Source organism: Marinoscillum sp. 108, assembly GCF_902506655.1.
GTDB lineage: Bacteria > Bacteroidota > Bacteroidia > Cytophagales > Cyclobacteriaceae > Marinoscillum > Marinoscillum luteum.
This window is the reverse complement of the sequence record NZ_LR734808.1, coordinates 2,479,874-2,537,544: the sequence shown is the minus strand read 5'-3', so window position 1 is coordinate 2,537,544 and position 57,671 is coordinate 2,479,874. Positions and strand designations below refer to the sequence as shown.

The window sequence follows — 57,671 nt, the reverse complement described above, 5'->3', positions numbered from 1 at the left end:
CAGTATATACTACAGCGACCGGTACTTCCGATATCCCTGGGAGTGTATTCTGAGCAAATTTTGAGTGCATTTACCGAAGATGAGTTAACTCCTGAGGGTATTGAAAAGGTTTTCAGTGAAGAAGTGACCAACGAGGATCAAGGTGAATTTCTGATCAACTTTATGGGCAGCGCCTACGCTTTTGCAAGAAAGGATTCCTTACTAAAATTGTTGTATCCCCTGGAGCCTTACAAGGATCAGCTTGTCGGGGTTCATCTCGGTTTACTCAATGAGTACCCCTTGGCCCGGTCAATCCATAGCCGAACCACCAATTCAAGGGTGGCTATTGGGCGTTTCGAATTTGATTTTTCCGGTAACCGACCTGCTGGTCAGAAAGAGGTTCCGTCAGATTTGCAGTTTGGCGACACATTGATTGATCAAAATCTGGTGCCTCCCTTTTGTGCGGCCCTTAATGCGTTAAATGGACTTGGTGAAACCACAGGCTATCCCGAGCTCCAGCATAACCAGAAAGATCTGAAGTTCAAGAAGGTCTACCTGAGCTTAAGGTATCCGGTATTGGGAGTGTTGCTGGCATTGTTCCTGATCAATGCCACACTTTTTGTTTTTCTTAATGACACCAACAAGGAGCTGAGGGGTAAATCTTCGATGATTGAGCGGCTGGGAGCGAAACAGAAGCAGTTGCAAGCCTATCTCTTGAGTAATAAGGACCTGCTTTCAGATATGGAAGGCAAGCCTGAGATTGCTCAAATCTGTGACATGGTTGGAAAATCTATTCCTAAAGCCCTCGTTCTCGAGCAGCTCTTGATCAACCCCCCGTCTGATAGACCGGGGAAGAAAACTCAGCCCCCAAATCCGCGGGTAGTCATCAGCGGAAAAGCTGATGATCCCATTGATTTTACCCATTGGGTGCATCAGGTGGAGCAAATGGATTGGGTAGAGGATGTGATCTTTCAGCGTTTTCAGGGGCCTGATCTGAGCAATGAACAGGGTAGGTTTAATTTAATCCTTTCGAGAAATGTGGAGTAATTTATCATATCAGCAAAAAACCTTGATGATGGTGAGTGCTGCCGTGTTACTCCTTGTGGTGGGTTATTTTGCAGCCTTCCAAAAGACCATTCGTATTCATCAGGAAAATGAATACCTGAGTGCTCTTACACAAAAAGGAGAGCGGCAATTGATTGCTGAAATTGCCCAACTCTCCACTCAAAAGAGGCAAATAGACTCCCTGAAAGCCGTGGTAACCAGAGCCTCTTCAAAGGCTGAAATATTCGCCGTTTTGGTGAGCAGATCAGAGCAGTCCAATTTGCAGATTGTTGAGATCAATGAAACTTCAAAGGAGGGGGCCGAGAGGTATGAGTGCACATTTAGTGGTCTATATGTCAACATGGTAAAATTTATCCGCTTTGTGGAAAGTGATTTCAAATCAGTTACCTTAGAGTCTCTTGATTTTCACAAAGAATTTGAAAGAAAGACCGGAGTAACTCACCTGCGTGTTAAAATGATTTTAAGAAAAAATGAATATGGTTCGTAGCTACACCCTGGCTTTGGTTTTAGGATTGACATTCTCTATGTGTGGCGATGTGATTGAAGAAGATATTTCCGGCAGGGAGGTTGTTCTATTGTCACCAGCAGATAGTGCGGTATTGACCATGGATACAGTTTCTTTTTGGTGGGAACCGGTGGATGGTGCCCGCTCCTACGAGTTTCATTTGGTCAGCCCGGGTTTTGAGACCGCCAGCAGGGTATGGATGGACTCAGTGACCACCAGTAACCTGATCACCATGGTACTCCCAACGGGAGCTTACGAATGGGAGGTAAGCGGCTTCAATGCTGGTTATGCCACGCAGTTTTTTTACCGAAGTTTCCGAATAGACACCACAGCCAGTGGAAGTGAGATAGCACTTCAGGGTCAACCCGAAATCATTAGCCCAACCAACGGCAGTTTGATCATAGGAAAGACCGCCAAGCTCTGGTGGGAAAAAATGCCCGGGGCAACCCACTATGAAGTTCGGCTGGTAAGCCCTTCGTTTTCAGATCTTCAAGAACTTTTGTTAGATACACTTACCGCCAGTAATAAGATGTCAGTATCCCTTCCTGAGGGCAGTTATGAATGGGAGCTTAGGGGCACCAACGCCTCCTACGCTTCTGACTGGGTACGTCAGTCCTTTGCCGTAGACTCTGTGCAAGTGTTGGATATCTCGCAGGAGACCATTGGTCAACTCTCACCAAGCCAGGATGTACTGATCATTGGTGCCGGGGTGGATTTGTGGTGGGAGCAGGTGACTGGCGCCACGGCGTATCATGTAAAAATAGCCAGTCCCAACCTGGCGAACCCACAGCGGGTGCTTCTGGACACCAGTATCTCTCAGAACCAACTCCATAAAGCGCTTCCTCCCGGCACCTATGAGTGGCAGGTGCGTGGTGCAAATGCCAGGTATCAAACGGGTACGGCCTCCGGCACTTTCAGGATGGATGTGGCGGTGGACATCTCCGGATCAACAGTGAAGCTCTCAGCGCCAGGAGATAGCTTGGTCACCAGTATGCATGACCTTACCTTCTGGTGGGAAGAGCTGGCGGGTGCGGAGACCTATGATTTCATTCTGGTTTCGCCCTCATTTGATCATATTGAGCTCCTGGTCAATGAGCAGGAGCTTGTGAGTAACAAGCTGCAGTTGAATCTGGATAGTGGTAGTTACCAATGGGGTGTACGCGCCAAAAATGAGGCATATGTTACCCCACTTTCCATTCGCAACCTCTATATCAATAGCAAGTGAGTGGCAAGACCAAACAATGGTTGCTATTGGGGCTTGTGGCCCTCATCTGGGGGTTGATAATGGTGAGGCTCTTTGACCTGACCTCTCAGCCAGAAGAGACCCTTTCTCCCATTCGCTTATCGGCTAAAGATCTGGCGAAAACCACCGATGAGACTTATCGGTTTTACCTCAATTATCCTGACCCTTTTTTGAAAGATCTATCCACTCCAGCAGTGAAGGAGTTGGCACCTGTTGAAAATACAGAGAGGCCAATGAGCAAGGCGATCCCGCAGGTGGTTTTTAGAGGGACAGTGTCTGGCACTCGTGTGACCACCGGTATGCTCATGCTTAACATGATGCCGCGGATGGTCAAAAAGGGCGATTCTTTTGAGGAGTTCAAGGTGCTGGAGGTAAATGATGGTGAAATTAAACTATACTATCAGCCGTTGGATAGTGTGTTGGTGGTCAGCAAAGCTGATCAATCAGAGATTTTCAAAAGGAGGGATTAGACCATTTTGAGCGATGGACATATCCCATGAGAAGAATGTCTCCATTTTTTTGGTTTAATGTAAATAGCGGTTTATTATTGAATGTTGAACCGCATTGTATAATGAGGAGCCAATCGTAATTACCAGTTTAGGGAGGGGATTGTTGAGGCATTTTTTAACCTTACCCAACTTGACATCTGGGAACTCTGAAATGGGGCAAATCCAACGACTAAAATTGGGTAGGATGCTATAGATTAGATTGATAATCAGGCAGGATTAGGAGAAGATCATTTCAAAGAAAATGAGTCCATTTGATAACTAATTAGGTTGAATAATGAAAAGAAACAGACCTTACCTGGCAGTACAAAACAATTACTTTTTTGTTTGTCTGGGAGCTTTTATAATAGGGGTCTTTATGTCCTCAGGGTTATTAGCCCAACAGTATAATCTACCAACAGTCCCAACGCCCACGGCCTACTCTTTTGTAAGGTTCAACGACATTTCAATAAGTCATCATTCTGGGACACCAAACATTGAGGTGCCGCTATATACGATAGACGATGGAGATGTGAAAATTCCAATTTCCTTACGTTACGCAGGTGGTGGCATAAGGGTAAACGAAGAAGCGAGTTGGGTTGGTCTAGGGTGGAACTTAAATGTAGGTGGGGTAATCGTTAGGAGCGTTAAAGGACAAATTGATGAAACATGCACCATAGGCACTATTCCAGGAAGCTATGATCCAGATGCACTATTTACTGAGCCCTACACAGAAAATCAAGCTTGGGTTGGTAAAACCTCTACAGAGTTATATAACGAACAAGGATTTAATCCTTATGATAGCTACTGTTCCTCAGAGTATCAAAACCTGCTTTACCTAGGCTATTTTGAACCGGATGTATTTACATTCCAATTTATGGGATATTCAGGTTCCTTCATTTACGATGAAAGCGCACAGGACTTTGTTATACTTAACAGTAATGAACCATTAAAGATAGAAATGATAAGTGGTTCATACGGTTACTATGATATTGGTGCTGGTTATAAAATAACTACTAGTGAAGGGGTGGTATATGAGTTTGATAGGAGAGAGATTAAGTATCCAGTTGATGATTTTTCTAGGATTGTTTCCGAATCATTTTATTTGACCAAGATATTATATACCGATGGGAGTTATGCGAAGTTTGATTATGAAACTCTTGGAAATGCCGTATCCAACTTTCAGTCACTTGATCAATATAGGGGCTATACAGTCGGATTAGGTTCAAGTAACCCCGAGTGGAGGAATAAGTCATCATATGATTCTTATCAACCTGTTTATCTCACTGAAATCGAAACGAATAACTTTATAGCAGATTTTAGTAATAGGTCTTCAAGGATAGATATTTATGGTGAGGAAAAACTGGATCGATTCACTATTACAGACAAGGTGACCAATCTTGTTAGAGGCTTCAACTTTCAATATTCCAATAGCTTGGCAACCAATTTTGGAGTAAAGTTTGGTTCGTCCTGGCATGCAAATTTCAATGAAAATCACATCAAGTACCGCCTGATTCTAAATCAGGTTTGGCAAGATGGTTTGAGTCCGTATGAATTCATTTACAACACTAAAAAGTTGCCGTATAAAACCTCATATGCTGTTGACCACTGGGGGTTTTATAATGAGGTTAATAATTCATATTTTTTCCCAAATCTCTCTGCTATAGTGAATTCCGAGTTCCGGTATAATGAGGATCCTTCTCTTCAAGATCCATTTAATGATAACCCACCCATTGGAATGAAATTTAGGGGTTTTGCGAATAGAGGGTCAAACGAAGAGGCCATGAAGGCTGAAATTCTTGAAAAAATAATTTATCCAACTAAGGGTCATGCAGAGTATGAATGGGGTTCACATGAATTCACCAATCACTCAATCCCAGATTCGGATTATCAGGGAACTGAGGTTCTTGGCAATTTTGGAGTCAAAGACTCAAATGGGGCAGATGGTGATGATGTTACAGCTAGAAATAATTTTCCAGCGGGAGGAAATAAGGCTCAAATAACAATAACATTTTCTGTTGGTCAGGTTGATTGTGGGGCTGGTCAGAACTACACCTTGGCGAGAAATACGCATATTGATGTTTTGGATAATGCCCATATTCAATTGAGAAGTGGCACCTATGGTACTACACTTGAGAAAACATGGACAATCCCAGATGAGGTATTCTATGGGGGATATGATGATTTCCCATGGACATATACGATTCAGGAGGAAATTTCCTTAAATCCGTCCGTTGCAACGTACTTTTTATCACCTAATCTCCCTTCACTCACGTCACAACAAATAACAGATAACTGCGGAAAATCGAAAAATTATGGATTTCACGTCCGTGCAACTTTGACTCTTTTGGACGATAAGGGAGAATTTTTGGCAAGTTCGTCAAATCCGTCTAGGGGAGGAGGGCTTAGAATTAACGGTATAGGTATTTATAATCCCGCTGATCCTACTCCAAGGATTCAAAGAACGTATACTTACAATGAGGGCAAGCTGAACTTACCACTTTCTTATTTTACACACGAATTTAACAATCATCTCACATACACAAATGGTCAGATTAACTCAATGCCATCTGCAGAGTGGTGGTTCAACACAAAGTCCAACGCCAATTTCTATGCTGGAAGTCAGCCTTTAGTAAGCTATGGTTACGTGGAGGAAAATCAATTGCCTAGCAATGGTTCAATTATTTATGAATTCAAAAATGTTGATCCAAAGTTTGGGCCAAATAATAATCTTCATCCCTTTCATGCATCCTATGAAAGCGGATTGATAGAGCGGAAGACTTTTCGTAATGCCGCAGGTGAAGATGTAAAGATTATTAGTTACACATACGATGATCTTCTTTCGGATGGAGCTTACGGAGCGATGGGCATTTTTGAGTATCAGGCATTATCAGGTCAACAACCAAATATTGAAGTACGCCGATGGTACACTTATAAATTCTTCTTTGATCACTGGGTGAACACAAAAACTGTGGTTATCGATTTGAACCCGACAAATACATTCACAAATACCATAATAAATAAGCATAATTCTCTAGGGCAGGTGATACGCACAGTATCGTTTGGTACAGATTCCTTGGTAGACAAGCAAGTGTCAATCTTTAAGTATCCCAATGAACTGAAAGGAGGCTCTTCATTTTATCAGACGATGTTCGATCGTAACTTTCATCCCGTAGTAGAGCAAGAAAATTATCATAATCAGACGCTGAGCCTTAAAGTAAAAACCAATTTCGAGAGTGAATCATTTACTCAAAATGGTGAAAATTATTTTGGCTATTACCCTACCAATCGGTTGACTTACCCCACAGGAGGTGCTGAGGTATCCACCACTACCATTAACTATGATCACGGTAAGATGATAGAGTTAACCGGTCCAGATCAGGTTTTGAATGTGTTTTTGTGGGACGGAAACCAACTGGTAGCTCGGGGGATTAACACAACATTCAATGAATTTTGGGACGCTTACTTTATCGATTGTGGTTATGGGGATTATAGTTGTCTTAAGTCCCAGCAACCTAATGCACGTTTTTCTCTATATGAATATGAACCTATCAATGGACCAACTAAAATAACAGATGAAAATGGTCTTTATACGGAGTATGTATATGACACTTTTGGTCGATTACTGCGGATCAAGGACCATGATGGAAATGTCCTGGAGGAGTACACCTACAATTACAAAAACTAACCGCCTGATCTGATGAACCTAAGAACCATACTACTAACGCTCACGGGTATCGTACTATCCCACTTTAGTTACTCACAGACCTCAGATGAGAATTATGTGACCACCCACAGGGCGCGGATTAGTGGTTATACCGGAAGTATCGCTGGGGTTACTGATCAGACAAAGGTTATGCGCTCTACCCAATACTATGATGGTTTGGGTCGGCCCATGCAGCAGGTCATACGAAAAGGATCCCCCAATAGCAAAGATTTGGTGACCCCAATAGCCTATGACACCTACGGAAGACAGGATAAAGGCTACCTGATGTATGAAAATGCGCATGCCACCCCAGGGAACTATCATAGTAGCTGGAGTACGGAGATTGCTTCTTTTTACTCCTCCACTACCAATAAGGTGGCCGATGAATCCACGTACTATTATAGTGAAACGAAGTTTGAAGCATCACCGCTTAACAGACCGTCAAAGCAATACGGCGCGGGTGACGGCTGGAGAAGCCCAGACAAATTCGTTGCTATGAACTATTCTCCTAACACGCCTGGCACAGACACCAGGCATATTCTACAGCGTTTTAGTGTTGCTAATAATAGCAATCAGACAATTACCCATGAGAGCGCCTATAGTGCCGGGGACCTGTGGGTGACAGAGACGACTGATGAAAATGGAAACATTAGCCTTGAGTTCAGAGATAAGCTGGGGCAGACGGTGGCCAAGAAAAGCCAGGTATCAGGTAACACCTATGCGACTACTTATTATCTGTACGATGTGTATGGCCAGCTCACTTTTGTGCTTCAACCGGAGGGAACGGTGCAGATGGGAACAACCTACAGTCTACTCAATGATACCGCTTTTCGTAAGAAATGGATGTTTCGTTACCAGTATGATGGCAGAAGGCGCATGATCGAAAAACAGGTGCCGGGAGCTGAGCCGGTTTATATGGTATATGATGCCAGAGATCGGCTGGTACTGACCCAGGATGGCAACCAGCGTGTGCAGCTGGTCAATAGCAATATTTCTTTGGATAAGTACTCAGGGCAATCGTACCAACTCAATGGAGGTACCGTTACCCTCACTCCTGGATTTCATGCCGGCGGAAGTAGTACCAACACCTTTTCCATCTCAACCACAGCATATAATCAATACACCTTTACTAAATATGATGTGCTGAACAGGCCAATTATGACAGGTATCTGTACCATCACAGATGATCTTGTGGATATAAGGGCGGATGCCCAGGCCATGAGCGGAGGTGAGACCATCACTACGACAGGTCACGGCTACAGCACGAGCACTACCTATCCCAATGAAAGCAGAAGTAGCATCACGTTTGATCAGGTACTATCGGTGACTTATTATGATGACTATCGGTTCAAGGGACAGGGTTATTTTGGAAACCATACGCACAACTACATAGACAAAGGGGCTGATTTTGAAAACACGGCAATGAGTGCTGTGAGCGGACAAGTGACAGGGAATAAGGTCAAAGTACTGGGTACAGACGACTACCTTTATGCGACCTCCTACTATGATGACAGGTATCGGATGATCCAGAGTATAAGTACCAACATCCATGGGGGCACAGACAGGGTGAGCAATGCCTACTCCTTTACAGGCACCGTGAAGAAGAGCATCCGCAACCATGATGGGGAGGAGAGCGTGGATACTGAGGAGACTTATACCTACGACCATATGGACCGGTTGATCACTGCTACCCATAAGATAGACCAACAGGGAGCTGTGACCATGCAAAGCAATAGCTACAATGAGATCGGGGAGCTGGTGGAGAAAAACATTGGCAATGCTGTGCAGAGTATAGATTATCGGTACAATATTCGTGGTTGGCTGACAACCATTAACGGTGGTACAACTTTGGATGACGGGAATGATAGGCTGGGTTTGGAGTTGCAGTATGATCTGGCTGGTCAATTCAATGGAAATATTGGTAAGATGAAGTGGAAAACGGCTGGCTTGGGAAACGCCTATCCAAAAACCTATGATTTTACCTACGATTTACAGAATAGGCTGAAGACTGCAACGTATTCACAATTGGGAGCTAATAATTTCTTCAATGTTACCGGTGATGATAATGGAATACGGTATGATGCCAATGGAAACATTAAGGATTTGATACGTACCATGGCGGGGCAGGTGGCTGATGACCTTGCATATGCGTATAATGGGAATCAACTGGTATCTGTAAAAGACTATGGAACCTCGGGTTTGTTTACCGATGGCAATACAACCAACACTGATTACAAATACGACCAAAACGGCAACATGATCAGTGATGCCAACAAAGCGATAGGCAGTATTACTTACAACTACCTGAATCTCCCTGAGCGCGTGAGCTATACTGATGGGAATGGTGTGCAGGAGGTACAATATACCTATGATGCTTCAGGAGTAAAGCTGAAAAAAGAGACTACTTCGGGAGCGGATATAGACTATCTCGGGGGGATACAGTACCGTGATGGGCTACTTGATTTCATCCAGCACAGTGAGGGTCGGGCGCGCAAGAGTGGCGCCAGCTTTCTGTATGAGTACAACCTCACTGACCACCTGGGCAATGTGCGAGTGACCGTAGACGCAGGTGGAAATGTGATCCAGCGGGATGATTACTATCCTTTTGGTTTGACCTTCAATAGCTATACAAGCGGTACTGAAAACTTGTATAAATACAATGGGAAGGAAGAACAGAAAGAGACTGGGTGGTTGGACTATGGAGCGAGGATGTATCAGCCTGATTTGGGTAGGTGGTTTAATATCGATCCTTTAGCCGAAGAAACGTACGATTTAACTCCTTACCACTATGTTTACAACAACCCACTTCTTTTCATTGATCCAGATGGCATGTTCGGTGATTATTTTGACGAGGACGGAAAACATCTTGGCAATGATGGAAAGGATGATGACAAAGTTTATGAGGTTAAAGGAAACACCGATTTAGATCAGTGGGGTCCAGATGGTCCGGTAGTAAATGAAAGTGAAACCACCATAACCGAAATAGGGACACGAGATGATTTTGTGGATATGAATGGAAAGGAGATTTCTTCAGATGAGACCAAAAATGCATTGGTTGGCTTATCCATCAATATGAAAAATAATGGGATTACCGAAGATTATGCTAAGATTACGGTGACAGGGGGAGATAGATCTGAGACCAAAAATAAATCCGTAAGTGGTGCAAAAAAGAGTAGGCATATACAAGGAGATGCAGCAGATATAAAAGTAAAAGGAATGTCAAATAAGGATTTGGCAAAGGCTGCTGGTAATTCAGGATTGTTTAGCGCATCTATCTATTATCCGAATATGGGAGATACTCAAGGGTTTGGCAGGCACTCTCATACAATTAGCATTGGTGTTTTTAACATCAGGACGAGCCGAAGAAACATTCAAAAGAATGCGCCTCATGTTCATGTTGATAATAGGCCGGGGAAGCCGCAAAAAGCTATTGAATATACAGGCCATAATCCTAAAAATCCGACATTTAAAATATTGAAGTAATGAAAAGCTGGATGATTATGTTATGTTTTTTTATAACTACTTGTTCGTTCTCTCAAACATCCCTTGAGTATACAATTGATAAAGGAGTTGTAGGTGAATTGAGAATTGACGATACAGTAGATAATATCTACACTATTTTCGATAAGGAAAAAGAAATAAAACTAGTTGACCGGTACATTGAAGCTAGTTTTAGTCCAGCTATTGAAGTGAGTAAGAATGGAGAGTCACTTTTTATGGTAAACCTTGACTGTGACAAGATTTACTCTTTTGAGATTTTTAGCCCTAAGTATGAGACAACAAGGGGAATAACTACAGCTTCAAACTTTGGCCAATTGAAGAAAGCCTATAAAATTTCTTCGATTGAAAACCATGAAGGAGCATTGTATGCATTTGTTGATTCATTGGATATCTCTTTTTCATTGGAAACCATGGAGGTTATGAAGGCCGGAATAGATATTAATGAGATAAAAGTTGGTGATATCCCCGACGACATTGGAATAATCTCAATCATAGTATTATAGACTAAAAGCCCCGCTTCGGCGGGGTTTTTTATTGTGCTAGCTTCTGCACCTGTCTTTTAGTTAGAAAGGCATCAATGAACGTTTTAACCAGGTGCTTATCCTCGGCATCCAATTGCTCCACCGCTTTGAATTGTTTCAATAGTTCCTTATCTGTAAGCTGAGCGGAAACCACTTCATCTTGGCTACCATTCATTAGGAAATCCGCAGTTGTATCAAGCGCATTAGCCAGCTTCTGTAAAACCTCAGAAGAAGGGTTAGACTTTTGGGTCTCATATCGTCCTCCGCTGGCGCACGAGTGTCGCGTGTGCCTAGTCAGGGGCTTTTTTATTGTGCCAGTTGCTGTTGAAAGAAATCCCCTCCCTGGCTTAAGTTTAGTGCAGCGTAACTTAAGTCTAACATAAGTGGTCAGTAAGTAACTGACTAAATAAGAAGGATAAAGTAAGCCTCATTTCCAAACAGAAGCCAGTGGAGGGAGCATCAGCAGCCAGGACTGAAGCCCGCTGAGGGAGTCACTTTAAGGGCATTGACCACTCCAAACCACTGCCTATTATATTGATTTTCACATCCCCGAGATTTTAATATTGCACATCCGGGATTATTTCTTATTTTGGTTCCGCAAAAACCAACCATTTTTTTATTTCCAACCCTGTTGACCAATGAAACGCCTCTCCTTATTGATAAAAACTGCCTTTTTACCTGTCTTCATGCTTATGCTTGGATGGGGAGAACTCAAAGCTCAATCTGCAAATGTTACGCTCAATCATGGAGATGGTTGGTACCGCCTCATTCTGGGAGGGCATCCGCGAGCTGGTGGAGAGATCAGCATTTACGGTGGCTTGGGTAATAACAAACTCACCCTTATTAAGCTCCATGCCACCTTCATGGGGTATAGTCAATATGGATCCATAGAAATCGTAGAAAACCTGTTTTATAATGGAAACCATGTGGATGCCATACGCTCGGGGACTATTGGCGGAGGGTTGAGTGCTCTGGACTTTCATTTCGTCGGGATCACAGGCACTCCCACAGTAGTTGTAGAGGTGGATGGTATTAATATGACCATTGCCGACCCGCCAGAGTACGAGCCTGTCGCACCTACGGGAGTCACAAATATATCGGGTCGTGTTCTTGGTATATCGAGTGTGCAATGGCCGGTCTATTTTGGGAACAAGGTGGGGATTGGTACTTCCACACCATCAGAGGAACTAGAGGTGAATGGCACCATTCGCTCCAAAGAAGTAAAAGTAGAAGCCGCCCCCTGGCCGGATTATGTTTTTTCCGCTGACTACTCCCTCAAATCCCTGGAGGAAACAGAAGTCTTCATCAAAGAAAACAACCGACTGCCCGACATGCCTTCAGCCAAAGAAGTGGCCGAAAACGGAATCGCGCTCGGTGAAATGAACGCCAAACTGCTGGAGAAGATCGAAGAGTTGACATTGCATCTGATCGAAAAAAATCACGAGATCAAAGAACTCAAAAGTCAGATGTCAGAGGTTTTAAAGGAGCTGAAGGTGAAATAACTCCTGATTTTTTTAGCACGAACTGTCATTGGCCATGCCATCAATGATTTGCAGTTGTGGTATATTCAAAATTTTCAGATAATGTGGCCCGTTCTGTTGAAATTTTACTTGCACCATTTAATAAAAAAATAGATTTTAGTGAATTAAAATCAATTATCACCTAACCTAATTGATCATGAATGCAAAGAGTTCAATGTTCCTAATGGCACTGCTATGTACTCACCTGTCATTTTCTCAGGAACAATCCTCTGCTGGTAAAATCGTTGATACCAATACCTTTTCCGTGGGTGGAGTAGACGCAGGGTCTCTCCAAAACAGCGTTAATTTATTCAGTGGAGAAGTTAATCTACCCGTAAGTTTAATAAGTGCTCCAGGAAAGCAGGGTTTGGGAATTAATGTTGCGATCAGCTATAATTCTAATGTTCAGCATCAGGCACAAACCATCAATGAGGAGTCTGCGACTGGAGTGTTAGGGCTCGGCTGGACCCTCAGCTACCCCGAGATCGTCGTGGATCATAAAAACACCGGAAATGTGGAGGATGATCAGTATTATTTGAAGGACGGGTCGCTTACAGAATTAATTTATACAGGTACCGAGTCCTATTACTCAAAAGATAGAAACACTACCTATACAGCGGAGGTTTTTAAATCAAAGAATTATACCAATTGGAAGATCCGATACATTACTTCCAGAGAAAGATGGGAGATCACAAAGGAAGATGGGACGGTTTATATATATGGAGATCAATATACTTTTCCGTCCTCTATTCCTTGGGTGGTCAAATGGGGCAATTGGATTGGGAATAGCAATGTGACCAGTGGACAGAGTCAGATGCCAAGGGCATGGAATCTGTCTAAGATCATTAATAGATTAGAAACAGATTATGTGATATATGGCTATGATAAAGTTGAGAGCAAGGTTGGTGGTTCATCTGGCCTGCTACATACTGAAGCCTGCTACTTATCAACTATAGAAAATGGGTTGGGATATGATGTATCACTTACTTATTCTTCCAAGAATTCTTATGAGTATTATGAGCCACACAGGGAGAATCCAACTGAGCCGGATGCATATCAGGAAATCTATGAAAAGAAATATTTAGTTGATGTCAGGTTAAACCTGAATGGTGACTTAATCCAGACAGTTACCTTGAACTATCATCCATTGACTGAGCTCAGTTCTGACGATCGGTATAAAAAAAGATTGTTATCTGAAATTCGCTCATCAGATCGATTTGGTAGCTATACCACCCAAGCGTCTTTTGAGTACTACACATCGGGAACCTACATAGGAGCATTACAAACGGTTTTGACTGCATCTGGGGCATCCATTTCATATACTTATCAGACCAAATCTGTGGGAGATTTGGATTTGCCAATTTATGCCCCCGCGGGCTACTCCGAGCCCCAAATCTGGCAAGGACCCGGTTATGTGGTGGTCTGCTGGAGAGAATTGAACGGTGTAAATCATGATAACTCTGATAGGCCTGTCAAGGTGTATGTGTATGAGTGGGATGGCAAATGGAAGGAGAATTTCATTACCACCATCCAGGGGGTTGACCGGGATGCACTGGGAGGAGACAGATATCAGGAGTTTTTCGTACAAACACAAAAGGATTTTTTCGGGATAGCTACTCCGGGGACAGGAGGATATTGTGAGCTTTTCCTCGTGAGTAAAAATGACCTGACTGGTGGGTGGAGCCTCTATAGTCCACAGGTCAATATTGGCAGTTCGAAACCCTCCTTTGTGTCAGGAGATAATTTTGTAGGAGTTGGCCAAAGAGCAGAAGGAAGTAGCACCAGTTCCAAATTGACTGTTTACATCAAGAATAATAATATGAACTCCTGGCGCAGTGCCGTAATTAATAATTATAGTGGAACCCGTGATCCATATCATATTGGACAGTCAAATTATATATTCACAACTTACGAAATAGGAGATTATAATTACCGGGACATTCATTACCTGAAGAGGGATAAAACCTTTGCCAATAAGCAGACTTACGACGGTAATGATTCATGGAATGCACAAATGGGGATTGCATCAAACAATTTTGTAGCACTTAAATATTCAAATGGGAAAGCCGTAATTTATCAATGGGATCAATACTTCAATCAGACTATGACCCAGCTTGGCACAGGGTTTAGTAATTTGATGCGGATGCAATCAGTCAATAATTCCATCGTCCAGGCCAGTGATTATTATCAAAGTAAAATTGATTTGGGGAGATTTAACGGCCAAAGTTGGATTACTTATAGTGAGGCTACTCATAACGACGTATGGAGGAGTTCTTTAAATGATGACTTCTTCGTTTGGTCTGACAACAGTGGTGGGTATGACGGATTCAGAATGGAGTTTAACCCCAATACCAATTCGTGGAAAACGAGAACCCAGCTTCCAGAACACCCGTCTTACCCAAATGATGGCTTGACGGTTGGTTCATTTTGGGGGAACTACTCTTATTACTGGCCCTACTTGCATAAACGTAGCAATACGGGTATTTGGAACAATACGTTTTACACTTCTGAGCTGTCTGATACACAGGGTGAATCGAGCTACGTGTATGGTAGCCCGAACTTCTTTTTTCACGAGCAAAGTGATGGAACAGGTCTTTATAAGTACACCTTGCATAATGGAGAGGTAGAGAAAACCTACATAGACGGTACTTACCATTCCGGTTTTTTTGCCAATGAGGCAGGTGGGTTGGGTGTTTTTGTTACCTATGGTTCGTCAGATGAGTGGAGTGCTACATCCCTGAAATTACATAAAGTGATTCGCCACTCTGTGGGTGGAGCATTGAGTTTTTATCCTGTGAAGTACATTTCTGTTAATGACGGGTTTAGTACGATTTCTACTGCTTATAATTTCACCACCTCCACAGCCACAATAACACCAGACGGAAGGTCTCCTCAGTTTAATGAAGCCACTACGCTACTTGGCACGACATCTACTACTACTTCACTTAATGGTAAAGTGATTTCTTACTTCTACAATGGAGAGGTGTTGGCTGATGAGCATTTGACCAATGTCAATAGTAAGTCGCCATTTGTAAGGGGAATGAGCTACAAAACGATAGCATTAGACGCTGGTAATGCAGAAGTATCTAAAACTGAGAGCTATTTCACTAGAAAATCTCTTAGTATCACCAACGCCTTAGGGCAAATGATTCAGACGGCCGAGCTGATACTCCCGACACAAACGAAATCTACTGTTGAGGGAATAACGTCTATCGTAACCTACGATTATAATGTACTCAACCAACCGGAGGCTACCACTTCTGTCAATTATGATGCAGATGGTAATAGTGATGTATATAAGCAAACGCAGAAGTATTATTGGCAGGTTTATAGTACAACAGGGCTATCTGATAATCTCTTGAGTCCTGTGATTCAACAAACTAGTTTGGTAAACGGAGTAATTCAGGGATCCTCTGTAACCACCTGGTCTGGAGGTCTACCATTCAGAAGTTATTCTCAGGTGGCTTCGGGTAGTGCTTTTAATGATTGGACCAATTCGGGCACTATTCCCTCCAATTGGCAACTTGTGGGGGAGATGGTTTGTGATTCAGACGGACGAGTGATTGAAGCCAAAGATGCATTGGGGGTGTGGTCATCCACTTTATATCGAGATGATATGCCTGTATTGAAGGCTTACAATGCCAGGGAAGATGAAATTTGGTCTGCAGATTTTGATGATGGTACCTTTGGAGGAACTTCTACCTGGTACACCCCGGTATCAGGAGGCAATTGGTCGGTATTGTCAGGAAGCGCAGTTTTTGATCAATCCACCACCACAGGAATGATGTATACTGATCTATCTGGTCAATTCGATGGGGATTACATTTTTGAATTTGATTTGACATTTGAGCACAATGCGACAAATGGTTCTGTGGAGATAAATTGGGATAAAACGTCTAGTGCAGATGGGTATGTATTGACCATTGATTTTGATGGGAAAGTTACCTTATTTGACGGAGCTAGCGAACTAGCGACAAATGTTACAGATTTCAATTTGAGTAAGTGGCAACCGTGTCGTTTGGTGAAAAGTGCTGGGGAGATTCATGTGTATATCGGTAATGAAAAGGTCCTTAGGTCCGCTGTTTCAGAAAGATCCGGATCCAGAGTAGAAGTATGGGCTAATCAGATCGCATGTGCGTTTGACAATTTCCGGGCATATCCGGAAGATGCATATGTTTCTTCATTTTCTTATGACCCTAAAACAAGGTCTGTGATTGCTACTAAAAAGGAAAGTGGTTCAACTAATTATTACGCCCAGGATGAAAATTATGCGACTTACGCGCATATAGATCATAACCTGAATCCGGGAGGAAGTTCTGCTAACTATTTACCTGGTAAATATGGTTTATCAGTCAGTTCTTCCAACCCTATTATCGGATTGCAGAGTGCATCCAGTGGTACAGAGGGTTTTTATGAGGGTTTTGACTTTAATCTGGGTCGGTGGTCGGCCAGTGGTGGTGACTGGACGTTTGAGGAGGGGGGGCTTACGCATTTCAATAATGCCGGTGCCAGCGGGAAGTTCATTTTGGATTTACCGGAGGACGTTACTGGCAAAAGAGTGGCTGTGGAGTTTCTGGTGAAAATGCCATCCTACTATACAGGGGGATCGGGCAAGTTGAATTTTGGTTTTGGGGCCGGTTCCTCCACCTGGGATGGTAATGAAGGAACCTCGGGCAATGCGGTTTTCAACGAATTTATGTATGACGGTAGTGGATTTGATTTTCTCCTATATACTACACCGCGGGATGTCAATATGAAGATGGGCAAGACATATAAGGTGCTCACAATTTTGGATTTCGAAACGCAAAAGGTGGATTGCTACGTAGACGGCAAATACATTATTACGGAGAGTTTTAGATCAGGAGCTTCTAATGTCGGAAAATTTGTCTTCTTCAACCGAGGAGACTACGGCTATTCTACTCCGTGGACCGTTGATAACCTACTGATCTATTCAGATCCAAGTCTCTCGGCCACTTTTGTAGATGCTTCAGGAAAGGTACGTCAGTCACAGAGTGAATTACCAGATACCAAAGTGATGGTTTCGGGCGTATTCTATGACAACCTTTCCCGACCCTATGTGCAGACCAGATCCCTGGCTTTGGCGGGTAGGTTGGGCTATAAGTCTTCCTTTGCCAGCTGGAACTCTTCTACCAAACAGCTTTCCGGTGATATCACGGCAGAGTATGGAGCGTTGGCTTATTCTGCATCAGTATATGAAACATCACCATTAGGGCGTGTTTTAGAGTCGAAAATTCCAGGAAATGATTTCGTGTTAGGGGGGGTGAGGACTACCCGGATGACCTACGGAACCAATGGTGATGCAGGACTGAACTTTGACAATGAAATTGGTTTTGATGTTGACTTACCTGATAATTTTTATCGAGCCAGCAAGGTTGTTAACGCCGATGGCTTGGAATCATTTCAGATTAGTGATCTGTCGGGTAATACGGTGTTGACCAAAGCAGGAAGTGTGAAAGGGATAAAGTACGAGGCCCAGAATTTCCAGCTCAGTTCAAGCCAATCGACGCACTCATTTACTGCCGTTAGAGACCAAACCATTGATTATGGCTATTATGGAACCTCCTTTAAAGTAGGAACTTCAGGGCCAGGATCATCCAATATCGTGAATAATACGGTGGGCTACGGATCATTTACATTTCAGGCTACCCAGGGCGTGACTTATTATGTGACGTATGCCGGATCATATGGCGGATCGATCACCTACGATACCAAGGACCCGAATGCTGACATTTATCTATACAGCAGGTCAACCTACGATGATGTCAGCAATATATCTTATTACTATCCACCTAATTATTTTGACCAGGGTCTGTCGGAGAGTGAAAGAAACTCTTTTGTGGCGACTTCCACTTACAATTTTATTGGGCAGGTGACCGAATCCAAAGATGCTGAGTCGGGGATCACGAAATATAAATACGATGCCTATGGCAGGCTCAGGTTCTTAGAAGATGCCAAGGGGAGGGCTCAAGGTTACTTTCTCTACCGCAAGTATGATGCTTTGGGCAAAGTGATTGAGGAGGGTTATATCAACAGTGGCTTTACCAGTGCTAATCCGGATAACCAGGCATGGCCAGCTACGCCTGCCACCTGGAGAAAGAAGTACACCTATGGTAATCATGAGAATACGACTTACGATAGGGACATGTTGATCCAGGTGGAAGTGAACAATGACGATGATAATGCTGCTGAGGTGACCGAAAGTTATGATGCCCTAGATGGTGAAGGCTATCAGAACGCCGTAAGAACAAAAATACATGGTGAAGGAGTAGCCATGCCGATCATAGTTTATAGCAGGAATAACAGCGGTCAGATAGTACAGGTAGAGTATACGAAGCCCGTAGATCAGTTGATTGGGGAAATTGTCACCGGCACCAGGGAGGTTCAGGCAAAAGAGGTGGTGCTTTCAGGTACTCGTGTTGAGTCTGGTGGAGATTTGTCCGTGATGGCGTCTAATAGTATTGTCCTTAAGCCAGGCTTTTGGGCCAAAACAGGATCATCTTTCATAGCTTCTGCCGGAGTGGCCGCTATTGATGAAGCGGCTATTGTTTATGATTATGACTTGTCCGGGCGATTGATATCAATAGGGAGTGAATCAAATCCGAATGAGTATGCCGTCTATGTATACGGGAACAATGGAGCCCTAAGTCAGGAAATACTGAATAACGAGACTCTTCCAATTAATTATAGTTATTATAGTGACAATGGATGGCTAGCTTCCATTGACGTTCCTTCGAAGTTCACAGAGTCTATCGAGTATACCACCAATGCATATGGCAGCCCCTCTGGTTATTATTCAGGCAATATCTCCAAGGTAACACATACCTACCCCAGCGGTCTCGGCATAGAAAACTATTCCGTCAGATACAAGTATGACAAACTCGGCAGACTACTGGCTGCCGATAACAGCAGATATCATGAAAATGACATTGGAGTGGGTGGAGATATGTTTTATGACCGAAATGGAAACATTCTGACTAAGCGGGTGCAAAGCACGAATTGGAACTATTCGTATATAGCCGGCACCAATAAGGTATCCACTCTGACTGGAAGCGGCACACTGGGGACATACACTTATGACAATGTAGGTAACATTACCTCTAATGTAACCGATGGACTGTCAAATATCACTTATGATAAGGGACTAGGACTCACTACCTCCATTGACTTGTCAGGTGAGATGACCTCCTTTCAATATGGTGCAAATAATCAGCGCCTGCTAAAGAAGGATCAGGAAGGCGCCAATACCTTCAAAACCTATTATGTACATGGAGATGCTGATTATCCACTGGTGGAGATCAAAGATGATGGAGTTACTCAGGATGTCAGCAAGTATATCTACGGACCGGGTGGTATAATCGCCATAGCCAAAGAAGGAAACTGGAGTTTTGTGATCAAAGATCATTTGGGGAGTACCAGAGCGGTGGTGGATGCATCTAATGCCTATACTGCCGGGTACAACTACAGACCATTTGGACGGCCATTCAAAAAAGTGGGCACCGAAGAGGTGGCCTATCAGTTTACCGGGCAGGAGTATGATCAGGAGACAGGCCTGCACAACTACAGAGCTCGCTTATACGATGATGAGTTGGGCAGGTTCTATGCGGTAGACCCCGCAGGGCAGTTCCACTCCCCTTATGTCGGGATAGGGAATGATCCGGTGAATGGAGTGGATCCCGATGGGGAGTTTGTTACATGGAGTATTGGAAATGGAGGGTTTAGTGTTGGCTTTAATCTGACACCTATCGGAATACCATTGGGAGCGGGCTTAAATGTGGGATGGCAGGATGGCTTCTCGGCTGGGCCTTACGGGGAAGTTGGGTACAGGGTTGGTGGTAATGGCTTGGGGGCTGGCGCTGCGGTTCAGCAAGGATTAAATTACAATTTCTCGAATGGAAATTTAAGTACTTCCACTACGGGTCTTGGCTATGGATCATTCGGGCCTTTTACTGCAGGAGGATCGGTCAGCTATAATTATGATATTACTAATAATCAATGGAGCAACAGTTGGGGAGTAAATGCCGGTATTGGGCTTAGTAACTATGACGGTAGTGGTGGTATTGGTATCGGCGTAGGTTACGGTTCTGGAGGGTTTTCATATGGTTTAAGTGGTTATTATGCTCCTGAGAATAGAATAGGTACCCGAGCAAATGCAAAGGCTTTCTGGAGAGAAAATTCTAAGGATTTAATAGCTTATCAGGATCCATGCCCTACTTGTCCTTCCGGAGTAAGCATTAAAGATCTTGATTGGTCGGTACAAATGGCGGTCTCCGCAGGAGGCACGCCAATGTTTGATGATGGTGGGAATTTCATGGGTGTTCAGATGTCTAATGGCAAGTTTATTCCGGTTAATAATAATGTAACTGATTTCGAGAATTTTGCATCGCTGTTTGCATTAGGGGTAACATCTCGAGCTCCATTACTTTCTTTTAGAAAAATAAATAGAGGCTTTATTTTTAACGGTACAAGAGTTCAAGTTCACGAACACAGTTTAAATGCTCTAAAGGGTCAAGGAAGCGGGGTTATTAAAGCTTGGCACATGAATGTAGGAAATACACACATAATATTTAATCCTCAACATTGGGGTACATTAACTCCTTATTGGTGGAGCCCATTTAGATGAGACCTTAAAAAAGAAATGCAATGGAGGGCTATGACTTATACATTAATGACAAATCAGGCACTATATGGGGGTTAGTAAAAGCTTATGCATTGAGAAATGCTGATCATATTGAGTTTAATATTCTATACGAGGGTAGGCAATTAGATGAGTTTATACTAAAAAATAGAGATAGCTTAGTAGAAAGGGGAAAAAAGAAGAATAAATTGTTTCGAAGTGGTGAATACCTTAGGTTTCTATTTTCTGACAATCTGAAATCACTTATTGAAAATATAGATTTTGGATATTTTAAGAATTATTGCGTTGAGGATGTTTCTTTTTATACTGATGAATGTGAAATAATTTCGACTATCACACATGAAGATCAAATCTATTTGAAAAAAGGTAGTGCAATTAATTCGCTAATAAGAACCAAATATCAGTTGTAGTATGGATTCATCATTGGAGCGGAAATGTATCAGCTCCCTCCCTGGCTTAAGTTTAGCGCAACGTAACTTAAGCCTAAAATAAGTGGTCAGTTTGTAACTGACTAAATGAGAAGGATAAGAGTAGGCTTCAGTTTCAAAAGCCAGAGGAAAGGAAATGTTAATCAGGTTTAATAACTTGGTGGATACCTTCAAAGTACACGATATCAGATCATCAGGCACCTCACTTTATCACCTTCGCTACTGTTCAGTGGGTGGTGCTTTATCCAGACCATCGTATAAAGATATAATTGTGGAGTCTTTACGGTATTGTCAAAACGAAAAGGGTTTGATATTGTATGCATGGTGTGTTATGTCCAATCACATTCATCTCGTTGTTGCTGCTCAGGAAGGGTGTAATCTCTCTGATATACTGAGAGATTTTAAGAAATTTACAAGCAAGAAAATGCTGAAGGAAATAGATGAGAACTTGCAGGAGAGCAGAAAAAATTGGATGCTTTGGCTGTTTCGCTCGGCAGGAGAGAAGAATAGCAATAATGTAAAGTATCAATTTTGGCAGCAAGATAACCGGCCGATTGAATTATCAACCAACGCGATGAAAGATCAGCGATTGGACTATTTGCATAATAATCCGATGACAGAGGGTCTGGTATGCGAAGCTGAATATTACCCATACTCCAGTGCCATGGATTATGATGGATCAAAAGGGGTACTCAATGTTGCGTTACTGTAATCAGTAGGCTTCATATACAAAACCTTTGCCCTTGTTGGTCTTGTGACCAACAAGCAAGATGCAGTCCGAGCGGGTGCGAGGTGAAGTTTATGTCAGCCAGTAGCGGGATTGATCGAAATTCAGTCCCCGCAGGGTTGTTTATGCTCTCACTCCCCCAATCAGATTTTGCTCCCAATACCTGAGTGCTCATCCACATCTTTGTTAAATTCACCTCCATGGTCATGAGAATATCAGGTGGGGTATTGTCCTATGTGCTCGCCATCAGCTTGCTGATGAGTGTGGGCTTGTCCATGCTCACCCTATATGTCTATTATGCACGCATGGAGCAGATTCATTACCTCACCAGAATACGACTCCAGAAAAACCTGGCCTCCGGGATACAGATGACGCTTGGGGAATATGACCACTTTGAGTATGACCGTCCCTATGATTTCGACCTGTATGGGGAGGAACAGGATAGTATTTCCATCTTGCGGAGGGCATGGGGGCTTCTGGATCAATACCGGGTTACGGCCTATAAAGGAAATCAGGAAGTAAGTCGCAGCTACACGTTAGCTCATCGTCCTGAGGACAAAGGAAGATCAGCAGTATTTTTGGTGGATGACGGGCGGCCATTGTCGCTGGTGGGAGATACGCGCCTGATCGGTGATTGTTATCTGCCGGTATCGGGTGTACAAAGTGCCTATATCAATAGGGTGGGGTATACCAGTGACTCACTGATTTACGGCACGGAGCTGAAGAGTGAGAAAAAACTTCCCGAAGTGACGCTGAGTGACGCTTTTGGGCGAATGGAGCAATTGGAGGGCGTACAACTGGAGCAGGACAATGACACACTGATCAACTCGTTTGAGGCGGATCTCGTGGAGGTCAAAGCAGGCAATGCTGGAGTTAACAAAGTTTATTCGGGTCATGTGCTGATCACGTCTCAAAGTCGCTTGATCTTTGATACTTTGGCCAGCACCACGGATATTGTGGCCTATGCGCCAGTAATCGAGTTTCTGAGTGGTTTTCAGGGGAATGGTCAATTTTTTGCCACGGATACCATCATTGTCCACGACAATGTGAAGTTGACCTATCCGACGGTGCTGGCCACGTATAACCGGAATGACCTTGCTACCATTCAAACCCGTGGGAAATGTGAAATTACTGGCTGGCTACTAATGGATGGGAGCAAAGATGGCTTCAGAAGACGGGTAATCTATCTGGAGGATGGCACACAATTTCGAGGCATGATTTACTGCAATGGGATGTTGGAAACCTATGGCACAGTGGAGGGACACGTGACAGTGAAGCGTTTCCTGGTAAATGCTCAGACAGGCGTGTATGAAAATTACTTATTCAACGCGACCATTGATGGCACTCAGTTGGACACTGCTTTTTTGGCCCTGTCACAGTGGTTTTATAAGAAGGAAAGTAAAGTATTGAAATACCTAAACTGATGCGGCTAAAAGCGTATACAATTATCGAGGGCATTGTATCGATGGTATTGCTGAGTATTTTGCTCTCCATAGCGGTGATCGTGTCATTTAATCTTTACAGGTCCTTTCCGGCCCGTCGTGAGTTGGCGTTGAAAAACCAGGTTACACAACAGTTGGATTCACTGGTGGCGATCAAACAAACTCGACCTCTTACTTTCTCCAAAGACCATTTATCTTTATCGTATGAGGTGAGGGATTTTCAGGGGTTTGATCTTATCAAGATTGCCTCATGTATGGGGCAGGACAGCACCGGATTGAAGGAGCAAGCATCTACCATTTTTTATGTACCAGAAGAGGATTAGTGGATTTACCATCATAGAGCTACTCGTGAGTATGATCATCGCATCGATCATCATGTCATTGTGCTGGGGGGTGATTTCATTTGTTCAGGGTTACAAAAGTCGGATTGAGACCAAAGCAGAAGAGATCACCCAGGGAGCACGCGTGGAGTACCTGTTGTCGAAAGATTTTCAAGCCTGCGAGGCATATAAACTATCCACAGGACATTTACAGTTGATTTCCGAAGGTCGGGAAATTGATTATGAATTCGGAGCTGAGGTGATGGTAAGGATCCTTAAAGGTACAAGGGATACCTTGGGAGTCTGTATGAACGTATCGATAGAGGAAAATGCTCCTGGCGTACTACGTACCTGTCTTTTTTTTGGTGAAAACAGTCATTGTTTCCAACTATATCAGATAGTTTCGAGTGAAAATCAGATGAATAATACCATTGAAACTTACTGACCTGGACATATCTGGCCCTAAGGTCACTCAAGAGAAAAAGCAGGAGTCATTTCTGACTAAAGAAATTGACCTATTTCCACATAGGGTTTCTGACAAAGAAAAGGAAACCATCTATCGTCAACTGAATGTGCTACAACAGTCAGGGGTAGACATCCGTGCATCTTTTGAGATATTGTTTCAGCAACTCAAACGCAAAAAGACCAGGGAGAAATTGCAAATGGTGCTTGCGGAAATTGTGAAGGGAAAGTCGCTTTCAGAATCACTGGCACAATTCAAGGATTTCACACCCTATGAGGTGTTTTCATTGAAAATTGGGGAGGAGACAGGTCGTTTGACTCTTGTTTTCGAAAAATTAACCACCTATTTCGAAAATCAGATAGCGCAAAGGAGGCAAATCGTGAGCGCCCTTTCTTATCCGATTTTGATTACGCTCACTTCTTTTGGGGCGGTCTCCTTTATGATCTTCTTTATCATTCCAATGTTTGAGGAGGTCTTTCTGCGTTTCAATAGTGACCTCCCGGCTTTAACCAAAACCATCATTGGCCTTTCACGCGGATTCAGATCCAATGCCTTATTGCTCTTCTCATCGGTGGGCATTGTACTTTTTTCGATTTATGCGCTCAGAAAAAACCTTCGATTCAGATGGTTCAAAGAATGGATTTGGCTCAGGGTACCGCTTTGGGGTGAAATATACAGACAGATTTATCTGGCTCGTTTTTGCGACAGCATGGGATTGCTTATTCTATCAGCGGTTCCCATGGTGCATACGCTGGAGATGGTCAGGAAGATGATTGGCTTCCTCCACATTGAGGTGGTTCTTGATCAGATTAAAACGGATCTTGTTCAGGGAAAAACCATTACGGAGGCCTTTGAAAAACATGCTGTTTTTGACAATCAGATGATCGCTTTGATCAAGGTGGGTGAGGAGGTGAATCAGTTAGGCTCGTTTTTTCAGAAATTGTCACTAGATTATACCAATTCTGTCAAACATAAAACGGCCTTGATGGCTACTTTTTTGGAGCCATTCATGATCATATTTTTGGGACTGGTGGTTGGGGTTATCCTGGTGGCGATGTATCTTCCGATGTTTGAACTGTCGTCCAGTATGGATTTTGGAAATTAAAATTTATGGCAATGAACAAGTTTTTATTGGTGCTGGGGTTTCTTCTTGTTTTAGCAGCTTGCGGTCAACGGATATTTCCGTCAGATGATGGAGAACTTCAGAAAGTGACCACCAAAGCAGGTGATGACTTTCTCGAATTTCGGTTAACCAGAACGAAGGTGAACCCTGATCCAAACCGGGAGTATTTTTGGTTTAAAAGTGGGCAGCTCCAATCCACCCGAGGGAGCTTTTCGGGGTACTTGCTGGATGGGGAATTTACCCGAATGAATCAGGAAGGTCAACTGTCAGCCAGGGGCGAATTCAAGGATGGCCTTAAAACGGGTACCTGGTATTCATACCAGCAGGGTGAGCTAGTAACCATAGAAACCTACCGCAAGGGCCAGCTTTCTGGTAAGTCGCAGGATTTTCTAGGCGGAGAGGTTGTGGAAGAACGTATTTATAAATCTGGTGTTTTGAATGGATTCCGAAAGGAGCTGCGGGGAGATTCTGTGAGACAGATCAAATATCGAGGTGGAGTGCCTACCGATACCACCTATCTGAAAAGTGGAGTTTTGTCTTTAGATTTTCTCCATTGAGACAATTTGTTGAACCTTAGTCTCTTTGAATGCGCTGATCCAATAAGGTTTGATTTTCCACTTTGCTGAATCTGTTTGGTATGAGCAAAGTGCTAGCATACTTATTTATTCTGGTTTGTTTCCAGCTTCTCAATACGCTCCAATAGTTCTATTTGGTAAAGCGTAAGCTCCTCAATCTTCTTTAACAGGCGCATGTTCATGTCACCCAGGTCTATGCCATTGGCTTCTATCTCGGCGGCAGAGGGTATTTCCGGGAGGTGTTTGTTTTCCTTTATGTAAGCTTTAGTTGCTTCCAGTGTTCTGAGGTTGTAATCCGCTTCAAATACATAATCCGGGGCTCCTATAACCTCCATCACCTTAATCTCCTTGGCCCGTATGGTACCATCCACGGCCAGCTTGGACTGTGGGTCGCTGGTGCCTATGCCCACCCTTTCATTGGCCGTAATTCTTACGACCTCATTGCCCCCATTCGTGCTGAAGCGTATTGACCCCCAGTTGCTTTTGAGGCCGATGTAATCCGCGGCGGCTGTATTGGAAGAGTAACCCACCAATGCATTTCGGGCAGTATTGTCAGAAGGGCGGAAGGTTAAGCTATACTCCTGATTGGTTGTATTTCCTATGGTGACATTGCCACCAGTTACAGTGAGTCTATCCAAAGGGTTGGTCGTTCCGATTCCGACATTTCCGGTCTCGGTTATAGACATTTGCTCACTGATAGAAGTGACTCCTGTCATGAAACTAAGACGGTTGGGAGTTTGGTGACCCACCCAATGGATTCCTGCCACTCTTGTAGAAGCCTCCAGCCACTCGATCATAGAGTAAGAGCCACTGTTTAGTTCGAATCTCATATAGGGCATAGCAGATTTTAGGTGCAGCAGGTGGACAGGTGTGGTCGTTCCGATTCCGATTTTACCATCATGACTGATGTGCATTTGTGGTACCGGATCTCCGCCCGAAACCGGGGTGGTCAGAAATTGCATGTAGGTATCCCAGCTTCCGCCTCTGTAGGATCTGATCTGCGCTTTTCCAGCTGCAGCAAACTCAAACGACAAATCCCTCTTACCCCCTGAATTTAGCGGCTGGTTGGGACCTTTGATCACCAGCTTGGAGTAAGAATTGGCTGCAATGGAGCCGATGGAGAGGTTGCCGGAGCTGGTGTTGTCGGCACTTTGCTCCCAGTATACGGACTGACCCTGGGTGTGACCAAGGCCTAACAATGTGATGATGATGGTGATTAAAAATGACTTCTTCATAGTAGTTTGAGTTATAACCTTGATCTGGTGGCCTTGATCAATAACGGTCCAGTTATTTAATGAATAAAAATGATTAAAAACAATGGAACTGCAAAGAGCGAGCTGAATTTTGAGATCTCTCATTTTGTTCAGGATTCATAGGCACGAAATTTTTTTTCATGCGCATGAAATTGGAAAAACGTAGGCATGTTTTCCGGACTCTTTTGGTATAGGGACTGCATAGACGGTATGGGGTGAACAAAAAATAAGGCCCCGAACTACGTTCAGGGCCTTATTGCCTTTCGGCGGATCTATGTACTTTTCGACTTAAAAGTCGAATCCAAGGTAAAGTTGCAGGGCAGAGTTTTTAGAGTTTTCGGTGGCCTGTCCGGCTACCCCGCTTTGTCCAATCTCCACAAAGCCGTAGTTATACCTTAGGCCAAGCATGCCATCAGGAAAGTCAAACCCTATACCTCCGGCAATACCGTAATCAAATGTATTGAAGTCATCACGATCCAGAGACTCCACGTCGTTTACACTACCATCATCGTCAATGTCCTTCACTTTGGCACCCACCAGAAATCCCAGATAGGGGCCAGCGTGAATGTTGAAGCTCCCTATCTTGGCCATGGCCAGTACAGGTACTTCCAGGTAGTTGAGGTTGAATCGGTATTTTCCGCTGCCACCAAGAAACCCACTATACTGTATTTCGGATCCCTTCTGAGTAAAAAGAAACTCGGGCTGTATGGCAAAATTGTTGCTGATGTCTGACCGGTGGAATAAACCCACATTGAATCCAACTTTCATGTTTTCATCGTCCACATCGTCCACGTAGAGATTGGTGAAGTTCACACCCCCTTTGAGTCCAGCTCGCTGAGCCTGGGCAGAGGTGAAAAAGATACACATTGTGGCTAGAAATAGTATTTTGAATTTCATGGTCTTAATGTTTTAGTTTGAAAGGTTAAAATTAGGGTCCGGATCTGTTCCGGACCCCATAGCTGATCGAATATTATCCTTTTACGGAAACAACCAGGTACTTGGATATTTTCCAGAATTCTGAAGGGTTCACCACTTCCAGGTATTTCACTTTACCGTCTTCATTCACCAACTTGTAGCTCTCGCTGGGGTGCTCCGTCACGATTTCCAGTTTCTCACTGTCTATGTAAAACCGCTTGGTGTTCTGTATATCCACTTCGGTGAATTTCTGCTGGGCGGCATCCGCTTGCAGCTCGGTGGTTTTTCCTATCCAGAGGAACCCACCTTCTTTGGTCACTAGTCCTTCTTCTTTGAGTTTTTTCTCAGTGTCTACCGCAAAAAAGGCCGTGTTCAGATCGTTTTCACGCTCCACGAGCTCCTGGTTTTGGAGTTCTATGGTTTCCGTTTGCAGCTGCACACGGGTCACCAGTGAGCCCACCTCGGTATCCAATTCGGCGATTCGGTTATCTCTCATCTGAATGTCTTCCTTCAGCTGAGCGATTGATGCTTCTCTGGCTTTCAGGTTTTTCATCATATCCTGTACCCTTCTTTTAAAAGCATTCAGCTCTATGTTTGAGTCTTCCAATTGACTCGATAGGGACTTTACTTTTTCATTGGTACTGGTGATCAGCTCATTGATTTTCTTCAGGTCACCCACCATTTGGTCTTTTTCCATGCTGGAAAAGTCACCTGATGACGAATTGGCAATGAGGTTTTCCTGCGTTTTGATTTGCTCGATCTGAGTTTCCACTTCGGCCATCACGTTCATGATGCTGTTGAAAGCCGAATCACGCTCGTGCAGTTTTTGCTCCAGCTGGTCAGCCTGAGCTTTTAGTTGTTCGCGTTCTTTTTTGTCGCAGGAGGTGAAAGCAAGTGCTCCCACCAGTAATATGGCTGAGATTTTCAGCGTACTTTTTTTTGTTTGAGAATTCATAACAGTATTGATTTTAAGGTTATCATCTTATTTAATGGGTCCGCTTTCGGACTTTATCTTTCTTCAGCAGCAGGATGGTTTTTGCTGTTTTCCGTTCTCAGTGGAAGGTGACGTCTGATTTTTCTGATCCCAAACAACATCACCAGCGCACCTAAGCACAGATATATGATGGCTAGAGTTTCCATGTTTTGTTCTTTTATGATGAATCAAAACACCTGTTTGCTTTAACTTTTTTTTAGAAGGTAAACTTGATGCCCAGTCCGGGGTCCAGTGCGAGGTACGCATCCCCGTTGGTGGTGACCTCCAGAAATGGCTTCACATCCAGACTTACCGCTATTGGCACTTCGTTGATTTTATACTCCAGCCCGAAGATTCCATCTATACCCACTCCAAAGTCACCGTTGGATCTGCGGTACCCACGTACACCATCATAGTATACCCAGTCGGTTTGGGTGGCTATGTGACCGCCGATACCATAGTACCAGTTGAGCCCTGGTTCGTCAAATGCATTGACGTATCGCTCGAAAAGGATGGTGGCGGACAGGGCGCTGGGCCACAGACCGATGATTCCTTCTATTGCTGTGGAGTTGGAGGTGAAATGTTTGATGGTGAGACCTGAGGTACCAAGTCCACGCACACCGAAAGCTGTGTTGTAGCTGGAGGTGTTGATGGCCAGCGATGGCTTCACAGGATAATGAATAGAGGAGGCAGAGAGGTCTGCTTCCGTTTTTTCATCCTTTTGGTTATCGCTGGCAAGTACACCACCAATAGAAAAGGTAAAAAGAATAAATGCTGAAAGTATTTGTTTAGTATTCATGACTATACGTTTTGATTTACGAATAGTCATTATGCCAAACTTGTACCAGATTTATATTTCACTGTAACTAATTGAAAATTAGCTGATTGTGTTTTCGTCTATTCCGTGATTTATCCCAAATTGGCAGGCGCATTCTCAAAAAGAGAAGCCCATCTCAAAATTGTAGTGCTAAATCACTTCTCTTTTTTCAGCATCCGATAGATGGTGGACTGACCAATGTCCAGCAGCTCGGCCACTTTTTTGATGTCATCGTTGTGGTTTTTGAGGTACATTTTCACGATTCTAAGTTCGTAGTCCTTCATGGTGAGCGCTTCATCGAAGAGTTCGGTGATGGGATTAGACTGAGTGAAGGTGATATCTTCGGCAGTAATCTCATGGTCTTCCGCCATCACCACGGATAGCTCCACGATGGATTTGAGCTCCCGGATATTTCCCGGATAGGAGTAGGTCATGAGCTTTTTCAGGGCATCCTTCGTGAAGGTTTTCGGCGGCATATCGTTTTCTTTATAGAAACTCTCCGCGAAGTGTTTGGCCAGGATCACAATGTCATTCTCACGATCGCGTAAGGGGGGCAGCTCTACCGGTAGCCCAAAGAGCCGGTAATAGAGGTCTTCCCTGAAGGCGCCTTTTTTCATCTCGTCCAGCAGGTTTCTATGGGTAGCGGCTATGATCCTGCAGTCCACCTTTACTGGTTCGGTACCCCCTACACGCACGATTTCCTTTTCCTGAAGTGCTCGCAGCAGTTTGGCCTGCAGCTCAGGAGCCATTTCACCTATTTCATCCAGGAACAGGGTGCCGCCGTGTGCCTGCTCAAACTTGCCTGCATGTCTGTTGGCTGCTCCGGTGAAGGCACCTTTTTCATGGCCGAAAAGCTCACTTTCTGCCAACTCCTTGGGGATGGCACTCATATTGACCGCCACAAAGGATTTCTTACTTCTGGGTGAGTTGTAGTGGATGGATTTGGCCACCATTTCCTTACCGGTACCAGTCTCACCGGTGATGATCACCGAGATGTTGTTGGTAGTGGCCTTTTGCATCATCTGAAAGACCTTTTTCATTTCCTTGCTCTGGCCTATGATAGATGTCTCAAACTCATACTTCTGAGCTACCTCCGTCTGGAGATTTTCCAGCTGGGTTTTGAGTGAGCGGTTTTTGTTGATGTGCTGGACCACATTGAGGAGGCGATCGCGAATGTCTTCGGTCTTGGTGATGTAGTCATAAGCCCCGGCTTTCAGCAAGGAAACGGCCGTTTCTATTTCACTTTGCTCCGAGATGATGAGCACTTCGATGCCTGGGTCCGCCGCTTTTATCTTTTTGAGCAGGTCCTCTCCATTATAGTCTGGCAGGCGGTAGTCCAGGGTGACCACATCCGGCTTTTCATTGATCTGCTTCAGAAAAGCTTCTCCATTGGCAAAGGTCTCCACCCGGTATTCAGGGTTCAGGGTGAGGTTGTGATGGAGGAGCTTTCTATACCAGTCATCATCTTCTACTACAAAAATTGTAAATGGCTTTTGACCCATAAGTTTTAATGTTTTCAGTTGAATATCTGCGCCTGAAGGGCTGATCTCAGGGAGGCTATGACTTGATCCAGTTCCTGTCGGATATGGTTCAGATCGGCCTCTGTAATGGTAGAATCCCGGTCATCGGCTCGTTTTTCCAGGTTCTTCAATAAATCTACTAATTGTCCCGCTTTGAAGTGTCTGGCGGGAGCTACTATTCTGTGTGCAACGAGCGAAATGTCTTCGTATGCTTGATTTTTCAAAGCGGTACTGATCTGCTGAAGGCCTTCCTTTGCCCCATTGATAAAGGTCTCTACCATGTCTTCCACAAACTGTTGGTCACCCATTTGCATCAGCGAGGAAAGGTCGGTGACCCTTTTTTGGGAATCTTCTGGTGGGGCGATGTTCAGAGCGTTGGCTATAGAATCAAAAAGTTCGGCTTCTTCAAATGGCTTTCTCATAATGTGATCAAAATGGAAAGTGGTCCCCCGACTTTTGTCCAGGCTGGAGACAGTGGCTGTGAGGGCGATCATTGGAGTGTTTTGATTGGGCCCAGCTGTGGATTTGATCTCTTCGAGTAGCTCCCATCCGGTATGGCCTGGCATCTTAAGATCGAGCAGGAGCATGTGATACGGTTTGGTCATGGCCAACTTCAGAGCGCTGGTGCCATCATGTGCCACATCAAAGGTGATTTGTTTTTTACTGAGAATGGTAGCCAGCAGCTTGGTGTTGAAGGGCTCATCGTCTGCAATCAGTACATGTACTCCCTGAAAATCATGTTTTGTCTCTTTGGTAGATTCTTCCACGGGCTGCTTGTCAGTGAGCGGATAGGCCATTTTCACAAATACTGAGGTGCCTTCTCCTTCCTTGCTGTCAAGACGTATACTTCCATGATGCAGATTGACAAGCCTCTTGGTAATGGCCAGTCCCAGCCCTGTACCCTTAGAGAATGAACTCTGATTGGCCTGCTCAAACTCCTGAAAGAGCCTCAGTTGATGGTTTTTGGAAATCCCTATTCCAGTATCTTTTACCTCCAGGGCCACGTGGAATTTGTTTTGCTTGCGCTCTCCGCTTACCAGTAGCGCCACTTCGCCTTTTTCGGTGTATTTGATGCCGTTGTTCAGCAGGTTGAGTATGATTTGCCTGAGCCGATGCGGATCTCCCAGTACATACTCAGGTACATTATCAAGCTCGCTATAGAGTTTCAATCCTTTGTGCGCGGCGCTGGCTTTTAGTAGCGTAATGCTGTCATCGCAGACCTGACGGATACTGAAGGGTGTTGTCTCCAGTTGGAGTTTTTCCGCCTGTAGCTTTGAGAAGTCCAGGATGTCATTGAGGAGTCTCAGCAGGTGTTCACTGGATTTGTGAATGATTTCTACCTGCTCCTTTTGTTCTTCATTCAGCTCGGTTCTCAGGAGGACTTTGGTGAAACCCGATATGGCGTTCATCGGTGTACGGATTTCATGGCTCATGTTGGCGAAGAACCGCTCTTTGGCTTTGGCCAGGGTTTCGGCCGATTTTTTAGACTCCCGCAGGAGCTCCTGATAGCGGCCGTTGCGCTGCACGTAGGTCACCATTATGATCACCGACGAGAGCAGCAGGAGCGTAGCCAGGCTGAAAAACAGGGTGATCTGCTGACTGGTTTGATTGGCCAGTTCTTTAGCCTTGATGGCCTTGATTTTCACCTTGGTGGTTTCACGGCTTTCCAGAAATGTCACCAGGTCTATTATTTGGTTTTGAATGCCAAAATGAGCCGAAAGGAGGTTCATCTCCTTTTCACGCTGGCGCTGACTGACCAGTCGCTGGCTGGATCTCATTTGATCCACCTTGCTATTAATCTGAGAATGATATTGTTTTTTCTCGGCCAGAATGATACTGTCCTGATTGACCTTCGGGGTGGCCACAGGTTCAGGCTTTTTGGCCAATAGTCGCTTGAAAAACCCTTTTTTCTCTTCTGGTGCTGAGAGCCCGGTGGTATCTTTTTTTGTTTGAGCAGGAGGTTTGGGATTGGCGGATATCGCATCCAAAAAGCCTTCTAGTTCTTTGAAGTCATCCTGCTTCTGATTGGATCGGAAATCAATTAGCTGGTTAAGTGTATAGGTTTTTTCATTGATCAGCGATCTCAGCGAGTCGTTGAAAACGAGCAGCTCTGTGTCAGTTTGGTTGAGCCCATTGATGGAGTCCACACGGGCAAATACCCTCGAAATGCTTCGGTTGTACCTTTCTATATATTTGGGATCACTGGTGAGCTCGTAAGACTCCACCTGGTTTTCCATATCGTGCAGGTTCACCAATATCTCTTTGTATTGGAGAAGGTTCTCATTGGAGCGATCATCTGTCTCCAGCTTGGAGACAATCTCCTCCAGATTCCTATAGGTGATGAACCCTGCACCTGCCAGGGAAATGGTAAGTATAATTAGCAGGATTCCCAGAAAATTGGCAATATGACTTCTCTTCACGCTTATTTGTAATGATCCTACAAATAAACGCTCTTCTCCGCTAAGTGTTATATCAAAAGCCATGAGATCAGGTCATTTCCAGGGCCTTTATCTTTTCACGAAGTGGTGACAGGGTGTTAATGATTTTTTCACTAAAGTCTTTGAGGCCTTCATTGTGTCCTTTAAGGGTGTAGTCCTCTGAAATACTCTGTAGCTCAGCTATTTTTTGAAGCATTATTTTTTGATAGAGACTGTCAAAATCATCCTTCTGCGCGGTTCTCAGCTGCTGGTAGATGAGGTCATTGTCTTTGCTGAGCACACTTGAGAGTTTCACTCGCCTGGCTGCGGCCTCTATTTTAAAGTCTAAGAGGAGGTTTTGGAATTCTGGATAGGCTTCTTCGGCAGTGAGGTACGTGTCTCTGCGATTGGCTTCAGTCATTGCCAGAGTGGAGAGATTTTGAAGCAGGAGGGTGAGGTCATTGGCTTCCATCAGGAAGGTGGCGTTTTCTTCCTGCCATCCGTCAAATCGCTGCAGATTGGTGCTCTGGGCACCGTAGTAAGTTCTACTTTGACAGCCTGCCAGTGCTAATATCGGAAGTAGTATGAGTATGAATTTTTTCATGGTGATTGGTTTTTGAAGGGTGGATAAAAAGAGAAAGCAGGACAGTTATGCCCTGCCTTCTCATTTCAAACAAGTGAATGTTTGAAGGTCTTTTAGAAATCAAGATTGATTAATACATTGATGTTCGCGTTTGCTTCCACTTTGAGTACACTCAACAGTGAGCCAGCTACCATCATGTCCACTTCGGAGGCGCTTCTGAAAGCGTAAGTATCCTCTTCAGGGTTTTCATCATAGGCCACAGCAATCAGGTCGTACTCGCCTTCTTCCATGTAGGCCATTGTGAACTGGCCATTGGCTACCACGGCACTGTTGATGGAGTTTTCAAACCTTGACTCGCCATCTGCTGGCTCAGCGGTTTCAGACTCTTTATAAGTGCCCTTTTCGTAGGCATAAACCACTACTTTATCAGCTGTATTACCAGACACAGTACCGTTGATGACGGCAGATCGGTCTTTGTTTACAATACGCGCGGTGGGTCGTAGTTTATATTCACCAGATCCGGTTTTCACAAAAGCTTTTCTGAGGTCAATGTCAACCACAAGGTTCGTTCTGCTATCACTGTTGATCTCATAATCACCTTTTACTTTATAACCGGAGGTAGTACCACTAGGTACATCCAGGTCAGCGGTAGTTCCATCTTTGAACTTCACATAAGAACCTTCATCCAGTATGAATCTCAGTTCGCTGTAACTACCTGCGTCAATCTGGCCTTCACCAAGATCGTAGGTAGCACCATTCTGATAGTCCATTACATTAAAGGTCTTCGGAGAATCGAAGGCCACTACCGTTTTGGTTTTACCCTGTGCTGTGGCTTGCACTTCATTTACTTTGAGATAGACTCCAGATATATTTTCGGCATCAACGGCCGCATCGGTGACTCCAATGCTTGCGGTACCTTTGGATTCTAACTCACTTTCGCAGGACATCAAAAACCCTGCTGTTCCTACAATAAGAATCGCTGCTAAAATTGATTTAAACGTTTTCATAACTTTCATAATTTTTGGTACGCTCTCTATACGCCAAAGCCCGTTCCAGAATTGGATCATAGCTTTAAGTTCCTGTAATACAGTGTGTTGAGATTAACTTGCAGAGCTGCAAGCAGCCTTTTTATTGTCATTTTGAACAAGACCTTCTCAAAATGACAATAGACTGCACCCTGAAGAACGATCATATTCTTTTGCTCCCGAATCCTGATATTTCGATAAAATCGTATATCTTAAGTGGGATTGAAAACTTCGATTTCGGAGTTTGAGATCACCAGCTCTCACTTCAGACACTATATAGTCAGGAGATTTACTCACTTCTACATCCAGTAATGAGCGTTTATAACGGAGGGTGTGATGGGGTTATCCAGGTTTCTTATCAATGTGCATGATGATCTTTCCGGGTTAGAGAGGCGGAAGTTTGTGGTCTTAAAGAAGGTCAACTTTGTGGCCATAGTGGTGGCTCTGGCGCTCATGTGCATCAATGGTTTCTCTGGGTTGGTCCTTCAGTCCCTTGCTTGTTTACTTGCCATTCTACTTATCTTTTTGCCCGTCATTTTATTGCTGAACCGTGGGAGATATCACTTTGCAGCATCATTGTTCACATTTGGGCTGCTGGCTATGCTATCCGGTGTGGCTTACTCCAACATCCTCATTGATAGAAAAACACACCTCGAGGTGATTATCATTGGTCTATCAGTCATAGCGCCGATTCTCTATGAGGGTTGGTGGAGAAGGTGCGTTTTCGCTTGCATTTTTCTTGCGCTCTGTGGCCTGGAGGCCCTCAAGTATATATCACATGATATTCCCCTTCCCTCCGATTATTGGTTTGCCCTCCTCAACTATTGCGTGGCGTTTCTGCTGATTTATTTTTTTAGCGCAGTTTTCAGAGATGAACTGGCCCGTTCTATAGAGGAGGCTGATCGCCTGAATGAAAAATTAACCTCTAGCGAAGAACAACTGAAGAAGTCCAAGCTAATGATGGATTCATTGTTGAATAACCTGCCCTTGTTTTTGGCTATGCTGGACAGAAAAGGGAATTATTTGATTGTGAATAAGAAATATGAAGATGCTTTCGGGATTCCGATACAAGAAATCATAGGTCATCATTATAGAGATGTACTGCCCGATGAGATTGTGGCTTTTCATGATCCGCTGATAGAGAAGTGTCTGGCAGGAACCCCTCAGGATTTTTATCAGAATATTTCTCAGGAAAACGGAGCTTTCACGCACTCCTACGGCAAGTATTTCCCCATTTTCGGTGAGGATAATCAGGTAGAATATGTGACAGTATTTGTGACTGATGTGACAGAACTAAAGGAGGCTGAGCATAAGCTTAGAGAGCTCAATCGGACAAAAGATAAGCTGTTCTCCATCATAGCCCATGACCTGATGAGCCCTATTGATACCTTGAAAAATACACTTTACCTGCAGGATCATGGCGAGCTGAGCCAGGAAGAGATGAAAAGGTATACTCAGAGCGTGAGGGAGAACCTTTCAGGCCTTTCGCATATGCTGGATAACTTGCTTTCGTGGGCCAAAGCTCAGTTTCATGGAGCACCCTCGCATAAGAGTGCCGTGTGCCTGCATCAGTTAATAGAAGAGAGCGCGGGTCTTTGCGAAGAGATTTTGCGGAAAAAGCAAATATTACTGCGCAACGAGGTGTCTACGGATTTGATTTTGCAGGTGCATGAAAATGACCTTCGTGTGATTATCAGAAACCTGCTGAACAATGCCCTGAAATTTAACCGTGAAGGAGGCAGTATCTATGTGAGTGTGCAGACCGAATCAGAATCAATAGTCTGTACAGTGCGAGATGAGGGGGTGGGGATCTCAGAGTCGCGGTTGGAGCAGATCAGGGGCCGTGTGGTGATGGATTCTGAAATGGGCACTTCAGGTGAGAAAGGGACTGGCATAGGACTTTCGCTCTGCTCAGAGCTTGCCACCAGAAATGGCTGGGGCATCCGGGTATCTAGCAAGAAGGGTGAAGGGGCGGCATTCACTGTAGTGATGCCAGTAAACGGCTTGATTTTAAGATGATCTAAGTTTGGAGTTGACTCAAGTAGAGTATTGGTTTCTTAGGGAAAATATGAGGATAGTACTATATATGCCTGTGAAAATGCTATTTAACCATCGAAAATGATCTCCCATTTCTGATTAAGGGCTGAAAATCCCTATTCACTCCTGATATTTCCTGTTGGCAACTGTTCAGTTTTTAATTGATGAGGTTTTTAGGAGTTTTGATATGTCCTAAAGAAAAAGATTATGATAACCTTCACCAATCAGCCCCAGACTGCCAGTTTTCAAGCCGAATTTGATGCGGAGGAGCAAATGCTCATCGCTTCTTGCGTATCCAAAATAAAGAAGCATTTGGATAGAAATCTTGAGTTGGCGAAGAGCCCTTCTCAGGTGTCCAGACTGCTCACTGCCAAGTGGTACATCAACCAAAATTATTAATCGTAAGACATTGAATTGTAGATAGAAAGGTTTCTCTTAATTGGGAGACCTTTTTTTATGCCAAAGTATATCAAAAGATAGTGCGCAGAGGTTGGATTGCACCTTGAGATCAATCAGTGCTGAACCACAAAATAGAATATTAGTGCCTGGAGGAATCTTTTTTTTCAAAGAATTACAAATGAATAGCTAACCTTTTGCGGATTAAGTTCTTTGAAAAACTATATCATTTGATATATTGGACGATCAAATTATAAACTAATTTTTTAACCGCTAAACCAAGCTAAACAATGGCAACAATTACAATTTATTTGAAGTACTCTGGGGGAGATTTACAGTATTCTACGGACAATGTAACTTATCATGATATGACCGAAACCTCCATAGTGGGAGCGAACCCTGGAGATACAGTGATGTGGACATGCGCAGATGACTCCATTGACAAGATCAATAACATTAATGTGGGCAAAACGAAAACGGCAGGGGGAAATTGGAAAGATATTTGGTCTAGCAAACCTGCTGCCACTGATAATACAAAGAGAACCTATAGTGGGGTGGTGAGTACCGACCCGGAATCTCCAACCAATCCTGCATTGAATGGCTACGACATCAATTATAAGATCAAAAATGGAGGTAATGTGGATAAAGATCCTACCATTCAGGTGCCGCAACCATAAATTTTGTGATTTTTACATATGACTAATAATCAAATCGGAAAGGTGGTGATGTTCACCACCTTTTTTTTTCTGTACTTGGCCAGCTACGCTCAGAATCAGAAAATGGCTGACAGTCTCAAGCTGACCCTTCCAGGAATCATTGAGGATTCTGTTTCGCTGAGTGTGTTAAAGAAAATAACCCTGAGTGAGACTAATCCTGATGAAAAGATTAAGTACAGTCTCATGCTGATTGAGCTATCCGAAAAGAGAAAAGACTATTACCATTTACAGTATGGGTATAGTGCACTTGGTATAGGATACAGGCTCAGAGGGGACCTGGAGAAGTCCTTGGAAAGCCTGTTTGCATCCGCTACCATAGCAGAGAAGTATGATTTGAGAACCAATCTGGGAGAAGTATATGCCGAGATTTCAAATACCTTTCTAAGGAGAGATAATGACATTGTCAATGCGATCAGTTTTAATAACAAAGCCATTGACATTTTTCGTGCCACCGGAGATACTCAACAATTGGCACTGACACTGCTGAATACAGGCTATAACTATTATGAGAATAAGGAATATGATTCCGCGATCATCTATTATGATGAGGCAAAAGCCATTTTCATTGAGATCAAGCTGACCATTGGTATTGCCTATAGTATTGGAAATAAGGCCCTCATCAAGCGGGAGCTAGGCGACTATAAGGGTGCCGAGGCTGATCTCAGGGAGGCTATTGAGATCCTTAAGCCACTTGGAGATACTTACGGAATTTCGGATTACCTTATCCATTTGGGGAAAATTTATGTAGACCAGGGGTTGATCGATAAGGCAATAGCCATCTACAACGAATCGCTGAAAATGGCCCGAGATATTGGCCTGAAGGAGCAAATGAGAGATGCGTATGGCAAACTGGCGGAATTGTATGAGGCAGAAGGAAACTATCAACAAGCGATGGGCTACCTGAGGCAATATTTTCTCTACAAAGACAGTATCTCAGATGCTAGCACCGTGAAAAAGCTGGCGGATATCCGTACGGAATTCGAAGTGGGTCAAAAGCAGGCGGAAGTGGACTTGCTCACCGCAGAAAAGAAGACTCAGCGAGTGGTCATGATTTCGATCGCTGCGTTTGCATTCATTTTGTTTATTCTGGCTATTGTGATTTACCAATATTATCAAACCAAGTCCAGGATCAATAAGGAGCTGGAAGCACTCAACCAGACCAAGGACAAGTTTTTCTCCATTATCTCCCACGATCTGAGGGGGCCGGTTAGTTCGTTTTTTGGGATTAGCCGAATGATCAAATTTCTGGTGCAGTCCAAAGAGACTGAGCAGTTGCTGGAGATAGCCGATGACATAGATGAGTCCGTAGAGCGCCTATCCACGCTGTTGGATAACCTGCTCACCTGGGCGATGCAGCAGCAGGGTCAGTTTCCGAATCATCCAGAAAAACTCCATCTGGCCGATATGGCTGGTGAGCTGGTGAACACACTTGGCACTATGGCCAAAGGCAAGAAAATTGACCTCTCTGCTGACGTGCAGTCAGATCTTGTACTCTGGGCAGACAAGAATACCACCATGACCATCCTGAGAAATCTCGTGAACAATGCACTGAAGTTTACACCTGAGGGCGGGCAGGTGACCATCTCGGCCCAACGAGATAAACAAATGGTGAAAACAGGGGTATCTGATACGGGTGTTGGGATTCCAAAGGAGAAGATGGACAGCCTGTTTAGGCTTCAGGATAAGAAAAGTACCTATGGCACTTCAGGAGAAAAAGGACTTGGACTTGGGTTGCAGTTGGTGCATGAATTTATCGAAATGAACGGTGGTAGCATCGAAGTGGAGAGCGAAACTGGAAAGGGAACCACCTTCATGGTGAGTTTGCCATTATTTGTAGAAAAGTAGGGTTGGCGGGGTTGTGACATTGGTTTTTTGTAACTCAAGTGACGGTTTTTGCGGATGATGTGCCACAGAAAGTGTATCATTTGATATATTGAAGGTAATTACGCTTAACTAATTTTTTCTAACCGCTAACCAACATAACTAATGGCTAAGAAGATTAAAATTTATCTGACCTATCAGAAAAAGGAGCTCTGGTGGAGCACAGACAAGGACAATTGGGGAATTGTCTCAGCCAAATCCCCGCAATCCGTTTTGGGTAAGAATTCGCAGATTACCTGGGTGGCATACGATAGTAGCATCGATGATATTACGGTGGATCTGGACAATGATGAGATCATTGACACTCCCCTCATAGGAGATAAGAAGGAGAAGACGGGTAAAGTAAAATCCAATGCTAACAAAGGAGCGCAGACGAAGTATACGATCAACGTGATCCCGGCCGGAGAGACCGCTGCCATTTCTGTAGATCCTGATCTGAAATACTGTGATCCCGAGTGTCCTCCGGGATAGCAATCAGAACGGGCCTGAACATTTTTTTGGCAGGTGGTTTTTTACCACCTGCTTGTTATCTTTCCAGCTGAATGACAACAAGATACACTTTACTATTGTTATTGACACTCCTTTTGAGTCCGAGTGTGGGGGCTAGTGATAAACTCGATAGCCTGAAGGGAATAAGCCTCCAAAATATGGATTATGAGGAAAAAATCAAGGTGCTCAAGTCCATTTTGCTGCATTCGGTCAATAACGACGATTCTACCATTTTCTATGGCAACAGGCTGCTGCAGGAGGCTCATGAGACTGATCATTCCAATAAGTTTTGGGCCAACGTGTATTTGGGTCAGGCTTATAAATCTCAAGGTAGCTATGAGTCAGCACTGGAATATCTTTTTGAGGCCCTCCGGATTGGTGACCATCTCACCAAAAAGGATGTAGCGATGGTCAACAGCCTTATCGGTACGCTCTACGGTAAAATAGGAGACGTTGAAAAACTTGCCCATTATTTCAGCTTGTGTATCGGGCAATACGAAACCGGAGATTATCAGGACTCCATAAGGCAGGTTATTGCTTATAACAATCTCGCAGAAGGATACTACAACAATGATTATCTCGACTCTTCGCTGAAGTACTACCAAAAAGCGGAATTTTTTGCTCAGGAACTCAAAAGAGAATACCTCACCAAGGTAATTACTGGCAATATTGGTATGGTGAATGCTCGCCTTGGTAACCTCGATTTGGCGGAAGAGCAACTATCTAATGCTTTGGAATACAAATCGTCGATGGGAAATGATGCCGGTACGATTACCACTTATCAGTTTCATCTGGCGGATGTTTATTTTCAAAAGAATCGAATCGATCAGGCGAGGGATCTGGTGGAAGAAGCACTGGCACTGGCACATCAGCGTGGGCTCAAGGAGCAGATTAGCGATGGGAGTTTGAAAATGAGTGAATTTTATACTCATGTAGGTGATTTTGAAAAAGCCCTGCAGTTTTACCAACAGCACATTGTCTATCGAGACAGCATTCGCAATCTGGCCATGATCCAGAACCTGGCGGATATGCGTACCAGGTATGAGGTAGGTCAAAAACAGGCTGAAGTGGATGTACTCACAGCAGAGAAGAGAATCCAACAACTGATCATGCTCGCCATTGGGGCTTTTGCGCTGGTGTTGGTGGTGCTGGCCGGGATTATTTACAAGTATTATCAGACCAAATCCAGGATTAATCGCGAACTGGAATCACTCAACCAGACCAAGGATAAGTTCTTTTCCATTATCTCCCATGACCTCCGGGGCCCTGTCAGTTCATTTTTCGGGATTAGCAGAATGATCAAGTTTTTGGTGCAAACCAAAGAAACTGATCAACTGATGGTGATCGCCGATGACATAGACGAATCCGTGGAGCGCTTATCCAATCTGCTGGACAACCTTCTTACATGGGCCATGCAGCAGCAGGGACATTTTCCAAACAATCCCGAAAGGCTCAGTCTGGGAGAAATGGCTGAAGAGATTGTTAAAACACTTGGCAACATGGCCAAGGCAAAAAATGTGGAGCTTTCAACCAGAGTGGAGGAGAACCTGGAAGTATGGGCAGATAAAAACATGACCATGACCATTCTTCGAAATCTGGTGAACAATGCACTGAAATTCACCCCGGAAAAGGGTCAGGTAAGGATATCCGCCAAGACTGTGAATGGACTCGCGGTGATTCGTATTGCGGACTCCGGGGTGGGGATTCCCAAGAGTAAACTGGATACTTTGTTTAAATTTCACGATAAGAAAAGTACCTATGGGACGGCCGGGGAGAAGGGGCTCGGCCTGGGCTTACAGTTGGTACATGAGTTTGTGGAGATAAATGGGGGAAGTATTGATGTGGAAACGGCAGAGAGCATGGGCACCACCTTTATTGTGAGGCTACCGTTACCGATAAGCTAAAATGGATTGGAGAAAGCCTATTTTGATCGAAAGTAGTTACCTTCATATATGATGAATCGAGAAGGCTATCATATTCTACTAGCAACATTCCTTTCATTATTGCCCTTTTTGGGCATTGGTCAGGATCAGTCGGTGGCTGATAGCCTTATCGAGGTAGCTGATAGATTTCCTCGGCAAGACACTGCTCGTCTGAGAATTCTTACCCTGATCGCCAATAATCAAACAGACCCCCAAAAGAAACTGAAATTTGCTGACCTCCTCATGGAGGAGGCCAGAGAGATACAGGATCTCAAGTTTCTGCATCATGCTTATTTAAATCAGGGCCAGGCCTATCGGCTCATGGGTGACTTTGATGTGGCTATATACTCTCTTTTCAAAGCGTTGGACTATGCAGAGAAGTCGGGGTATATCAAAGGGGAGGCTGGAGCCAACACGGCCTTGGCGGATGTTTATTCCATTTTGGGAAACCATAACAATTCTCTTCTCTATTATAAGGAGGCGCTCGGTCAACTCACCTCTCAGGACAGTGTTTTACTGGCTACCATTTTACTCAATATGGGCGATGAGTATTATATGTCTAATATGTACGACTCGGCATTGGTCTGTTTTCAGGAGTCGAAGCGGATCTATGAGCGAATGGGTGGTGATCGGTCGGGGCTTGCTTATAATTTGGGGAATATTGGTCTGGTACAGGCGCAGCAGGGAGACCTTGAGCAGGCGGAGCGGAATGTGAGAGCCTCAATCCGGGAGCTGGAAAAGCTGGAAGATCACTATGGAAGCGCCATTTTTCTCACTTACATGGCGGAGATTTATCAGCGAAAGGGACTGCTTCGTGACGCTAAGGAATTTGCAGATTCGAGTATGTCTATTTCCAGGCGATATGGACTAAAAGCTGAGATCAGAGACAATAGCTTGAGATTGGCAGATATCTATGCGATGAGCGCTGATTATGAATCCGCTTATAGGTACCATCAGGAGTATGTTGCCCTGAAAGACAGTATCTCCAACGATGAAATCTATAACAGAATCGAGAACTTGGAAGGGGCCTTTGAGCTGGCGAAGAAACAGGCGGAGGTGGACTTACTGAAGGCTGAGCAGAAAAATCATCAGATCATCGTCACCACCGCCACATTGATTGCAATCATCCTGACCATTCTGGCCTATGTCAGCTTCAGTTATTACCGATCGAAGGCGCGAATCAATGTAGTGCTGGAGGAACAAAAACGTGTATTGGAGACACTCAATGAAACCAAGGATAAGTTTTTTTCAATCATTTCTCATGATCTCCGAGGGCCGATCAATTCTTTTCATGGGATCAGTTCGCTGATCAAATACTTTGTGGCCTCCAGAGAGCCGGATCAGCTTCTGGAAGTGGCTGATGACATTGACAAGTCAGTGGACGAGTTATCCAACCTGCTGGATAACCTGCTCAGCTGGGCGATGAAACAACAGGGGCAGTTTTCTTATGCGCCTGAAGCGCTCAACCTCAAAGAGATGGCCGAGGAGCTGGTGGCCACACTGGGTAACATGGCCAGGGGAAAAGGGATCGCTTTGTCTGCGGATATTGATCCGGATATTTCACTTTGGGCGGATCGAAATACCACCATGACTATTTTGAGAAATCTGGTCAATAATGCTTTGAAATTCACTCCCAGAGGTGGCAAGGTGGAGCTTACTGCCAAGGTTAAGGATCAAATGGTGGAGATCCGCGTCGTGGATACAGGTGTGGGTATGACGGAGGAGAAGGTTGAGAATATTTTTATGCTGGAAGATGACAAGAGTACCTATGGTACTGCGGGTGAAAAGGGGCTGGGATTGGGATTGCAGCTTGTTCATGAGTTCATAGAGGTCAATAATGGTCGCATCTATGTACAAAGCCAGGAAAATGTGGGCACCGAATTTGTCGTTGAACTTCCTGCCAGTGTACAGACAGAAAGTGTAATGGTCTAGTCATGCCACTAAACCCTATTCCGCTAAATTTGGTGCACCTATGAAAAAGCCCCTCATTGCCTTCATCTGGTTTTTGGCCTGTGCCTGCACACCCCCGCCCTCTCAGCAGCCTTTGGAGAATTTTGGGCCATTTACCGGGGCTACAGTTTCCTGTGGTCATCTTCAGATTTTTGTGCTCAACCAGTCAGGAACGGGATATCTGAGGGTTTTTGTTGATGATAGGGCGCTTCCCCTTGGGCGGGAAAATACTTTCCGAGTGGGGGAGGATGGTCTGTCGGTGGAGTACAGAGCATTTGATCAGGACATTTCTTCCATGCTTTGCAATGACGTGATGCCCTCCGTGAAACCCAGGGAGCTTCAACGTGTGCCGGCTACTACTGGGGTGGTTTATATTACCCTGAGTCAGGAAGATCTTGATCTATACCTCAAGGGTGTCACCTATCGGGTAAATGTAGTATTAAACGATGTGTCAATAGATGGGCTTGCAGAGCCGCTTTCTTTCCGACTGGAAGGGATGGTGGTAGGCTGGTTGCCAGGTTAGATATGAAAAAAATTCTTTTCTTTTTTGCTTTCACTGCTGCCTGCCAGCTTCATGCCCAGCTACAGCCCTGTGCTACTGTAGTTACCCAGCGACAGCTTGAGCTGCTCAGGGATTTTCATCCGGATGTGAGGTCGGGCGGCCGAATGGCCGATGTGCCTGTGCAAAATGTAGCCATTTCTGCCCACCTGATCAGAAGGACAGACGGTACAGGAGGCATGACCGAACAGGAACTCAATGATGCTATGGACGTGCTGAATGACTATTATAGTCACGCTAATCTGGCATTTTTTTTAGCTGGAATCACCGAGATTCATAATTCCGAATATTTCGATTTCAATACAGATGATGAAGTGGCTATGGGTGCAAAGTACGATGTGGCCAAAACCATCAATATCTATTTTGCCAACTCGGTAGGAGATAGTCAGGGTGGTAGCTATTGCGGATATGCCTATTTCCCCGGTGGGCCAGACCGTGTACTTATGGACAATAGTTGTGCAGTCAATGGGAGTACACTCCCGCATGAAATAGGCCATTATTTTACCCTGTATCATACCCATGGCAGTTCCAATAGCCAACTTACCGATGAGCTGGTGGCACGCGTCAACTGTGAGACTGCCGGAGACGAGCTTTGTGATACACCCGCAGATCCTCAGTTGGGCGGATCCAATGTGAATGCGAGTTGTACCTATACCGGCACGAGCGTGGACGCCAATAACGATCTTTTCACGCCGGATCCCAGAAATATCATGTCTTACTCCCTCAAGTTTTGTCGGGATGTCTTTACGGATGGGCAGTATTCAAGGATGGATCAGGCCTATGATGCCTATCGATCTTACTTGTATAAGAAAATTGTTTCCGCAGACTTCACTCAAAATCTCTCGGAAGCTTGCGCCGGCACATCCATCACTTTTTACGACCGGTCACTCAATGCGACCAGCTGGAGTTGGTATTTTGAAGGAGGGATTCCGGAAACCTCCACGGCTCAAAACCCAGAGGTACTTTACGAAACCGGAGGGGTATTTGACGTACAGCTTATTGTGTCTGGTACAGGGGGAAATAAGGACACACTTCTCATGGAAGATCAGGTGTTGGTGGCCGCTGTTCCTCAGACTATATTGATCTCTAAGGTGGCCAGATTTGAAGGCTCCGGAATTGACCTGGAAGTGATCAATGAAGACGGACAGAAGACCTTTGAACAGATTTCGGGGATTTCGTCAGAGGGCCAAAAGAGTGTTTTTGTGAATTTCTATGAATATGGAGCAGTGGGAGCAGAGGATTATCTGGTTTTGCCGCTGGTTGATAATTCCTTCTCCCGGGATTATCGCCTTACTTTCGACTATGCCTATACCTATTATGATGATACTTATTTCGACCGCATGGCTGTTTTGTATCGGGGTAGCTGTGAGGCCGACTGGGTGAGTCTGTGGGATAAATCGGGCGTCGGACTGGCTACCAAGCCTGCACAGACAGGTTCCTTTTCGCCCACCTCAGGGCAATGGAAGTCCGTATCGCTGGAGTTTACTGTGCCCGAAAATCTGGAAGGTACGGAGGTAGCATTTAGAACGACCAACGGGTACGGAAATAACCTTTATATCGATAATATTCGACTTGAGGCCTTTGTGAAAATGGAAGCCACGCCATACACCTGCCCCAATACCAATGACGGTATGATAACCGTCCAAACCAGTGGTACTCAGAATTATACCTTTAGCCTGGATGGTGAGACGTTTGTGTCTGATGGTGAGTTTGGCGACCTGGCAGCGGGTGCATATACGGTCACTGTCAAAGATGAATTAGACAGGGCTTACAGTGAGTCACTGACTATTGAGAGCAGGGTGCTAAATAAAAGTGTGCAACCTACTTCCTGTCATGCTGCTGCTGATGGTTCAGCCACCTTTACAGTTTCGGGCGGAGGTGCCTACCAGTTTAGTGTGGATGGCCAGTCGTTATCTGGCAACAATGCTTCGGGCTTATCCGCAGGGATACATACGGTTTCGCTGGAGGGCACAGATAATGAATGTATTCTGACAGAAGACTTTGAAGTCCTCTCCCCAGAGCCGCTTGCTGTAGAGGTAGTGGTCACTGACGCTAACTGTTTTGGAGGCGAAGGAACCGTAGATGCAGAGGCCTCGGGTGGGAGTGGAGCGCTCAGTTATCAGATAGACGAAATGGGGTTCACCAATACCTCCACCTTTTCTCTTGGCTCGGGTGATCACCTTCTGACGATCAAAGATGAAAATGAATGCGAGTTGCAATACTTCTTGACGATTGATCAGCCGGACTCGCTGTACTTCACCTATGAGACTACTGGGTTTTTGTGTGCCAAAAATTCCTCAGGTCAGCTGACTATGACAGGAGCTGGCGGGTCAGGGGCTTATACGTTTTGGGCAGGCGAAGAGCAGTTGTCCGGTGAGGTCCTGGAGAAGGATGAAGCTGGTAGCTACGAGGTGAGGGTGTTTGATGGCAATGGCTGTGAGTTTTCTCAGGAAATCACAGTAGGCTATCAATATGAGCTTCCGGAAAAGCCTGTGATCAATTTAGTGGATGGTCACCTGCAAATTGCAGAGACAGATGCAGACATTTGCTGGTACCTCGATGGTGAGCTTATGGCAGGAGAAACCGGCCCCTCTGTGGTGTATGGAGCCGGTACTTATGAGGTAGCGCTCACGGTAGGTGACGCAGGCTGTTCCGTTTGGTCAGATCCGTTTGTGGTCCTGGGCCTAACCGAATGGCCTGAGATTATGATTGTACCAAATCCTGTTATGGATCAGTTCAGCATCAAAATTCCTAATGATTTAAAGGGTGGGTTTAGATCGGTAATGGTCTACGATATGAGCGGTCAGCTTATTTTGAGTAGCCATAAAATGGAAATCCATAACGAGTGGCCCGCCGGGATTTACCTTTTGGAAATCAAAGGAGAATCCTTTCACCTCATACGCAGGATCATCAAAAAGTAGTCTACGGTTTCAATGATTTGAGAATGACTGAAACGATTTCATCCGGATGCTGATCAATGCTGACCTTCAGTGCATCGTCAGGTACTTCGAGGGTCTCAAATTGACTGTCAAGGAGGTTTTCTTTCATGTAATGGCCTGCACGCTTTTTAAGTCTTTCAAAGATCAGTTCCTTGCTACCATCCAGATAAATCCAGGAATAGGCGTGGTTGGGATCCAGAATGAAACGATAGCTGGCCTTCAGGGCTGAGCAAGCCAGCACCACGCCAGGAGTAGATATGAGTTGCTCTTTCAGTGTCTGAAGCCAAGGGAGTCTGTCATCGTCATTGAGAGGTATGCCACTGGCCATTTTGGTTTTGTTCTCTTCCGGATGGAAATCATCTGCATCCAGAAAAGTCTTACCGAGTCGATCAGCGACCATGTGGCCGATGGTCGTCTTGCCGCTGCCGGATACTCCCATGATGATAATTGGGTGCGCCATAATATGCGGAAGTTACCAAAAAGGACAATAAAAAAGCCAGCGCAAACGCTGGCTCTCATGACTAAATTGGAGAAATCTTTTATTTAATAGCTTAAAAGGACTTTTTTAGTGTACATCCCCACAATTTGCTCATCTTCCTTGAGTTGGCCCAATAAGTCTTCAAACTCCGCAGTTTGTTGGTTTCTGATGAAGATGGCTATGTCCAGAATTTGTTGAAACTCGGCAATGGCCATCTCCTCTTTGATATATCCTTTCTTGATTCCTTTTTTGTAGTAGCGCTCCAGTTTCTTCACCGAATTATAGATAGCAGGCTTATCTATATAGGTTTTTGGTGTAGGGTTGGTCGAAGATTCTTCTTCTACCCAGGTGTATCGCTCACGGAGCAAGTAAAGTTTCTTAGCTACTTCCTCTCCCATGAAGTGACCCCTGATGAATGCCAAATCAATGGCAGAATCATCCAGTTTATCTTCCATGGCTCTGAAGTGAAACATCTCTTCATCTCCTGACTGGGCCAGTAGTGCAGTACTTGCAGTAACGGCCAAAAAAAACATTAATATCCTCTTCATATTTTTGCTGTTTTATGGTTCTGTAAATTCCAGTTTTTATATAACAACAGAACAAAATTAATCATTAAAATCAGAATATTATATTTTAAAAGGAAGATATCGCATAATTTTATTTCTTTTTTTAATTCTTGCAAAGATTGAGGAACATCCATATTTCATATTAATGATTTTCCAATGAGAGGTGTCCTTTGATGAGAAATAGGCAAACTTTTCTGCTTGTCAGTGTCTTCGTTTAACTTAGCCGCTAACATTTTTAGAAAGACCGATGTTTTAGGGCTAATGATCACTTTTTTATTCTTTTTGCCGTTTTTATTGGGGTTTGTCGTGGTGGGCGTGTACGGTGAGCGCAAGATCGCTGCGTTCGTACAAAACCGCCTCGGTCCGATGGAGGTGGGCCCAAAGGGCTTGTTTCAAACAGTAGCTGATCTGTTGAAAATGTTGCAGAAGGAAGACATTCGGCCAAAGGCAGCTGACAAAGCATTATTTCTTTTCGCGCCCATCCTCATATTTGCTTCTATTTTTGGAGGTTTTGCGGCACTCCCTTTGACTACTGAGGCCTTTCCTCCCGCCTTTTCGGTAGGGGTGTTTTACCTTCTGGCTATCGTTTCCATAGATGTTCTGGGGATTTTGATGGCTGGCTGGGGTTCTAATAATAAGTATTCCCTATACGGCGCCATGCGCTCAGCAGCACAGATTGTTTCCTATGAGATACCACTCGGACTGTCGGTGCTGGCTGTGGTGATGTATGCGCAGACCATGGACCTCCAAAGCATTACACAGCAGCAGGGTATTTTGGGAGAAGCTCCGCGTTACTTCCTGGGCATATCATCTTTGGAGGTGACCGGTATTGGTGGCTTTCTTAGCTGGAACGTCTTCACCATGCCTTTTATGTGGGTAGTGTTTTTGATCTTTTTCATTTCAGGATTAGCGGAGTCCAATAGGGTGCCTTTTGACCTGCCGGAGGCAGAGTCTGAGCTGATCGGGGGCTATCACACTGAGTATAGTGGCTTTCGCTGGGGTATATTCATGCTATCCGAATATGCCATGATGCTATTGGTATCTTTTCTGGCGGCCATTCTTTTTTTTGGTGGCTGGAACACACCTTTGCCCAATATGGGTGTCCTAAAGCTGGCCGACTGGACTACAGGCCCTGTATGGGGTGCATTTTGGCTGGTAAGTAAGGGTACTTTCTTCATTTTTCTGCAGATGATGATTCGATGGACTTATCCCAGACTAAGGGTAGATCAGTTGATGTCATTATCTTGGAAATATTTAACTCCGGCAGCTATTCTGTTGTTGTTTGTGGTTGGCATTTGGAAACTGTGGATGTTATGAGTGGATACTTTAAAAATATCAAAGAGGCATTTAGCACCATGAGTGAGGGCTTAAAGCTCACTTTTGGCTATTTGGCGGATGCCAGAAAATCAAGAACCCCCATAGGGGTAGCCGATGAAAAGTATTTTGATGCGGACAAAGGGATCGTGACACTGGAGTATCCTTATGAGTCTTTACCTGTGCCCGACAATGCCCGCTATCGGCTGCATAATGAGATCGATGACTGTATTGTATGTGATAAGTGTGCCAAAGTATGCCCGGTAGATTGTATCGAGATAGACCCCATATTGGCTCCTGAGACTTTTGGGATGACCTCAGATGGTACACCCAAACGGATTCACGCCGCGAAATTTGACATAGACATGTCCAAATGCTGCTTTTGCGGCCTATGCACGACTGTATGTCCTACGGAGTGTCTCACCATGACCAAGGTTTATGATTTCAGTGAGTTTGATGTGAATGATCATGTGTACTCATTTGCTGAGATGAGTCTGGCGGAGATCGCGCAGAAGCGAAAAGAACTGGCAGAGTTTGAGGAGAAAAAGGCGGCAGCCAAGGCTGCTGCGAAAGGGGACTCTGAGCGTGAGCCTGTGAAAGCCAAAGCTGTGATGCGCCCTAAACCTATGGCACCTAAACCAGCTGGCGCAAAGCCGGTCATGAAGCCAAAACCTGCCGCTAATGAGGAGCAGTCCACTAAGCCAGCGGAGACAGAAAAGCCTCGGCCGGTCATGAAAAAACCTGCGATGAAGCCAGTATTGAAACCCAAAGCCGCCGGTGGCGAGACTGACAAGCCAGAGAACAAGCCCAAGTTTAAGCCCAGGCCGATGATTCCTAAGAAACCAAAAGATGACGATGGGGATAAGTGATGTATTTACAGCGTTTTTCGGACTAATGATTGTAGTGCCCGTCCTGTACCTCCTGTTTACCAAAAACATCATTCGGGCGGCGTTTGCTTTCGTGATTTCATTGTTGGGACTGGCGGCTACTTATGTGCTGCTTCATGCGGAATTGATGGCGGTGGTGCAGATCATGATTTATGCCGGGGGGGTCATTGTACTGCTTATTTTCGGAATTATGCTCACCAAGCGAGTAAGTGATGAGGGTGTGTTTACCCAACACCGAAGTGTGGTGCTGGGCGGTACTGTATGCGCCGTTTTCTTTTTGTTGTTGACCAAATGGACATTGAGCTCTGGGCTGACATGGCCGAATGCTGAAGTTTCGGATATGGATCAGGTAAGGAAAATCGGTGTTCTCTTCCTCACAGATCATTTGATTGCCTTTGAGGTGATCGCATTCTTGCTTTTGGGAGCACTGGTGGGGGCGGCATTTCTGGCTAAAAAATCAGGAAACGCATGACTCAGATTCCTTTAACCTATTATTTGATCCTATCGGCTTTCTTACTGTGCAGTGGGCTGCTCATTGTGTTGATCAAAAAGAATGCTGTTTTCGTGTTGATCGGAATAGAGCTGATGCTGAATGCAGCCAACCTGAATCTGGTGGCCTTCTCAAAGTTTGACCCAGACCTGAACGGGCAGGTTTTTGCCATCTTTTCCGTGGTGATTGCTGCCGCAGAGGCAGCCATTGCCCTGGCTATCCTGCTCAATATCTACAAAACCTATGATTCGTCTGATCTGGATGATCTAAATACGCTGGAGAACTAATGACAACCTCAGCCATCTACATAGCGCTTGTTCTTATTTTTCCCCTCTTGGGTGGAATCATTACTTACCTTTCAGGCTCAAAGAATGCTGGCAGACTTTCTCTGATAGGCATGCTGCCTGGAGCGGTAATGGCTGGTTTTTTAATTTATCAGAGTTATGAAGCCAGCGTTATGGTTCGGTGGGAGTGGCTTCCCGGATATGAACTTGGGTGGGCCATAGACAGGATCAGTGCGGTGCTGATTGGGTTGGTCTACCTGGTGTCCCTGCTGGTGCATCTTTTCTCTGCGCATTATCTCAGTCATGACCGGGCCATTCATCGGTATTTTGGCAAACTCGGCTTTTTCACTTCTTCGATGATTGGGCTGCTGGCAGCAGATCATTTTCTTGTCATTTTCATCTTTTGGGAACTGGTTGGTTTTTCCTCTTACCTGCTGATTGGGTTCTGGTTTGAGGATAAAGAGAAAGCCGTTGCAGCCAGGAAAGCTTTTATGATCAACCGGGTGGCCGATGCAGGCCTGCTGATCGGTGTGATTTTAATGATTACGGAACTCAATCAGCCATTTTTGTCTTCTCTGACCGGAGGAAATTCCTCGTTGCTGGTAAATCTGGCAGGCTTTGGTCTGATGATTGGTGCGCTGGGTAAATCTGCGCAGTTTCCATTTTCGGGGTGGTTGCCAAAAGCGATGGCCGGCCCAACGCCAGTGTCGGCGCTGATCCATGCTGCCACTATGGTGGCGGCTGGTGTTTATCTGCTGATTCGTGTGGTGCCGTTTTTGTCTCCAATGGTGCTGAATGCTACGGCTGTCATTGGTGCAGTGACGGCATTTATGGCGGCAGTTTCCGCACTCACCCAGCATGATATCAAGAAAGTATTGGCTTATTCTACCATCTCACAGCTTGGCTATATGGTGATGGGCATTGGAGCAGGAGCTCATGAGTCATCTCTTTTTCACCTCTGGACCCATGCTTTTTTTAAGGCGGGGCTGTTTCTGGCGGCTGGTGCGGTTATTCATTACCTCCACACCCTTAAGCATGACGATTCCACCTTTGATGCTCAGGACATGCGAATGATGGGTGGGTTAAGAAAAGTGTTGCCTTTTACGCACATCGCTTTTATCATCTGTGGGCTCGCACTCTCAGGACTCCCATTGTTTTCAGGTTTTCTGTCAAAAGAAGGTATTTTGTCTGAGGTCTGGCTCTGGGCGACAGGGCATTCTACCCAGGGGTACTGGCTGGCTTATCTGGTGTCAGATCTGGCATTTATTACTGCACTGCTTACGCCCATCTATATTGGGCGGCAAATCCTTTTGGTTTTTTATGGCAATCCCCGTACTGCCATTGAAAAGCTCCCTCAAATGGAGCCACTGGGTCTGGTGAAGGTTCCGTTGATCGTTTTGTCAGCGGGAGCACTTTGGCTGGCCAATGCACTCAATCCACTGGATGCCAATGGTTGGTGGCTGGGTTCTTTTGTGTTTGGAGACACTGTCGGTCATGGACATGGAAGCATCCAGATTTGGACCATGATATTATCCATAGCGCTGGCCATTGGCGGTTTGGCGATCAGCTACATTTTCTTCAGACCCGGGTCAATGCGCACTTTGAGCTATCAGATGGCTCAGGTGCCAACGAAGTGGTACAGCCGATTGATCTTTGAGGGATGGTATCTGGAAAGAGTTTACGAAGGTTTGTCAAAGAATTATATAAGGATGGCGGGGGCAGCCCGTGTTTTTGATCGGAAAGTGATTGATTGGTTAGTTAATGCAGCGGGAGTGTCCACTGTGGTTTTTAGTAAAGCTTTGGCCGTGATCGATCGTGAAGTTGTGGATGGACTGGTTAATTTCGTAGCCTGGCTATCCAGAGGTGTGGGGGGAATGTTTAGCAAAATACAATCGGGCAAGGTTCAGAATCAGCTTATCTGGATGATGCTCCTGCTGTTGCTGCTTGTGCTGTGGTCTCAATATTAGTTAAGTAGAAAATATGATGAACTACCTGCTTAGTTGGATGATTTTTTTGCCGTTGGCAGCCGCTTTTGTGGTGGGGGTCTTGCCGGCTTCTTCGCGTCAGGCCATTCGATGGATTGCATTGGGAGCCACCTTGGTACAGTTGGTTTTTGGCCTGATCCTGTTTTTTGGATTTGATGGCTCCATTCAGCCAAAGGCCTGGGCGGATGCTTTCCAGTATGTAGAGTTGGCACCCTGGTTTTCACTTCAGTTGGGCAATTATGGATCCCTTCAGGTGGACTATTCGGTGGGCGTGGATGGCATCAGCATGCCGCTCATTGTGATGAGCACCATTTTGCTGGTGATCGGTGTGGTTTCCTCCTGGAAGCTGACTACCAAAGTGAAGGGATATTTCATGCTTTATCTCATTTTGAGCGGGAGTTTGATCGGGTGCTTCGCTTCACTCGACTTTTTCCTTTTCTATGTCTTCTTTGAATTCATGTTGCTCCCTATGTTTTTCCTCATCGGGATATGGGGAGGGCCGAGGAGGTCTTACGCTTCAATCAAATTTTTCTTATATACCCTTCTGGGTTCGTTGTTTATCCTCATCGTGATGATCGGTCTGTACCTGTCAGTAGGGAGTATAGATGGTGCCGGCGCACAAACGAATACTTTTAGTCTGATCCAGATGATGGACGGTGTTTATCTGAGTAATACACTGCTGTCCCCGGAAAGTGGATATGTGCTCTGGGGAATGCCTCTGAGGTCTGTGGCTTTTATCCTGTTGCTTGTCGGGTTTATGATCAAACTGCCCGCCGTGCCTTTCCATACATGGCTACCGGATGCCCACGTGGAGGCACCAACGGCCATTTCTGTACTCCTGGCAGGGGTGCTCTTGAAAGTAGGAGGGTATGGTCTTTTTAGGATTTGTTATGCCATTTTCCCGGATGCAGCAATCTCCATGGCTTATCCAGTGGCCGTCATTGGGTTGATCTCTATTATCTATGGTGGCCTGGTGGCCATGGCTCAGAATGACATTAAAAAATTGATTGCCTATTCTTCCGTCTCCCACATGGGGTTTGTCCTGCTTGGTCTGGCAGCGATCACCAGCGAAGGCGTTTCCGGTTCATTGTTTCAGATGGTATCCCACGGCTTTATTTCCGGAGCATTGTTCCTGATAGTAGGGGTGATCTATGACCGCACCCATGATCGGCAAATTGAAAACCTGAGTGGCCTAGCGAGTAAAATGCCTCAATATACCTTTTTCGTGGTTTTATTCTTTTTTGCCTCTTTGGGGCTGCCTGGACTCTCCGGATTTGTTGGAGAAGTTTTGGTACTTATGGGGGCCATCGGCACAGAGTCGCTCACGGGCATATTCCCGAGATGGATAGGTATGGTGGCCGTGCTCGGGATTATCATTTCAGCCGGGTATTATCTGTGGACCCTTCAGCGGATGTTTTTTGGTAAGTTCTGGACCAGGGAGCGCGAATGGGAGTCTTTAATGCGGGATCTCACTATTCGGGAATGGTTGATGCTGGCTCCGCTGGCAGTATTGGTAGTGCTCTTCGGGGTGTTTCCTTCACTGATTCTTGATCCCATCGACAATTCCATTCAGTTTTTTGTAGAGCGTGTGCTGGATCAGGGGCACTATTTCCTAAATAAATAGACCATGCTCACCAATCAGCTCACCAATATTTTAGACAGTCTCGGAGGCCTGAGTTTTGAAATTTCGCTGGCTGCAGGTGCCCTTATTCTGTTGATGGCCGGTCTTGTATGGAAGCAAACTCTGGTGAGTCGGGTGATCTACGTGGTGGTCATCTTGGTGGCCATGTGGTTGGTTCAGGTAGATGGTGTTTCTGGATTTTTATTTGACCAAACGCTGGTGACTGATTCAATGGGGCAAATCATGAAACTTTTGTTTGGCGTGACCTCACTGTGGATTGTGTTTTTTCCTACAGCCGAAAGGCACCGGTCTGAGTATTATTTTCTGATTCTTTCTCTGATATTAGGTAGTACTCTGATGCTCTCTGTCAATCACCTCCTGGTGATCTATCTGGCGGTAGAGCTTACATCGTTTTCGGCCTACATGCTCACCAATTTCAATTTTAGGAAGGGAGCTTTTGAGGCTGGAATGAAATACCTCATTTTTGGGGGCGTCACGTCTGCACTGGCGCTTTACGGAATGTCACTTATTTACGGTTTTACGGGGACTCTGTCGCTTTCTGAAATGGATCTTCACCTGACGGGAGATCCGGTGCTCCTGAACGTGGGAATTTTACTTTTCATTGGCGGAATACTCTTCAAGGTGAGTGCAGTTCCATTTCACATTTGGGTGCCCTCTGCCTATCAGGAAGCACCAACTGATGCCGTAATGGTACTTTCAGTAGTTCCAAAGTTGGGTGGGTTTGTGTTGCTTCACCGAATCCTCATGACTGTGGGGGTTCAGGAACTTTACTGGCTGTACGTTACCATTTCCGTGATTGGCATCTTCACAATCGTTCTTGGCACACTTGGCGCTTTGGGGCAGACCAATGTTAAGCGGATGATTGCGTACGGGGCCATTGCTCATTCGGGATTTATTTTAGTGACCTTGCTCATTCCGTTTGAAAATGGTGCGGTGGCCTTTGCCTGGTATGCGGTGGTTTATGCCATGATGAATGTAGCTGTATTTTATCTGGTTTCCGTTTTCGAAATTCATGGCAAAACAGAGATCAATCATTTCTCGGGACTTTCAAAAACCGAGGCTTATATGGGTGGGTTGATGGTAGTAGTGATGATCGCTTTGATCGGCCTTCCACCCACAGTAGGGTTCACTGCTAAATTTTACCTGTTTACAGTGATGTGGGACTGGTATCAGCAGGTGGGTGATCCGGTGATGCTTACTTATTTGATCGTAGCGATTTTGAGTGTTATTTTCTCCCTTTTCTTTTATCTGAAAATCCCTTATTTCTTTTTTCTTAAACAAGAAATAAGCGACCTTCAGGTAGGAATCCCTGTCAGTCAGCGGATAATTGCAACTATTTTCACCTCCGGTTTGTTGTGGTTTTTCTTTAGGCCG

Annotated in this window: 44 protein-coding genes (2 of these 44 running past the window's edge); 32 read left to right on the top strand and 12 right to left on the bottom strand. The window is 44.8% G+C overall.

The window, feature by feature from the left end; translation table 11 throughout:
- The 7 genes from GV030_RS10145 to GV030_RS10115 form a co-directional block, all read left to right on the top strand.
- Nucleotides 1-1,026: the 3' portion of a hypothetical protein gene (locus tag GV030_RS10145; RefSeq protein WP_159582199.1), read on the top strand. The gene continues 156 nt to the left of window position 1, outside the view; 1,026 of the gene's 1,182 nt are visible here — the last part of the coding sequence; the start codon falls outside the window, past its left edge; its stop codon occupies nt 1,024-1,026.
- Nucleotides 1,016-1,531 (top strand): hypothetical protein, encoded by a 516-nt coding sequence (locus GV030_RS10140; protein WP_159582198.1) that lies wholly within the window; start codon nt 1,016-1,018, stop codon nt 1,529-1,531. Before GV030_RS10145 ends, GV030_RS10140 begins: the two co-directional genes overlap by 11 nt.
- Complete coding sequence (locus GV030_RS10135; RefSeq protein WP_159582197.1) at nt 1,515-2,774, top strand: hypothetical protein; 1,260 nt, start codon at nt 1,515-1,517, stop codon at nt 2,772-2,774. The genes GV030_RS10140 and GV030_RS10135 overlap by 17 nt, the downstream gene beginning before the upstream one ends.
- Nucleotides 2,771-3,262, top strand: a complete 492-nt coding sequence (locus GV030_RS10130) for a hypothetical protein (RefSeq protein ID WP_159582196.1) — start codon at nt 2,771-2,773, stop codon at nt 3,260-3,262. The genes GV030_RS10135 and GV030_RS10130 overlap by 4 nt, the downstream gene beginning before the upstream one ends.
- A gap of 313 nt (nt 3,263-3,575) precedes the next feature.
- Nucleotides 3,576-6,965, top strand: a complete 3,390-nt coding sequence (locus GV030_RS10125; RefSeq protein ID WP_159582195.1) for an RHS repeat domain-containing protein — start codon at nt 3,576-3,578, stop codon at nt 6,963-6,965.
- 12 nt (nt 6,966-6,977) lie between these two features.
- Nucleotides 6,978-10,466 carry a DUF6443 domain-containing protein gene (locus GV030_RS10120; protein WP_159582194.1) on the top strand — a complete coding sequence of 1,163 codons (3,489 nt, stop codon included), beginning with the start codon at nt 6,978-6,980 and terminating at the stop codon, nt 10,464-10,466.
- Nucleotides 10,466-10,987: a hypothetical protein gene (locus tag GV030_RS10115; RefSeq protein WP_159582193.1), complete on the top strand. Its 522-nt coding sequence runs from the start codon at nt 10,466-10,468 to the stop codon at nt 10,985-10,987. The genes GV030_RS10120 and GV030_RS10115 overlap by 1 nt, the downstream gene beginning before the upstream one ends.
- Nucleotides 10,988-11,015: 28 nt before the next feature.
- Here the strand turns inward: GV030_RS10115 and GV030_RS10110 are convergent, their stop codons facing one another.
- Nucleotides 11,016-11,180, bottom strand: coding sequence for a hypothetical protein (locus tag GV030_RS10110; protein WP_185155813.1), 165 nt, complete (start codon nt 11,178-11,180; stop codon nt 11,016-11,018).
- 463 nt (nt 11,181-11,643) lie between these two features.
- Between GV030_RS10110 and GV030_RS10105 the strand changes: the two genes are divergently transcribed.
- From GV030_RS10105 to GV030_RS10065, 9 genes are all read left to right on the top strand, one after another.
- On the top strand, nt 11,644-12,507 hold the full coding sequence (locus GV030_RS10105; RefSeq protein WP_159582192.1) for a hypothetical protein: 864 nt from the start codon (nt 11,644-11,646) through the stop codon (nt 12,505-12,507).
- A 175-nt stretch (nt 12,508-12,682) separates the two neighbouring features.
- Nucleotides 12,683-21,166 carry an RHS repeat domain-containing protein gene (locus GV030_RS10100; RefSeq protein WP_159582191.1) on the top strand — a complete coding sequence of 2,828 codons (8,484 nt, stop codon included), beginning with the start codon at nt 12,683-12,685 and terminating at the stop codon, nt 21,164-21,166.
- A 20-nt stretch (nt 21,167-21,186) separates the two neighbouring features.
- Complete coding sequence (locus GV030_RS10095) at nt 21,187-21,591, top strand: hypothetical protein (protein WP_159582190.1); 405 nt, start codon at nt 21,187-21,189, stop codon at nt 21,589-21,591.
- 154 nt (nt 21,592-21,745) lie between these two features.
- Nucleotides 21,746-22,321 (top strand): transposase, encoded by a 576-nt coding sequence (locus GV030_RS10090; RefSeq protein ID WP_255465306.1) that lies wholly within the window; start codon nt 21,746-21,748, stop codon nt 22,319-22,321.
- 221 nt (nt 22,322-22,542) lie between these two features.
- Complete coding sequence (locus GV030_RS10085; protein ID WP_159582189.1) at nt 22,543-23,760, top strand: hypothetical protein; 1,218 nt, start codon at nt 22,543-22,545, stop codon at nt 23,758-23,760.
- Nucleotides 23,760-24,101, top strand: coding sequence for a hypothetical protein (locus GV030_RS10080; RefSeq protein WP_159582188.1), 342 nt, complete (start codon nt 23,760-23,762; stop codon nt 24,099-24,101). Before GV030_RS10085 ends, GV030_RS10080 begins: the two co-directional genes overlap by 1 nt.
- On the top strand, nt 24,082-24,543 hold the full coding sequence (locus GV030_RS10075; RefSeq protein ID WP_159582187.1) for a type II secretion system protein J: 462 nt from the start codon (nt 24,082-24,084) through the stop codon (nt 24,541-24,543). The genes GV030_RS10080 and GV030_RS10075 overlap by 20 nt, the downstream gene beginning before the upstream one ends.
- Nucleotides 24,530-25,666, top strand: coding sequence for a type II secretion system F family protein (locus tag GV030_RS10070; protein ID WP_159582186.1), 1,137 nt, complete (start codon nt 24,530-24,532; stop codon nt 25,664-25,666). Before GV030_RS10075 ends, GV030_RS10070 begins: the two co-directional genes overlap by 14 nt.
- An 11-nt stretch (nt 25,667-25,677) precedes the next feature.
- Nucleotides 25,678-26,241 carry a toxin-antitoxin system YwqK family antitoxin gene (locus tag GV030_RS10065; protein ID WP_159582185.1) on the top strand — a complete coding sequence of 188 codons (564 nt, stop codon included), beginning with the start codon at nt 25,678-25,680 and terminating at the stop codon, nt 26,239-26,241.
- A 101-nt stretch (nt 26,242-26,342) separates the two neighbouring features.
- Here GV030_RS10065 and GV030_RS10060 read toward each other — a convergent pair whose 3' ends face one another.
- The 9 genes from GV030_RS10060 to GV030_RS10025 form a co-directional block, all read right to left on the bottom strand.
- Nucleotides 26,343-27,494, bottom strand: coding sequence for a helicase associated domain-containing protein (locus GV030_RS10060; RefSeq protein WP_159582184.1), 1,152 nt, complete (start codon nt 27,492-27,494; stop codon nt 26,343-26,345).
- A 306-nt stretch (nt 27,495-27,800) separates the two neighbouring features.
- On the bottom strand, nt 27,801-28,409 hold the full coding sequence (locus tag GV030_RS10055) for a porin family protein (RefSeq protein WP_159582183.1): 609 nt from the start codon (nt 28,407-28,409) through the stop codon (nt 27,801-27,803).
- Between the two features lie 73 nt (nt 28,410-28,482).
- Nucleotides 28,483-29,382 carry a hypothetical protein gene (locus tag GV030_RS10050; RefSeq protein ID WP_159582182.1) on the bottom strand — a complete coding sequence of 300 codons (900 nt, stop codon included), beginning with the start codon at nt 29,380-29,382 and terminating at the stop codon, nt 28,483-28,485.
- Between the two features lie 53 nt (nt 29,383-29,435).
- Nucleotides 29,436-29,567: a hypothetical protein gene (locus tag GV030_RS21605; RefSeq protein WP_255465305.1), complete on the bottom strand. Its 132-nt coding sequence runs from the start codon at nt 29,565-29,567 to the stop codon at nt 29,436-29,438.
- Between the two features lie 50 nt (nt 29,568-29,617).
- Nucleotides 29,618-30,199, bottom strand: coding sequence for a hypothetical protein (locus GV030_RS10045; protein ID WP_159582181.1), 582 nt, complete (start codon nt 30,197-30,199; stop codon nt 29,618-29,620).
- Nucleotides 30,200-30,372: 173 nt separating this feature from the next.
- Nucleotides 30,373-31,719: a sigma-54 dependent transcriptional regulator gene (locus GV030_RS10040; protein WP_159582180.1), complete on the bottom strand. Its 1,347-nt coding sequence runs from the start codon at nt 31,717-31,719 to the stop codon at nt 30,373-30,375.
- Between the two features lie 14 nt (nt 31,720-31,733).
- Nucleotides 31,734-34,220, bottom strand: a complete 2,487-nt coding sequence (locus GV030_RS10035; RefSeq protein ID WP_159582179.1) for an ATP-binding protein — start codon at nt 34,218-34,220, stop codon at nt 31,734-31,736.
- A 4-nt stretch (nt 34,221-34,224) separates the two neighbouring features.
- Nucleotides 34,225-34,758 carry a DUF4142 domain-containing protein gene (locus GV030_RS10030; RefSeq protein ID WP_159582178.1) on the bottom strand — a complete coding sequence of 178 codons (534 nt, stop codon included), beginning with the start codon at nt 34,756-34,758 and terminating at the stop codon, nt 34,225-34,227.
- Between the two features lie 92 nt (nt 34,759-34,850).
- Entirely contained in the window at nt 34,851-35,744 is an 894-nt protein-coding gene (locus tag GV030_RS10025) for a DUF4382 domain-containing protein (RefSeq protein ID WP_159582177.1), read from the bottom strand.
- Between the two features lie 354 nt (nt 35,745-36,098).
- On the opposite strand from GV030_RS10025, the gene GV030_RS10020 reads away from it, so the two are divergent.
- The 9 genes from GV030_RS10020 to GV030_RS09980 all read left to right on the top strand — a co-directional run bounded on the left by GV030_RS10020 (nt 36,099) and on the right by GV030_RS09980 (nt 48,633).
- On the top strand, nt 36,099-37,781 hold the full coding sequence (locus GV030_RS10020) for a PAS domain-containing sensor histidine kinase (protein WP_159582176.1): 1,683 nt from the start codon (nt 36,099-36,101) through the stop codon (nt 37,779-37,781).
- A 225-nt stretch (nt 37,782-38,006) separates the two neighbouring features.
- Nucleotides 38,007-38,198, top strand: coding sequence for a hypothetical protein (locus GV030_RS10015; RefSeq protein WP_159582175.1), 192 nt, complete (start codon nt 38,007-38,009; stop codon nt 38,196-38,198).
- 287 nt (nt 38,199-38,485) lie between these two features.
- Nucleotides 38,486-38,872: a hypothetical protein gene (locus GV030_RS10010; RefSeq protein ID WP_159582174.1), complete on the top strand. Its 387-nt coding sequence runs from the start codon at nt 38,486-38,488 to the stop codon at nt 38,870-38,872.
- 18 nt (nt 38,873-38,890) lie between these two features.
- Complete coding sequence (locus GV030_RS10005) at nt 38,891-40,756, top strand: tetratricopeptide repeat-containing sensor histidine kinase (protein WP_159582173.1); 1,866 nt, start codon at nt 38,891-38,893, stop codon at nt 40,754-40,756.
- Nucleotides 40,757-40,897: 141 nt separating this feature from the next.
- Entirely contained in the window at nt 40,898-41,263 is a 366-nt protein-coding gene (locus GV030_RS10000; protein ID WP_159582172.1) for a hypothetical protein, read from the top strand.
- A gap of 71 nt (nt 41,264-41,334) precedes the next feature.
- Nucleotides 41,335-43,185 carry a tetratricopeptide repeat-containing sensor histidine kinase gene (locus GV030_RS09995; RefSeq protein ID WP_159582171.1) on the top strand — a complete coding sequence of 617 codons (1,851 nt, stop codon included), beginning with the start codon at nt 41,335-41,337 and terminating at the stop codon, nt 43,183-43,185.
- 48 nt (nt 43,186-43,233) lie between these two features.
- Nucleotides 43,234-45,135, top strand: coding sequence for an ATP-binding protein (locus tag GV030_RS09990; protein WP_159582170.1), 1,902 nt, complete (start codon nt 43,234-43,236; stop codon nt 45,133-45,135).
- Nucleotides 45,136-45,175: 40 nt separating this feature from the next.
- Nucleotides 45,176-45,676: a hypothetical protein gene (locus GV030_RS09985; RefSeq protein ID WP_159582169.1), complete on the top strand. Its 501-nt coding sequence runs from the start codon at nt 45,176-45,178 to the stop codon at nt 45,674-45,676.
- Between the two features lie 2 nt (nt 45,677-45,678).
- Nucleotides 45,679-48,633, top strand: coding sequence for a T9SS type A sorting domain-containing protein (locus tag GV030_RS09980; RefSeq protein WP_159582168.1), 2,955 nt, complete (start codon nt 45,679-45,681; stop codon nt 48,631-48,633).
- A 1-nt stretch (nt 48,634) separates the two neighbouring features.
- Here the strand turns inward: GV030_RS09980 and GV030_RS09975 are convergent, their stop codons facing one another.
- Together GV030_RS09975 and GV030_RS09970 are read right to left on the bottom strand one after the other, a co-directional pair.
- Nucleotides 48,635-49,111, bottom strand: a complete 477-nt coding sequence (locus GV030_RS09975) for a gluconokinase (RefSeq protein ID WP_221413326.1) — start codon at nt 49,109-49,111, stop codon at nt 48,635-48,637.
- A gap of 83 nt (nt 49,112-49,194) precedes the next feature.
- A complete protein-coding gene (locus GV030_RS09970) occupies nt 49,195-49,677 on the bottom strand; it encodes a hypothetical protein (protein ID WP_159582167.1) in 483 nt (160 codons plus the stop codon).
- Between the two features lie 279 nt (nt 49,678-49,956).
- Between GV030_RS09970 and GV030_RS09965 the strand changes: the two genes are divergently transcribed.
- The 7 genes in view from GV030_RS09965 to GV030_RS09935 are tightly spaced (at most 13 nt apart) and all read left to right on the top strand, a layout consistent with a single transcriptional unit that may run on beyond the window.
- Nucleotides 49,957-51,012 carry a complex I subunit 1 family protein gene (locus GV030_RS09965; RefSeq protein ID WP_159582166.1) on the top strand — a complete coding sequence of 352 codons (1,056 nt, stop codon included), beginning with the start codon at nt 49,957-49,959 and terminating at the stop codon, nt 51,010-51,012.
- Nucleotides 51,009-51,878, top strand: coding sequence for a 4Fe-4S binding protein (locus tag GV030_RS09960; protein ID WP_255465302.1), 870 nt, complete (start codon nt 51,009-51,011; stop codon nt 51,876-51,878). Before GV030_RS09965 ends, GV030_RS09960 begins: the two co-directional genes overlap by 4 nt.
- Entirely contained in the window at nt 51,865-52,368 is a 504-nt protein-coding gene (locus tag GV030_RS09955; RefSeq protein WP_159582165.1) for an NADH-quinone oxidoreductase subunit J, read from the top strand. Before GV030_RS09960 ends, GV030_RS09955 begins: the two co-directional genes overlap by 14 nt.
- Complete coding sequence (gene nuoK, locus GV030_RS09950) at nt 52,365-52,673, top strand: NADH-quinone oxidoreductase subunit NuoK (RefSeq protein WP_159582164.1); 309 nt, start codon at nt 52,365-52,367, stop codon at nt 52,671-52,673. The genes GV030_RS09955 and nuoK overlap by 4 nt, the downstream gene beginning before the upstream one ends.
- Nucleotides 52,673-54,637: an NADH-quinone oxidoreductase subunit L gene (locus GV030_RS09945; RefSeq protein ID WP_159582163.1), complete on the top strand. Its 1,965-nt coding sequence runs from the start codon at nt 52,673-52,675 to the stop codon at nt 54,635-54,637. The genes nuoK and GV030_RS09945 overlap by 1 nt, the downstream gene beginning before the upstream one ends.
- Nucleotides 54,638-54,650: 13 nt before the next feature.
- On the top strand, nt 54,651-56,279 hold the full coding sequence (locus GV030_RS09940) for a NuoM family protein (RefSeq protein WP_159582162.1): 1,629 nt from the start codon (nt 54,651-54,653) through the stop codon (nt 56,277-56,279).
- 3 nt (nt 56,280-56,282) lie between these two features.
- Nucleotides 56,283-57,671: the 5' portion of an NADH-quinone oxidoreductase subunit N gene (locus tag GV030_RS09935; protein WP_159582161.1), read on the top strand. Its footprint extends 48 nt past the window's final position; 1,389 of the gene's 1,437 nt are visible here — the first part of the coding sequence; its start codon is at nt 56,283-56,285; the stop codon falls past the right edge of the window.

Coding starts and splice junctions, on each gene's coding strand:
- GV030_RS10140 (WP_159582198.1), top strand. CDS start 1,016: ATGTGGAGTAATTTATCATATCAGCAAAAAACCTTGATGATGGTGAGT.
- GV030_RS10135 (WP_159582197.1), top strand. CDS start 1,515: ATGAATATGGTTCGTAGCTACACCCTGGCTTTGGTTTTAGGATTGACA.
- GV030_RS10125 (WP_159582195.1), top strand. CDS start 3,576: ATGAAAAGAAACAGACCTTACCTGGCAGTACAAAACAATTACTTTTTT.
- GV030_RS10120 (WP_159582194.1), top strand. CDS start 6,978: ATGAACCTAAGAACCATACTACTAACGCTCACGGGTATCGTACTATCC.
- GV030_RS10115 (WP_159582193.1), top strand. CDS start 10,466: ATGAAAAGCTGGATGATTATGTTATGTTTTTTTATAACTACTTGTTCG.
- GV030_RS10110 (WP_185155813.1), bottom strand. CDS start 11,180: ATGAATGGTAGCCAAGATGAAGTGGTTTCCGCTCAGCTTACAGATAAG.
- GV030_RS10105 (WP_159582192.1), top strand. CDS start 11,644: ATGAAACGCCTCTCCTTATTGATAAAAACTGCCTTTTTACCTGTCTTC.
- GV030_RS10100 (WP_159582191.1), top strand. CDS start 12,683: ATGAATGCAAAGAGTTCAATGTTCCTAATGGCACTGCTATGTACTCAC.
- GV030_RS10095 (WP_159582190.1), top strand. CDS start 21,187: ATGGAGGGCTATGACTTATACATTAATGACAAATCAGGCACTATATGG.
- GV030_RS10090 (WP_255465306.1), top strand. CDS start 21,746: ATGTTAATCAGGTTTAATAACTTGGTGGATACCTTCAAAGTACACGAT.
- GV030_RS10085 (WP_159582189.1), top strand. CDS start 22,543: ATGAGAATATCAGGTGGGGTATTGTCCTATGTGCTCGCCATCAGCTTG.
- GV030_RS10080 (WP_159582188.1), top strand. CDS start 23,760: ATGCGGCTAAAAGCGTATACAATTATCGAGGGCATTGTATCGATGGTA.
- GV030_RS10075 (WP_159582187.1), top strand. CDS start 24,082: ATGTACCAGAAGAGGATTAGTGGATTTACCATCATAGAGCTACTCGTG.
- GV030_RS10065 (WP_159582185.1), top strand. CDS start 25,678: ATGAACAAGTTTTTATTGGTGCTGGGGTTTCTTCTTGTTTTAGCAGCT.
- GV030_RS10060 (WP_159582184.1), bottom strand. CDS start 27,494: ATGAAGAAGTCATTTTTAATCACCATCATCATCACATTGTTAGGCCTT.
- GV030_RS10055 (WP_159582183.1), bottom strand. CDS start 28,409: ATGAAATTCAAAATACTATTTCTAGCCACAATGTGTATCTTTTTCACC.
- GV030_RS10050 (WP_159582182.1), bottom strand. CDS start 29,382: ATGAATTCTCAAACAAAAAAAAGTACGCTGAAAATCTCAGCCATATTA.
- GV030_RS21605 (WP_255465305.1), bottom strand. CDS start 29,567: ATGGAAACTCTAGCCATCATATATCTGTGCTTAGGTGCGCTGGTGATG.
- GV030_RS10045 (WP_159582181.1), bottom strand. CDS start 30,199: ATGAATACTAAACAAATACTTTCAGCATTTATTCTTTTTACCTTTTCT.
- GV030_RS10040 (WP_159582180.1), bottom strand. CDS start 31,719: ATGGGTCAAAAGCCATTTACAATTTTTGTAGTAGAAGATGATGACTGG.
- GV030_RS10035 (WP_159582179.1), bottom strand. CDS start 34,220: ATGGCTTTTGATATAACACTTAGCGGAGAAGAGCGTTTATTTGTAGGA.
- GV030_RS10030 (WP_159582178.1), bottom strand. CDS start 34,758: ATGAAAAAATTCATACTCATACTACTTCCGATATTAGCACTGGCAGGC.
- GV030_RS10025 (WP_159582177.1), bottom strand. CDS start 35,744: ATGAAAACGTTTAAATCAATTTTAGCAGCGATTCTTATTGTAGGAACA.
- GV030_RS10020 (WP_159582176.1), top strand. CDS start 36,099: ATGGGGTTATCCAGGTTTCTTATCAATGTGCATGATGATCTTTCCGGG.
- GV030_RS10015 (WP_159582175.1), top strand. CDS start 38,007: ATGATAACCTTCACCAATCAGCCCCAGACTGCCAGTTTTCAAGCCGAA.
- GV030_RS10010 (WP_159582174.1), top strand. CDS start 38,486: ATGGCAACAATTACAATTTATTTGAAGTACTCTGGGGGAGATTTACAG.
- GV030_RS10005 (WP_159582173.1), top strand. CDS start 38,891: ATGACTAATAATCAAATCGGAAAGGTGGTGATGTTCACCACCTTTTTT.
- GV030_RS10000 (WP_159582172.1), top strand. CDS start 40,898: ATGGCTAAGAAGATTAAAATTTATCTGACCTATCAGAAAAAGGAGCTC.
- GV030_RS09995 (WP_159582171.1), top strand. CDS start 41,335: ATGACAACAAGATACACTTTACTATTGTTATTGACACTCCTTTTGAGT.
- GV030_RS09990 (WP_159582170.1), top strand. CDS start 43,234: ATGATGAATCGAGAAGGCTATCATATTCTACTAGCAACATTCCTTTCA.
- GV030_RS09985 (WP_159582169.1), top strand. CDS start 45,176: ATGAAAAAGCCCCTCATTGCCTTCATCTGGTTTTTGGCCTGTGCCTGC.
- GV030_RS09980 (WP_159582168.1), top strand. CDS start 45,679: ATGAAAAAAATTCTTTTCTTTTTTGCTTTCACTGCTGCCTGCCAGCTT.
- GV030_RS09975 (WP_221413326.1), bottom strand. CDS start 49,111: ATGGCGCACCCAATTATCATCATGGGAGTATCCGGCAGCGGCAAGACG.
- GV030_RS09970 (WP_159582167.1), bottom strand. CDS start 49,677: ATGAAGAGGATATTAATGTTTTTTTTGGCCGTTACTGCAAGTACTGCA.
- GV030_RS09965 (WP_159582166.1), top strand. CDS start 49,957: ATGATCACTTTTTTATTCTTTTTGCCGTTTTTATTGGGGTTTGTCGTG.
- GV030_RS09960 (WP_255465302.1), top strand. CDS start 51,009: ATGAGTGGATACTTTAAAAATATCAAAGAGGCATTTAGCACCATGAGT.
- GV030_RS09955 (WP_159582165.1), top strand. CDS start 51,865: ATGGGGATAAGTGATGTATTTACAGCGTTTTTCGGACTAATGATTGTA.
- nuoK (WP_159582164.1), top strand. CDS start 52,365: ATGACTCAGATTCCTTTAACCTATTATTTGATCCTATCGGCTTTCTTA.
- GV030_RS09945 (WP_159582163.1), top strand. CDS start 52,673: ATGACAACCTCAGCCATCTACATAGCGCTTGTTCTTATTTTTCCCCTC.
- GV030_RS09940 (WP_159582162.1), top strand. CDS start 54,651: ATGATGAACTACCTGCTTAGTTGGATGATTTTTTTGCCGTTGGCAGCC.